We start from the raw sequence: 57,671 nt of genomic DNA on the forward strand, positions 1-57,671 counted from the left end.
CTGGCGACCGGCGTAGGCCTGCAGGGCCCTGCGCATTTCCTCTTCCTGGAAATCGGGCCAGTACACCGGTGAGAAGTATAGTTCTGTGTAAGCCAGGTGCCACAGCATGAAATTGCTGATGCGCTGCTCACCGGCTGTCCGGATCATCAGGTCCGGCATCGGCAGATCACCAATACTGAGGTGCTGCTGGATAAGGTCATCGGTGATATCCGACGGTGCCAACTGCCCTGCCCGCACCTGCTCGGCCACCTGGCGCGTCGCCTGGGTGATATCCCAGTGGCCACCGTAGTTCGCGGCTATCACCAGGGTCATGCGGGAATTATCGCGGGTCAGCTCTTCTGCCGCCTCCATGTGCTCACGCAAGGCGGAGCTGAACGCGGAGCGGTCGCCGATGATTCGGAGACGAATGTCATTGCGATGGAGCTTTCGCACTTCCCGCTCCAGTGCGAACAGAAAAAGCTTCATCAGTGCGGAAACTTCATCCTTGGGGCGACGCCAGTTCTCGCTCGAGAAGGCGAACAGGGTCAGCACTTCCACGCCTTCGCGAGCGCAGGTTTCCACGACCGCCCTGACTGCATCCACCCCGGCCTTGTGGCCGGCTACTCCCTTGAGCCGACGGGCCTTGGCCCATCGGTTGTTGCCGTCCATGATAATGGCCACATGCCGGGGCCGGCTGTCTGCCGACACCGGAATCTCCGCGGATACATTTCCCGTCATGAAATCCCCTGTGCGGCCGGGGCGCATCGTTGCACCGGCCTTTCAATTCGCTTGCAAGTGAACCCGGGCATTTAAACTGCCATCAGGTCCTCTTCTTTGGCCTTGAGCATTTTCTCGACTTCGGCGATGTAGCGGTCGGTCAGCTTCTGGATATCTTCCTCGCCCTTACGCTCGTCGTCTTCGGTGATTTCCTTTTCCTTCAACAGCTCTTTAATCATGCTGTTGGCATCACGGCGGGCGTTGCGAACAGACACGCGACCGTGCTCGGCATCGGCTTTCGCCTGCTTGACCATTTCCTTGCGGGTTTCTTCGGTCAGCATGGGCATCGGAATGCGGATGATGTCGCCACTGGTGGCCGGATTGAGGCCCAAATCAGAACTCATGATGGCCTTCTCGATGGTCGGCATCAGATTCTTCTCCCAAGGGGAGACTGTCAGAGTCCGGTTGTCTTCGACATTGACACTGGCCACCTGCTTCAGCGGTGTCTCCTGGCCATAGTAGTTCACCATGACACTGTCCAGAATGGACGGGTGGGCCCGGCCAGTACGGATCTTGTTAAACGCCGAGTGCAAAGACTCCAGGCTCTTCTTCATTTTCTTTTCGGCTTCTGCTTTGATGTCGTTAATCACTTCAGCATCCTCAATTCGTTCGTCATGTCATTCAGTATTCTGGCCCCTTTGAAAGGCACTGGCCAAAGGGGCCCGGACAGCCATGTTATTCGATCAGTGTACCTTCTTTTTCGCCGGTTACGATGCGAATCAGAGCCCCTGCGCGGTTCATGTCGAATACCCGTAGCGGCATGTGGTGATCCCGGGCGAGACAGATCGCGGTCAAGTCCATCACGCCCAGCTTCTTGTCCAGGACCTCATCGTAGGTGAGGTTGTCGTATTTCTCGGCACTGCTGTCCAGGTGCGGATCAGCAGAGTATACGCCGTCTACCTTGGTGGCCTTGAGCACGGCATCCGCCTCAATCTCGATTCCACGGAGGCAAGCGGCTGAATCGGTGGTGAAGAAGGGGTTGCCGGTGCCGGCACAGAAAATCACCACATCACCATCCTTCAGGTCCCGCACCGCCCGACGGCGATCGTAGTGCTCGACAATCCCACTCATGGGGATTGCAGACATTACGCGGGTCCGGATGTTGGAACGCTCAAGGGCATCACGCATGGCCAGACCGTTCATAACGGTAGCCAGCATGCCCATATGGTCACCGGTCACCCGGTCCATGCCGGCGGCATTCAGGGCTGCGCCCCGAAACAGGTTGCCACCACCGATGACCAGGCCAACCTGGACACCGATGCCAATCAGCGCACCAATTTCGAGGGCCATGCGATCAAGAACTTTGGGATCAATACCGAAATCGTGCTCCCCCATCAGGGCCTCGCCGCTGAGCTTGAGCAGAACACGCTTGTATCTGGGCTGGGTTTTCGATGATGTCGGCATGGTGATCCCCTTTTCGTCTGTTGGCTGCTATCCGGCGTGATACCCGTTGCAGGCTTGTATCTGACATACTCCTCGCAAAAGGGGTATCTCAGATACAAGCCCGCCACGAGAGCCGAAAATTCCCGGCTAACGTGGCAGACTCAGCTGGCGCAGCGGCTATGGGCCCGCCACACCAAAAGAAGGATCAGGCCTTGCCTGTACCGGCTGCAGCAGCAACCTCGGCAGCAAAGTCCACTTCTTCCTTCTCAATGCCTTCACCCACTTCCAGGCGAACGAAACCGACCAGCTCGCCACCGGCGGACTTGATCAGCTCACCCACGGTCTGGTCCGGGTTCTTGACGAAAGGCTGCTCAACAAGGCTGTTTTCCTTGAGGAACTTCTTGATGCGGCCGCCCATCATCTTCTCGACGATTTCGGCAGGCTTGCCTTCCATATCCGGCTGGGCCTTGATGACTTCTTTCTCTTTCTCGAGCTCATCGGCAGGCATGTCTTCCGGCTTGCCAACGCGCGGGTTAACGGCCGCAGCGTGCATGGCGATGTCGCGGGCCAATTCCGGATCACCGGCAGTCAGCGCAACAACGGAAGCGATCTTGTTGGTGCTGTGGACATAGCCACCCACAACCGGCCCTTCAACCTTAACAATGCGACGTACGGTGATATTCTCGCCGATCTTCTGAACCAACGCTTCGCGCTTGGCTTCCAGATCGCCTTCCATCAGCTTGGCAACGTCGGTTTCGCCTTTCTCGAAAGCCACATTCAGAACGTCGTTGGCAAAATTGACGAAGTTGTCGTCACGGGCAACGAAGTCTGTTTCTGAGTTAACTTCAAGAATGTAGGCAACGGTGTTGTCGTCAGAGATCTTGATCAGAGACACACCTTCAGCGGCGGTACGGCCAGCTTTCTTGGCGGCCTTCAGACCGGAAGACTTACGCAGCTCTTCGATTGCAGCGTCAACACTGCCTTCAGCTTCCACGAGTGCTTTCTTGCACTCCATCATGCCAAGGCCGGTACGCTCACGCAGCTCTTTGACCATTGCAGCGGTAATTGCAGCCATGTTCAATCCTCTCAACTGTTCCGAATTCGGTGGGGAGGTATGCCCGAAGCAAACCCGGGCATACCTTATATCTCAAACGTGAAGATATAGCGTCACTCAGCGGCTGGAGCAGCGCCTTCAGCATCTTCGCTGACTTCAATAAACTCGTCAGCTCCGGCACCGCCAGACTGGGCGGCTTCGATGCAGGTGTTTGCAACAGCTTGCACGTAAATCTGAATAGCGCGAATGGCGTCATCGTTGCCCGGAATGACGTAATCAACACCGTCAGGATCGCTGTTGGTATCCACAACACCGATAACAGGGATGCCCAGCTTGTTGGCCTCCTTGATAGCGATACGCTCGTGGTCCACGTCGATCACAAACATAGCGTCCGGCAGGCCGCCCATGTCCTTGATACCACCAATAGAACGCTCAAGGCGGTCCATTTCACGGGTACGATCCAGAGCTTCTTTCTTGGTCAGCTTGTCGAAGGTGCCGTCCTTGCTCTGGGCTTCCAGATCACGGTAGCGACGGATAGACTGACGGATGGTCTTGTAGTTGGTCAGCATGCCACCGAGCCAGCGGTGGTTTACGAACGGCTGACCGGCACGCTCGGCTTCTTCCTTGATGATCTTGGCCGCGGCACGTTTGGTACCAACGAACAGGATCTTGTTCTTGTTCTCTGCCAACTGCTGAATGAACTTCAGCGCATCGTTCATGGCAGGAACAGTCTGCTCAAGGTTGATGATATGAATCTTGTTACGGGCGCCGAAGATGAACTTCGACATTTTCGGATTCCAGTAGCGGGTCTGGTGACCGAAGTGAGCACCTGCTTTGAGCAGGTCACGCATATTTACCTGAGCCATGATAGTTACCTTTTTAGCTTCGGGTTAGTCCTCCACGCGTCCGATTGACCCAACCTGAACCCGTTGCTTGTAATGTGAGCAACAGAATCAGGCACCCTGGGACAACGTGCCGACGCGTGTGCGAATTTGCCGGATTTGTTTCCAGCGGGCGCGTTTATACCATAAATCGGCCGCCTGATTCCATTAATTTGTGGCCCGGAAAATGGGTCGGCGACCGGCTCTTCCTTGTACCGGGCCACACTCCCCCTTAAAATGCCGGTTTGATACAAATCAACGGGAAGCCCAATGCAGGTATCGATCAAGACTCCGGAAGAAATTGAAAAGATGCGCGTCGCAGGCCGCCTGGCCGCCAATGTTCTCGAGATGATCGGTGAACACGTCAAGCCTGGCGTATCCACCGAAGAGCTCGACCGGATTTGCCACGATTACATTGTGAACGAGCAGAAGGCCATTCCGGCCCCGCTCAACTACAAGGGTTTTCCGAAATCCATCTGCACCTCGGTCAACCATGTCATCTGCCACGGCATTCCTTCCGAGAAGAAAACACTCAAGGACGGAGACATCCTGAACATTGATGTGACCGTAATAAAGGATGGCTACCACGGCGACACCAGCAAGATGTGGATTGTCGGCAAGCCGAAGCCGGGCACCGAGCGCCTGATCCAGATAACTCAGGAATGCCTATATAAAGGTATTGAACTGGTGAGACCGGGAACCCGCCTCGGCGATATCGGTAACGTTATCCAGCAGCATGCCGAGAAACATCGTTACTCGGTGGTGCGAGATTACTGTGGTCATGGAATTGGCGCGGTATTCCATGAGGAACCACAGGTGATGCACTACGGAAAACCCGGCACCGGCATGGAGCTGCAGGAAGGTATGACCTTCACGATTGAGCCGATGATCAACCAGGGCAAATACCAGACCAAGCTGCTACCAGACGGATGGACGGTGGTCACCAAGGACCACAAGCTGTCTGCGCAGTGGGAACACACCATCCTTGTGACTGCAGACGGTCATGAGGTTCTTACCAAGCGATCGGAAGAGTCCTTCTAAGTGGACCGAAGCGAGCTGGAATCCCGTATCAGCAATGATCCCTCTCCGGTTAAAGCTGCCCGGGAGCTGCTAAAGCAAAGGTATAACGCCGATGCAGAGGCCTTCAGACAGGGCGCCGATGTTCGCGCCCTTGTCCACTCCAGGGCTGACACGGTCGATACCGTTCTGAGGCTGACCTGGAACCGCTACCCCTTTTCCAGCTCACCGGATATCGCCCTGATTGCCGTGGGTGGCTACGGTCGGGGCGAGCTCCACCCCCACTCCGACATTGATCTGTTAATTCTCACCCGGAACGGCATTGAAGACCGGTGGCACGACGATCTCGGCGCCTTCATTACGCTGCTCTGGGACCTGAGGCTTGATATCGGCCACAGCGTTCGCAGTATCGAGGAGAGCAAGGCCGCTGCCCGCGAAGACATCACCATACTAACCAATCTGCTTGAGACCAGAACCATTGCGGGGCCGGATGAGCTGCGCATGGAGCTCAGCGAGCAGGTCTATTCCGATAATGTCAGTACCGATCGCGACTATTTCATTGCCAAGCGTGAAGAGCAGCAACAGCGGCACCAGAAATACGGCGATACCGAGTACAACCTCGAACCCAATGTGAAAGGCTCTCCGGGCGCGCTTCGTGATATTCAGACCATTGGCTGGATTACCAAGCGGCATTTCGGCCTCCAGAATATCGCCGACCTCACCCGTTTCAGCATCCTTACCGAAGAAGAGCACCAGATCCTGTTCCAGGGAGAGACCTTCCTGTGGCAGCTGCGTTACGGTCTCCAGCTTCTGGCCGACAGGAACGAGAACCGGCTTCTGTTTGATCACCAGCGGGCACTGGCCCAGATGCTTGGCTACAAGGATGAAGGCAAACGCCTTGGTGTTGAGCTGATGATGCAGTCCTACTACCGGACCGTTCTCGCCCTCGCCGAGCTGGCCGATGTGATTCTGCAGTATTACGACGAAGCGATACTCGGCAGCGCTTCGGAGGATGCGATCCAGCCGATCAACAAGCGCTTCCAGATTCGCAATTACTATATAGAAGCGGTCAACAACCAGGTCTTTGCTTACGCACCTTACGCCATCATGGAAATCTTTGTGCTGATGGCGCAGCACCCCGAAATCAAGGGCATTCGGGCCACCACGATTCGCTCCCTGCGCGCACACCGACACCTGATTGATGACGCTTTCCGTTCCGATCTCGCAGTAACAACACTGTTCATGGAGCTGTTGAGAACCCCCCATGCGCTGGACCAGACCCTGTCCGCCATGAAAAAGTACAGCGTGCTTGGCCGCTACCTGCCAGAGTTCGGCCAGATCATCGGCCAGATGCAGCACGACCTGTTCCACATTTACACGGTGGATGCCCACACCATGCGGGTGATCCGGAACATGGTCCGGCTCAACGGAACAGAAGCGCAGACAGAGTACCCCCTGGCTTCCCGCCTGATTCACCGGCTGCCAAAACTGGAAACCCTGTACATCGCCGGCATTTACCATGACGTCGCCAAGGGCCGGGGCGGCGACCATTCAGAACTGGGCGCCATAGACGCAGAAGCATTCTGCAAACGCCATCACCTCAGTGAGCGGGACACCCAGTTGGTTTCCTGGCTGGTTGAAAACCACCTGCTGATGTCCATGACCGCACAGCGCAAGGACATCTCGGACCCGGATATCATCCACGGCTTTGCCAGGGCGGTGCCAAGCCAGGCGCACCTGGATTACCTGTACGTGCTGACCGTTTGTGATATCAGCGCGACCAATCCCAAGCTCTGGAATACATGGCGCGCATCACTCCTGCGCCAGCTCTATATCGAGGCAAAGCGGGCATTGCGGCGCGGAACGGAAACGCCCATCGATCGGCAGGAGTGGGTGCGTGCCACCCAGTCCGAAGCCAGGGAGATCCTGCACGCCCAGAACATGACCGACGAGCAGATTGATGCCATCTGGGACACCGTGGACGAGGACTACTTCCTTCAGGACTCCACTGTGGATATCGCCTGGCAAACGGCCGCCATAATCCGCCATGGCGATAATCCCGACCCACTGGTGCTGATTCGCGACACCCGGGGCGGTCCCTCCGAGGGCTATTCCCAGATCATCATCTACATGAAAGATCGGGTGGCCTTGTTTGCCGCGACCACGGCGGTGCTGGAGCAACTCAATCTGAACATCGTGGATGCCAGGATCAGCTCCAGCGAAGGCCCCTACTCCATCAGCTCCTACGTGGTGCTGGACGAGAAAGGCCAGCCTCTGGGCACAGACCCTGCCCGTAAAGAACGCACACGCAAGCGCCTGATTGAGGAACTGGATGACCCCGATGACTACCCGGATATCATTCATCGGCGCACGCCAAGGCAACTAAAACACTTCGCCTTCCCGACGGAAGTGACGTTTTCCAACGACACCATCAACCAGCGAACGGTGATGGAAGTGGTCACCCCGGACCGCCCCGGCCTTCTGGCACGAGTTGGACAGGTGTTGCTGGAGCATCGCGTTCGCCTGAGTAACGCCAAGATTGCCACCCTGGGGGAGCGGGTTGAGGACGTTTTCTTCGTTACCGACGAGCACGGCGAACCTATCCGGGATCCAGCTGTGTGCCAGGCCCTGCAGCAAGATCTCTGTAAAATGCTGGACGATATTCAATGAATCCGAATCTGGACAGACTTCATCCCTATCCGTTTGAAAAACTGGCAAAGCTTAAAGCCGGCATTGCCGTGCCCGACCATCTCCGGCCAATCTCACTGGGCATAGGTGAGCCGAAGCATCCGTCTCCGGACTTCGTGAAGCACGTCATCGCGCACAACCTGGACAAGCTCGCCAATTACCCAACCACCCGGGGAACAGATGAACTCCGTGAGGCGATCAGCCAGTGGGCCACCCGACGCTTTGACCTGACGCCCGGCACTCTCAGCCCGGCCCGCCATATTGTGCCGGTGAACGGAACCCGCGAAGCCATCTTCTCTCTGGTTCAGGCCGTGGTGGATGCCAGCAAGCCGGCTACCGTGGTAAGCCCGAACCCGTTTTACCAGGTGTACGAGGGAGCCGCGTTCCTGGCGGGTGCCACACCCGTGTACCTGCCTTGCGACGCCTCCAACGGTTTTATTCCGGATTTTGAGTCGGTGCCAGAATCTACCTGGCTGGACTGCCAGGTTCTTTTCCTGTGCTCGCCGGGTAACCCGAGTGGTGCGGTGATTCCCAGAGAAACGCTGGCAAAGGTGATTGCCCTTGCCGACAGGTATGAATTTATTGTCGCCTCCGACGAGTGCTATTCCGAGCTGTATCCCGACGAAGGCAATCCTCCGGAAGGTCTTTTGCAGACCTGCGCCGCCATCGGTCGAGATGACTACGCCAGGTGCGTGGTGTTCCATAGTCTGTCCAAGCGCAGCAACTTGCCAGGGCTTCGTTCGGGGTTCGTGGCCGGTGACGCTCGCATTCTGGAGGGCTACCTGAAATACCGGACCTATCACGGTTGCGCCATGCCCATCCATAATCAACTGGCCAGCATCGCTGCCTGGAACGATGAGGACCACGTGCGGGAGAACCGTGCAGCCTACCGCGCCAAGTTTGAGGCCGTGGTTCCGATCCTGCGAGAAGTGATGGATGTGGATTTCCCGGACGCCGGGTTCTATTTATGGCCATTCACGCCAATGGATGATGAAACCTTCGCCCGGGAGCTTTCCGCTCAGCAGAATGTGCACGTGCTGCCGGGCCGGTACCTGTCGCGGACGGTAGACGGTCATAATCCCGGACAGAACAGGGTACGGATGGCCCTCGTCGCGCCGCTGGAGGAGTGTGTTGAGGCAGCTCGACGAATTGTTGAGTTTGTTAAACAGAACTGAGTGTCCGTGGCCAAAAGGCTTTAGAACCATGAAACTATATGGCATCAAGAACTGCGATACGGTCAAAAAAGCCCGGAAGTGGCTGGATGAAAACGGAATCGACTACGAGTTCCACGATTTCAAGAAAGACGGACTGAACAACGAGCTGCTGTCCCGCTGGGAACAGGCGGTTGGCTGGGAAACCCTGCTGAACCGCCGCGGAACCACCTGGCGCAAACTTCCCGAAGAGGTTCGTGGTACCATTAGCGCCCAGAGCGCCCACGAGATCATGCTGGAGAATCCATCCATCATTAAGCGCCCGGTCGTCGAACGAGTCGGGAATGTATCCGTGGGATTTAATGCAGACGAATGGGCTGCGTGGCTATCCTGAATTCCAGGTCCAACCCAATTTCAAAATTTAACTCCGGGGCCAGAACAACGCTTTCGTCTGACCCCATATTCAGAACAGGAGCAACCACCTGATGAGTTTTGCATTCGGTATCGGTATCGGCACCCAGAACAACCAGGGCGAGTGGCTGGAAGTCTTTTACCAGCAGCCGGTCATCACACCTGACAACACCCTCATGGAAGTCATTCGCAATGCGATGGACTATCAGGGTGGCAACCAGGCAATGAGCGCCACTGCCGAACAACTCAGCCAGCTTGCCAACGCTCTGCGCCAGGTTGGTGAGATCGACCAGGCGGCCCTGGCGGAAAAAGCTGCCAACAGCAAACGCCCGGTGGCGGTCACTATCCTGGAAACTGATGACGCCGCCTCAAGCACTCCTGAGGTTTACCTGAAGCTGCACCTGATCTCCCATCGCCTGGCAAAACCTCACGGTCTGAAGCTTGAGGGCATTTTCGGCCTGCTGCCGAACCTGGCGTGGACCAACGAAGGCGCTATTGATCTGAATGAGCTGCCAGAGCGCCAGCTCCAGGCTCGACTGGAAGGCCGCACCCTGGAAGTGAAATCGGTGGACAAGTTCCCGCAAATGACCGACTACGTGGTACCTGCAGGTGTGCGTATTGCCGATACTGCCCGTGTCCGCCTCGGCGCCTACGTGGGTGAAGGCACCACGGTCATGCATGAAGGCTTCATCAACTTCAACGCCGGTACCGAAGGCACCAGCATGATTGAAGGCCGTATTTCTGCCGGCGTTATGGTTGGCAAGGGCTCGGACCTGGGCGGCGGCTGCTCCACCATGGGCACCCTGTCCGGCGGCGGTAACATTGTCATTGCCGTTGGCGAGAACTGCCTGATTGGCGCCAACGCCGGTATCGGCATCCCGCTGGGAGACCGCTGCAAGGTTGAAGCTGGCCTGTACATTACCGCAGGCACCAAGGTTGCCCTGCTGGACGATAACAACGAGCTGGTAGAAGTGATCAAGGCCCGGGACCTGGCCAACCAGGCAGACCTGCTGTTCCGTCGTAACAGCCAGACCGGCGCGGTGGAGTGCAAAACCAACAAGTCCGCGATCGAGCTGAATGAAGAGCTGCATGCAAACAACTGATTCTCCGACACTGGATCTTGCCATTGATCTGATCAGCCGGCGATCCGTCACTCCAGACGATGCCGGCTGCCAGGAACTGATGATGTCGCGCCTGGCGCCCCTTGGCTTTGCCGGGGACCATTTGCGCTTTGGCGATACCGATAACCTCTGGGCCCGCAAGGGCTCGGAAGATCCGGTTCTGGCCTTCGCCGGGCATACCGACGTGGTCCCTACCGGGCCGGAAAAAAACTGGGCCCACCCGCCCTTCGATCCGGTGATCAAGAACGGTTACCTGTACGGCCGGGGCGCTGCTGATATGAAGGGCAGTCTCGCTGCTTTCATCACAGCTTGTGAGCGATTTGTAGCGAAATACCCGGACCATCGTGGCTCCATCGCCCTGCTGATCACCAGTGATGAAGAAGGCCCTGCGCAACATGGCACTGTCAAAGTTGTGGAAACCCTGGAAGCCAGGAACGAGAAGATCGACTGGTGCCTGATTGGCGAACCGTCCAGCACGAACGCGGTGGGGGACGTGATCAAGAACGGGCGGCGGGGCTCTCTCCATGGGTACCTTACGGTTCACGGCGTGCAGGGCCACGTGGCTTATCCGCACATGGCCGAGAACCCGGTGCATTCGGTGGCCCCGGCCCTGGATGCACTGGCGAACGAGTTCTGGGATAACGGCAACGATTTCTTCCCGCCGACCACCTTCCAGATCACCAAGGTGGAAGCCGGTACCGGCAGCAACATCATTCCCGGTGAGTGTCTGGTGCACTTCAACTTCCGCTACTGCACCGAAAATACTGCAGAGAGTCTGGAAGAACGGGTAGTGGCTATTCTGGACCGCCACAACCTGAAGTACGATCTCCAGTGGCACCTTAGCGGGCGACCCTTCCTGACCGACAAGGGCGCACTGGTGTCCGCCAGCCAGGATGCCATTCGTTCGGTTACCGGTCGGGAAACCGAGCTTTCGACCTCAGGCGGCACCTCAGATGGCCGATTCATTGCACCGACCGGCGCACAGGTAGTCGAGCTTGGCCCGATCAACGCCACCATCCACAAGGTCGATGAGTGTGTGAAAGCCGAGGATCTGGACACGCTGTCAGAGATTTACGAGCAGATTCTGATCGAGCTGCTGGCATAAACCGCAAACTTGGGGTCAGATGAAAGCTTCGTCTGACCCCGTTTTCAGTAGTGAGGCGGTGGGGATTCGTCCTGTTCGGATTTTATATCGGACGGGGATACATCCTTCAGTTGTTTGTGCAACAAGCGCTTGGCCTCCCACAACTCCCGAATGTCCATTTCCTGCTTCGCCACCTGCTCGCTCAGAGTGTTGATAACATCATCCTGAAACGCCAGCCGTGTTTCCAGCTCGTCCAGTCGGGATTCCAGATCGTTCTCGCTCATTGGGTATTGGTACTCCCCTGGGTGGATCTCTGAAGAATGTTATTGATGACACTGCTTACCCCGTTGCTTGGTCAGCGCTTGGAATAATCTGGTATCATGCCGCCTTTGCCCGCCAGCACTCCCGTTTTCCGGGGAACTGGCGGTTTTCACCGGCCGGATGCCCGATTTTACCCGATATCCGGTTTTTATCGTTAGCGTTACAAGAATGGAGAAATTTTACTCAATGCGTAATCCATCCAAAGCGATCCTTGTTGCTCTCCTGATCGCCATTCCCGCACCGTTGGTACTTGCCCTGTTGCTGTCACTCACCCCCGAGCCACTTCGCCTCATTGCCGTTGGCGAATTTGTAGAAGCACTGGGAAGCACTCGTGGCATCGCCGCTTACCTTATTGCCCTGGTTCTTTTCGGTATTGCGGGCTTCCTGGCCATTGCGTTCTCAGCCAGGCAACCGGTCAGCCAGCGCAGCACTTCCCAGCCTGACAACCGTGCACCGAGCCAGCACTACGATGAGGACGAAGACGACGGCTACGACGAAAACAGCCCTGAGGGTAACGAAGAAGGTACCGTCAAGTGGTTCAACGTCAAGAAAGGCTTTGGCTTTATCGTGCGTGACAGTGGCGATGAGGTTTTCGTTCACTTCCGTGCCATCCGTGGCCGCGGCCGCCGGGTTCTTCGCCAGGGGCAGCTGGTTCGCTTTAATGTTGTGGAAGCCGACAAGGGGCTGCAAGCCGATAACGTTTCCATCCTGAGCGACTGAATCACAGTCCACTGAAAACAAAGAGGCAGCCCCCGGGCTGCCTCTTTCAGTTCCAGACGACCTGTTGCTCACCCCGGTGGTCCAGGCGCCACCACTTTTCTGCCTCAACCGGCTCGCCTTCCTTCCAGTCTCCCGGGCTGCAACGGATCTCGGTATCCATGGCGCGCCAGGCGCTGCGGGCGCAGTCCAGATCGCTGCTCCAGGGCAAACGCTCACCCTCAATGACCAATGACGTAAAACGCTTTCCGAAAGCCCCCGGATACAGGGCTATCCGAAGCGACTCGCCCTGATAACGGGCTGAACCGTTGACCACCCCTGAAACCTCATTGTCGTCAAGTTTCAATTCGTCGAGGTGGCTCTCAAGCCATCCCGAAACCGCACCTGATTTCAGATCACGAATATAAATTTCCAGATCCTGCACCCGCTGAATCTCCATCCTGCTGCTCACAATGCAGCACATAGTGAACCGGGCCGCGTCGTGCTGCAACCCAGCGTTCCAGTTCCTGCCGCAAATCCTCAATACCGAGCTGACGGAGCGTGCCCGCCGCCTTGCGCTCATGCCAGGCCACTTCTGCGGCCACACGCTGGAGCTGGATTTCAGCCAGCGAGGTCTCGATGTCTTCAACCGATTCCTTCCTCGCCAAAGCTACCAGAGACTGGCGCCGCAGGGTATCTGCCTGCCCAGCAAGCGCTACCGAATCTGTCGGCCCTCTGCGAGCAAACAGGTTCAGCCGGGCGGCGGCCCGCTCGAGCCACTGCAACATTCCACCCGGCGTGCTGACACAACGGCTGCGCCGGGAAGAGACGAAGCGGATCACTGTCCCGGGAATCTGCACATTCCACTGTTTTTCGATGGCTGCCTGATGGGCGATAAGAATCGCCTGGCGCTGAACCACGCTTGAAACCGGCATATCGAAGGTGTCCAGAGTTCGGCCAAGGCGATGCTGCAGCATCGGCACTCCATGGCCAATGCCAGATGCATCCGGACCAAGTAGCAGGATCGGGCCTTCCCAGTGAAGAACCAGGGCGGACGCCAGGGCATCGGGCAATGCCATCAAGGCGACCAGGTCAGCGGGAGAGATGTTGTCGAGCACCAGAACCGGCCAGCGGGGGCGATCGTCCGGGGAATCTCCATTGCCCACTCGCTCCGGAAGCACCGGCAAATCACTGGCCATGATCTCCGCTTCGCGCCTCAGGTCCAGCTCGACGTAATCCTGTTCCATAGCAGACAGCAGCGATTGCAGCCACGAGGTCTTTCCGGAACCCCGCTCGCCACGCACCCAGACCAAAGCTGAGGGCGAAGCTTCCAGGCTGACCGCCACATCTTCAGAAAGCTCAGTCCACGAGGAATCAGTAACCACCACCGGCGCTCTCTGAAGGTCATCAATGGGTGGAGGGCCCCCATCCTCAGCCTGGTCTGGCCACCGGGCGACCAGCTCCAGGACTGCCACATAAGCCTTTTCCTGCAGCCGCTCTGTGTGGCGAACCAGGGTTTCCAGCAATTGAGTCCACCCCAGCCAGGGTGACTGGCTGACCTCCCGGGCCGTTGCAAACCAGTAAATGAGCTGGGACGATAACTGGCCCTCGCCACCAACTTCGGTCACGATGGGTTGCTCACACTGAATGGTGCGGATGAATTCGTCCATATCCACCCCGCAGCCCCGCAGAAAGCGGGCTATTGCCGGGCCGGAATCGAGAAGGGCGAGCAGATAATCTTCAACAGTAACCACCGAGCCGCCGCGATGTTCAACGCTGTCACGGGCTCGTACTAACGCTGTCTGGCACTCGGGATCCAGGCATCCTTGCCAATCTTCCATCAAACTTCTCCATGTTCTTGACGCATCATCCTGATGCAAAAGCTGTTTTGCGGGTCGCTATAATAACATTTCCAGGCGATTAGCGACCCGTAACGGGTTCTCACCCCTTACCAGGTACCGATGTTTTCCATGCTGGCCCAGGGCTCCTTCGCCGGCAGCGCCTCCCCTTTTTGCAGCAATTCTATGGAAATGTTGTCCGGCGTCCGGATAAAGGCCATGTGACCATCCCGTGGCGGCCTGTTGATGGTGACGCCATTGGCCTTCAAGTGCTCACACAGTGCGTAAATGTCATCAACCCGATAAGCAAGATGACCGAAATTCCGCCCGCCGGTGTACTCCTCCGGATCCCAGTTATAGGTGAGTTCGATCATCGGGGCCTTGTCCTCACGGGCGCGGGCCTCGTCTTCAGGGGCGGCCAGGAATACCAGGGTGAAGCGGCCCTTGTCGCTGCTTTTTCGACTGATTTCAATCATTCCCAGCAGATCGCAGAAGAAATGAAGGGTCTCGTCCAGGTTACTCACCCGGATCATGGTATGGAGATATTGCATGGGGCCTCCTTCTGAACAGGATTAATCACGATTTCATCATCTTACCTTGAGCACAGTTTACGGTATTCTTGCTGCATGGATGCAAAAACAACGGACAATCTCATCTCACAGCTGAATACACCGGCTATCCGACACCTTGCCTGGCTGTGCCGGGCACCTCAGCTGTTGCATTCGCCACTGACCTTTGAGCCTGCCCGATACCTCCCCGAAGATTTGAACAGCAAATTCAGTGCATGGGATTGCAGCCCCGATGCGGCACCAGCGCTTTTGAGAGAGGCACCCCAGAAGCGACTGGGCTTCTATTTCGAGCGGCTTTACCGGGTATTGCTGGAGGACTTGCTTGGCTGGAATATTCTTCTACAGAATAGGCAAATACAGTCGAACGGGCGAACCATCGGAGAGCTGGATTTTGTGGTCCACAATCGCGCTGATAACCGGATAGAGCACCACGAAATTGCCATCAAATATTACCTGGGCGTTCCCGATCTGCACGGGAAGACCCTGTGGTACGGACCTAACGCCACAGACCGGCTTGACCTGAAAACCGACCGGATGCTGCGCCAGCAAAGCCAGCGGACCCAACTGCCAGAGGCCAGAACCTTATTGGGTGCGGCCGGTGTCTCGGGGCCAGTGACGCCACGAATCTTCATGCCTGGGTACCTGTTCTATCCCGCCGATCAGCAGGTTACCGTTCCGGATTATGTGCCTGCCAATCATCTACGCGGGCGGTGGCGCTATCTCTCACAGCTCAAAAGCTCGGATATTGCCGGCTGGGTGGTACTGAACAAGCCTCACTGGATTGGGTCCTGGCGACAGAGTGAGGCGCCTGAATCAGAAGAGGTATCAGTTGCACTGAACAAAATTGAGCGCCACGCCATGCCTCTGTTGTTCGCTAACCTGGTGAGAGATTCAAGCACCGGCCTCTGGCAGGAAACCGACCGGATATTTGTGGTGCCCGACAACTGGCCATAGCAGCCGATCAGGTGTCGATGAGATCCTTCGCCCACTGCGGCAAGATCTCTTGACAGGAGCGCCACTGCCCTTCTTCCCAGACTGCAACCCGCACATAGGGTTGATCGAGGCTGGTGTTATCAACAAGGTGTAGTTCATCCGCCAGCCCCACACACTGCCGAAGATTCGCCAGGGTTCTTGGAATGCGCGCCTCTATCTTGGTCTCAGGCACATTGTGGCCTCCCGACTTCACCCGAGAGGCAACCCGGGCCATGTTCAGCGACGCCAACTCCAGATGGAAATAAAACAGCCGGATTCGAAAACCCGCCGCTTTGGCGGCCGCCACGAAGTCCACTTTCGACGGATGAGAAAAAACGGTTTCAAAACAGAAACTCTGGCGCTCCTCAAGTAACCGGAACCGCTCCTTCTCCGCAATCAGCGCAGCTTCATAACTATGTTTCTCAGGCGCATCCGGCCACACGCTGCGGGCAATGTTGTCGGCATTCACCAGAGGAATCTTCCGGCGGGCCAGGAATCGCTCGTAGAAAGTTGTCTTGCCAGCCCCGTTACCGCCAACCAGCAGCCAGAGTTCAGGCTGCGTTGTCACGGTCACTCAGTGCCTCAAAACGCCCGTTGCGGAACTGCCCGACTTCCCGGGAGCCATCCGGATAAACAGCCTCGAGATAACCGGGCTTGTCACCAGAGGCCTGATATACCGTCCGTCCCCGGGCAATGGAACGACTTAACTCGCCGCTTTCACGGGCCTGATCCACCTCTGCCCACAAATCATCACTGGTGACCGGGTCAGCCACCACCGGCTCAACCCTAACCCGGCGAATACCCTGAGCGATGGCAATCAGATCCTCGGCACTCACCTCACCGGCAACGGCCCGACCAATCTCGGCCCAATACTCGATCTGCTTGGGCGTTGAGCGCCTGTGAACCGCACCCTCGGCAGCGGCGTGTCGAACCAGCGTGTCGTCGAGACGGACAGCAGTGGTCATGGTGGCCTCCTGATGTGTAGCTTGGCGTTTGATACAGGTTACCACGGTTGTTGCAGCTTGCAACACCCGGAGACCCCTGCTGTCTCGGTTGAGAAAGTTGAGAGGTTGACCAACGCAACGTTCTCCTGCACCCTAATCTGGTTTCATTATGCAACCGGAGAAAGCGTGTGAGTGATTATCGAAACCGAGCCGTTGTGCTCAAGCAGCGCCCACAAGGCGAGATTCAGCAAGGCGATCTGGTACTGGAGGACCGCCCGGTTCGATCCCCAGATGAGGGAGAGGTGGTTGCCCAGGTGCTCTGGTTGTCTCTGGATCCCTACATGCGCCCCCGCATGAATGACGCCAAGGGTTATATGGATCCCATTGGCATTGACGAGCCCATTGTTGGGGAGAGCGTTGCGCGGGTGGTGGAATCCCGGTCAGACGACCTGAAGGTCGGGGATCTGGTCACCTGTTATTCCGGCTGGCAGGAGTACGTTACTTTTCCTGCGGATGCCCCGATGGTGTACGAGATTCAGGAACGCGACAACGTGCCCCTGCAGGCTTACCTGGGCGTTGCCGGGATGCCCGGGCGTACCGGTTACTGCGGCCTGATGTATGTGGGCAAACCGAGAGCCGGAGAAACTGTGGTTGTCTCTGCCGCATCCGGCCCCGTGGGCACGGTCGTCGGCCAGACCGCGAAGTCAGAAGGCTGCCGGGTTGTGGGCGTTGCAGGCGGCCCAGAGAAGTGCGATTACGTAGTCAATGAACTCGGCTTTGACGCCTGTGTTGATTACAAGGCGGGCAATCTGGAAACGGATCTTAAAGACGCCTGCCCGGATGGCATCGACATCTACTTTGAAAACGTGGGAGGCGCCGTTACCCGCGCTGTTGCCCCGCTGTTGAACGCCGGTGCACGGGTACCTATCTGTGGTTTTGTATCCGCTTACAATGCAACGGACATGTCGAGCGTGGAAACCCCGTTCCATGTGCTCAAGGCACTTGATCCGGTACCCGAGCACCGTTTTTTCCTGGTCACCGAGTGGCAGGACCGGCACCAGGAAATCACGGACATTCTGGCCTCCCGGGTTGCTTCCGGTGAACTGAAATACCGGGAAACGGTTGCCGAAGGCCTTGAAAATGCCGTTGAGGCTTTCAAGGGACTGCTCAAGGGCAGGAACTTCGGCAAGCAACTGGTCCACATCGCGGACTGATTGTTTCCGAAGAGAGGCGAAGGCCTAGGGTATCAGTCTGAGATTTTCAGAAGCACCTTTCCGGTGTTCTTGTTCTCAGCGACGTAGGCCATCGCTTCCTCCACCTGCTCGATCGGCCAGGTGCTATCAATCAACGGTTCGATCTGGCCGGCACTGAGCAGTGGCCATACATGCCTGTGCAGGGCCTGCATCACCTCGCCCTTATCCTCGACGGTGCGGGAGCGAAGCGTGGAGCCGATCAGTCGCTGGCGCTTGACCAGCATGATGCCCAGGTCCACCTCGGCCATTCGGCCACCCATCAGTCCGATCAGCACAATTCGACCGTCCACGTTCAGGACCTTCTGGTCGTCCGCAATATAACTGCCTCCGACCGGATCCAGCACCATATCCACGCCGCCCCAGTTTTTAACCGCATCAATGAAGGAACCCTCTTTACGGTTCCAGACACCACTGGCTCCGAGGTTGCGGCAGATCTCCAGCTTGGCGGCATCGCCGGCGGTCGCAAACACCGGGTTGCCAAACGCCGTGGCCAGCTGGATAACAGCGGTGCCCAGACCGCTGCCGCCCGCGTGCAGAAGTACCCGTTCACCGGGCTTCAGCGCGGCCTCGCGGTAGAGGTTCAGCCAGGCCGTGGCAAAAACCTCGGGAATTGCTGCAGCCTTCTCCAGGGAAAAGCCTTTGGGCACCGGCAGCACCTGAACCTCTGGCACGACTACCCGTGTGGCGTAGCCACCACCGGTCAGCAGGGCACACACTTCATCCCCGGGCTGGAACCGAGTAACACCGGGGCCAACCGAGGCAATCCGGCCACTTACTTCCAGGCCCAGGATATCCGAGGCACCCGGCGGTGGCGGATAAACACCGGCCCGCTGCATAAGGTCCGCCCGGTTGATCGCTGTCCAGACGACTTCGATTTCAACCTGGTCCGCCGGCGGCTCACCCGGCCCTTCCCAGGGCGCCCAGCTCAGGTTGCCCGCGGTTACCTTGATAGCTTTGTTCATGTCTGACGTCTCGGCCTTGCGCATATGGGCACAGGATACCCTATGTTTTTCGAGCATTGCACAAATGACGTCGTCAGATAATCAGACGGTAACTTCCCGGTTGGCTAACCAGACGCTCTGATAGGGCTTGAGGGTGATCGACCCAGACAGGTCATCAATCTTCATGCCCGAGATCAGGTCCTGCCAGTGATCGGTGCCTATCAGGTTGATGTCGCTCAGAGCCACCAGCTGAACGTCATCGCTGATGTTGTGGATGCAGAAGATGGACTGGTCCCGCCGCATGCTCTGGCGCCAGAAACCGAATAGCTGGAGGCCCAGATGCAGGGTGAACTGGGTGGCGTTGGGATGGAACGCCGGCTGTTTGCGGCGAATGGCGATCAATCGTTTCAGCTTGTGGAAGGCCTTGCTGTGATGGCTTAGTGGGTCTTCAAGTTTGTGCTCCAGATCGTCCAGCTGCCATTGGCTGCGGTTGATGGAACGCAAGCGGCCGGTGTGCTCCACTCTCTCCAGATCATTCCTGGAGGCCAGCAGGCTGTGGATGTAGAAAGCAGGAATCCCCTCCAGCGCCAGCATAACCGTGTGGGCGCAGATAAAGCGCTGCAGCTGCCAGTGGTCCGTGCCGGATTCCGCCGTGCCCTGCAGGGCATCGTACAGGGCGATGTTGATTTCGTAGGGCTGGTCCCGGCCATCGGCCGTGCGGCGGTAGGACACCTTGCCTCCAAAGGAATCCATGGTATTAATCAGGCGCTGCTTTTCCTCGTCAGTCAGCAGACCGTCGGTCGGGCGCATGCCAATGCCGTCGTGGGAGGCAATGAAATTCAGGTAGGTGGTGCCCAATTGCGCCGGTGGCATGCTCATCAGCCAGGTCTTCAGGTGTTTGCAGTCTCCGGTCACCAGGGTGTTGATCAGCAGCGGTGGCAGGGAAAAATTGTAGATTACGTGGGCTTCGTTGGCGTTGCCGAAGTAGGTCAGGTTTTCCCGGTTGGGCACATTGGTCTCGGTGATGATCACTGCGTCCGGGCTGTGATGCTCAATCAGCAAACGCATTATCTTGATCAGCTCATGGGTTTGCTGCAAATGAATGCAGGGGGTGCCCGGCTCTTTCCAGAGAAAGGCGACCGCATCCAGTCGAAACAGGATGATGCCCCGCTCCAGATATTGCCGGATGATACCCACGAACTCGATCAGCACCTCCGGGTTTGCAAAGTTCAGATCCACCTGATCCTCACTGAAGGTGCACCAGACGTAGCGCTCCCCATCGTCCGTCTGCACCGGATTCAGCAGCGGTGAAGTACGGGGGCGAACGACGGCGCTTAGATCATCCCGGGGATTGCCCTCAAAGAAATAGTCCTTGCCCGGCTCCACGCGTTTTCGAAAGTTCTCGAACCAGCGACTGCGGGCCGACATGTGGTTGATGACCAGATCCGCCATGAGCTTGTAATCCCGGGCGATCCGTTCGATATCTTCCCAACTGCCGTGGGATTCGTTGACGGCCAGGTAGTCCATCACCGAGAAACCATCGTCTGAGCTGTAGGGAAAAAACGGCAGTATGTGAACGGATGAGATGCTGTCGGCAAGGCAGTCACCGAGGAACCGATGCAGGGTCACCAGAGGCTTTTCTTCCGGCTGCTGCACCGTGTCGGCGTAGGTGATCAACACTATATCCGACTCATCCCAGTTATTCTGATGGGCCGGAGGCGGCTCCTGATTGGGCGGCAACCCCATGGTAGTCAGCAGCTGTTCCGACAGGAAGTCACAATCCAGTTCCGGGTAGACCACCTCCAGCATGGCTACCAGTTTGGCTTTCAGGGGCTGGTTCATGGCCGGAATTCCTCATTATCCAGCTCGACCGCCTCCAGCAACTGTTCCTTGATATCCGGAATGGCGCTCGTCACCCGGTTCCAGCTGGGAATGAAAGGCGTGTCCATGGGATTGTCGAGAAAGTAGGCACCGGCCCGCATTACGTTCTGGGCAAACAGCTCCACCGCCTTCTCTTCCTTGTGCCGGTCGAAGGTCAGGCCATTAATGATGGCATCGTTCTGGTAGGTCTCGACAAAGTCCAGGGCTATCCGGAAATATGTGGCCTTGAGGGTCCGGAACTTCTCGTTGGAGAAGATCTCACCGTTGGTGGCCAGTTTGCGAAACAGCGCCTTGGCGATGTCCACGCTCATCTTCGAGAGCCCCTTGCTGGCGTCCGCCGGGGACAGTTCCTGGTGTTTGTGATCGTAGACATCGGCGATGTCTACCTGGCACAGGCGGTTGGTGGCGTAGTTGCGCTTCATCTCGGAAAGCACCCCAATCTCCAGCCCCCAGTCGCTGGGGATGCGCAGATCGTCGATTACATCAGTACGGAACGAGAATTCACCGGCCAGTGGGTAGCGGTAGCTGTCCAGGTAATCCAGAAAATCGTTGGGCCCGCACACCTTTTTCAGGGCCCGTATCAGTGGTGTCACCAGCAGTCGGCTGACCCGGCCGTTCATTTTTCCGTCCGCCACCCGGGCGTAATAGCCCTTGCAGAACATGTAGTTGAAACCCGGATTCGCCACGGGATAAATCAGCCGCGCCACCAGATCCCTGGAATAGGTCAGAATATCGCAATCGTGCAGCGCAACGGACTTGCTCACCCCGGATGCCAGCACATACCCAAAGCAATACCAGACATTCCGGCCCTTGCCCATTTCAGTCGGCGCCAGGTTCTGCTCCCGGAGCTGGAGATCAATGGCCCGCAATCGGGGGCCGTCGTTCCACAGCACCTTGAAGTTCTGGGGCAACTCCGAGAAGTACTCGAGGGCGTGGCGGTATTGCGCTTCGTTAGCCCGGTCCAGCCCGATTACGACCTGATCCAGATAGGGCACCTTGCCAAGCTCATGCACGATGTTCTTCAGGGCCGGGCCTTCCAGTTCGGAATAGAGCGACGGCAGCACCAGGGACATGGGGCGGGCCTTGCGGAAGCTCATCAACTCCGCTTCGAGGTCCTCCACCGGGCGCCGAACCAGGTTATGGAGGGTGGTGATAATGCCATTCTGGTAAAAGTCGCCCATGGCGGCTCTCCTTTTTAAATCCTGACTCAATCAGGTCAGTAACCGTACTCAAACAGGAGATTGAGCACACACTCATTCCAGCCTTCGGGGCCGGGCTTGAGGGAGCGCATGGCGTGCTTTGCCGAAGGTAACCTGACCTCTTCGCTTTTTACGCCCCGGATCACCACCGGTATATCCGCTGATTCGAGCATTCGCTGATCGTTGGGGCTGTCACCGAGGGCAATGGCCACCAACGGATGCGCGCCATAACGCTCCCTGTATTTGCCCAGCAAGAAACGGGCCCCTTCGGCTTTATCGAAAATGCCCATGGCGTGGAGGAAGCGCCCTCCCGGCACTAGCCGGAGACCTTCATCTGCCAGGGCCGCTTCAAATTCGGCCAGTGCCTCCTCGGAGCCCTGCCAGATCAGAGGTTCGGTGCCTAAACGCTGTTTTGCCCGCTCTGCCGCAGCTCGATCAAGGCCGGTTTCAGCGGCCAGCTCTTCGGCAGTCATGTCATCGAAGCCCCGAAACCGCGCACCCGCCTGCCGTTGGGCCCCAAGCACTTCGAGCACCTGGTCCCTGGTTGCACCAAAATTCACCACTTCCTCATCGGTGTTGCCGAAGGTATGAGGAGGAATAATGATCGCTGCACCGTTTTCGACAATAAAGGGGTCGGTATTGCCCAGCTCCGCCCGCAACGCCCGGATTTCCGGCAGGGTTTTGCTGGAATTGAGCACCAGGGGAATCCCCGCCGCACGAAGCTTTGCCAACGCGGGGCCGGCGGGCTGCCAGCGATAATCATCGTGATCCAGCAGGGTGCCATCGAGATCGGAAAAAATGAGCAGGTGGGGTCTGGGCATGGAGGATCTCCGTTAATCTGCACGGAACTGGGGAAGGCCAAGGGAGTGGTCCTCGGCCACATTGATCAGAACATCAGCCCTGCCCGGCATTTCAGCAAGACAGGCCCGGGTAACACGCTCGTAGTGCATGACGAACCGGCCGACTTCGTCATCATTCATTATGCGCAAACCTTGTGCGCCAGTGCCGACCTCGCCCTCTTCTGGTGCACTCCGGGTTTTCCGGGCCAGCTTCTTCTCCTGAAGACTGCGCCATTCCAGAACACACTTCATGGAGGGGGCTTTAAGCATCACCAGGCAGTCGATCTGGCCGAAAAAATTGCGGTACTCACCTTTCAACTGCTCATTGACATAGGTTCGCCAGGTTCCGTGGGGATCTTCGTCCGCCTCCAGCCGATTGATCGGAGATCTCAGCGCCTCCGCATCCTCGGGCCTTGCATCCAGACACCACCCTTCAACCAGGATCACCTCAGCCCGGCCGGAAAACACAGGCCAGGCATCAGGTGGAACCCGATCGTCCCGGGACTTGTCAAATGAAGGGATCGGGGTGCTGTCATCGGGCCCCGCGGAGCGAAGCTGGGCCAGTATTCTTTGCCCAAGAGAAACATCGTGGGTGCCGGGCACCCCACGGGTTTTGAACAGGGGGTGAACCCGTTCGGCAAGGCCTTGGCGCTCTGCTCTGGTAAGGTAGATGTCATCCAGGGAAAAGCTTGCGGTGGGGCAGCTCCGATGCCGGACCAGAATCTCCCGCAGAAACAGGGTCAGCGTAGACTTGCCGGTGCCCTGGGCGCCGTGGAGACCCACCACAACCGGACGCTTTTCCGCATCATGGAGAGCCAGGATGTGATCCACCAGCGGCAAGATGGTCTGTTCCACGGTTCGGGCGTAGGTTTCAGGCAGGCCTTCCTGTTGAATCAGGGCCTTAATGGTTTGTTCGAGTGATCGGTCAGACACGTTGGTTTTCCCGGTTTGCACAGATGGTTTATGAAACAGGTCAGCAGAATTCATACCAATGGGAGTATAGGCATTTTATGAGTAGCAACGGTTTTCGCGTAGAGCATCGCTACCTGGAGCTCCCGGACAGCTTTTACACAAGAGTCCAGCCCTCGCCCCTAAGCGGTGCAAAGATGGTGTGCTTCAATCATCAGCTCGCTGAGCAGATGGGCTTCCATGCCAGGTCTGAATCCGACTGGACCGGCGTGGGCGCGGGCACCGAGTTGCTTGAGGGCATGGACCCGGTGGCGATGAAATACACCGGCCACCAGTTCGGCGTTTACAATCCGGAGCTGGGCGACGGCCGCGGCCTATTGCTGTGGGAAACCAACGGGCCGGACGGCCGCCGATGGGACTGGCACCTGAAAGGCGCCGGCACGACACCCTATTCCCGCTTTGGCGATGGACGGGCCGTTCTGCGTTCCACCATCCGCGAATACCTGTGCAGTGAGGCCATGCATGGCCTGGGCATTTCCACCACCCGGGCCCTGTTTATGATCAGCGCAAAAGACCCGGTTCGCCGGGAATCCATCGAAACCGCAGCAGCGCTGGTTAGGGTGGCGCAGAGCCATATCCGTTTCGGCCATTTCGAGTTTGCCGCCCATCATGAAGGGCCAGAAACGGTCAAAACCCTGCTGGAGCACGTGATCTCACTGCACTTTCCCCATTTGATCGGCCTGCCGGATGACGAGCGCTACACCCGCTGGTTTGAGGAAGTGGTAGAACGCACAGCCCGGATGATTGCAGACTGGCAGGCCGTCGGCTTCTGCCATGGCGTAATGAACAGCGACAATATGTCGATCATCGGAGACACCTTCGATTATGGCCCCTATGCGTTCCTGGACGATTTCGATGCCGGCTACATCTCCAATCACACCGACCAGGCCGGCCGATACGCCTACAACCGCCAGCCGCAGGTGGGCTTTGATAATTGCCAGTACCTGGCTCGCGCCCTGCTCCCGATCATGGATGAAGATGATGTGCGCCGGGGCCTGCGCCGCTATGAAACCGCCTACAATGAACGGTTCCTGCAAAACATGCGCGACAAGCTGGGCCTGGCAATCGAAGATGAGGGAGACCTGGGCCTGATCATGGACACCTTCAGCATGCTGCATGAGCACCATGTGGACTACACCGCGTTTTTCCGGGCGTTGTCGAACCTCTATGCCAACGGCCATGGGCCGGTCAGGGATCTGTTCGTGGATCGCAGTGTGGCGGACCAGTGGCTGGAACGCCATGAAGAGCGGCTGATGGGCGAGACCCGTGCCCACGATGAGCGGGAGTATGCCATGCGCGGGGTGAACCCGAAGTATGTGCTGAGAAACTATCTGGCCCAGCAGGTTATCCTGGAAGCTCAGAACGGGGATTATGAGCCGATGAAGGCACTGCTCAAGGTACTGGAACGACCGTTCGATGAGCAGCCGGAAAACGAGGCTTACGCTGCATTACCGCCGGACTGGGGCAAGCATCTGAATATCAGCTGCTCCTCTTGAAATGACGCTTGGCCACGGACACTCACGGACAAAAAAGAAAAAGGCCTGTGTTCCTGATCTTTTCGTCCGTGACGTGTCCGTGGCTAGCTCATCAAACCGCCTTGGCGGCAATAATCTTATCGTGCCATTCAGCCGGACCGGTCTGATGCACTGAAGAACCGCGAGAATCCACGGCTACCGTGACTGGCATATCTTCCACCTCAAACTCGTAAATGGCTTCCATGCCCAGTTCCGGGAAGGCAACCACTTCGGCGTGCTTGATCGCCTTGGAAACCAGGTAAGCGGAGCCGCCCACGGCCATCAGGTAGACCGCGCCAAATTCCTTGATGGCATCAATGGCCACCTGGCCGCGCTCGGCTTTACCGATCATGCCGGTGAGGCCGGTCTTCTCCAGCATGGTGTGGGTAAACTTGTCCATGCGGGTTGCAGTCGTCGGACCTGCGGGGCCAACCACTTCTTCTCGCACCGGATCCACAGGGCCCACGTAGTAAATGAAACGCCCCTTCAGATCGACCGGCAGTTCCTCACCTTTCTCGATCATGTCCACCATCTTCTTGTGGGCCGCGTCACGGCCGGTCAGCATCTTGCCGGACAGCAGAACGGTTTCACCTGGCTGCCACTCTTTTACATCCTCCGGAGTAACCGTATCCAGATTCACGCGGCGAACGTTCTCACCCACTTCCCAGGTAATTTCCGGCCAGTCTTCCAGGCTCGGCGGGGTCTGCAGGGAGGGGCCGGTGCCATCCAGGGTGAAATGGGCATGCCGAGTGGCAGCGCAGTTCGGAATGATGGCCACGGGTTTGTTGGCGGCGTGAGTCGGGTAATCCTTGACCTTCACATCCAGAACCGTGGTCAGGCCGCCGAGGCCCTGGGCGCCGATACCCAGCTCATTCACCTTTTCGAACAGCTCCAGGCGCAGCTCTTCTGCGCGGTTGGAGGCACCACGCTCTTGCAGATCGTGAATATCGATCGGGTCCAGCAGTGATTCTTTGGCCATTTCCATGGCTTTCTCCGCGGTACCACCGATACCAATACCGAGCATGCCGGGCGGACACCAGCCGGCGCCCATTTGCGGCACCATCTTCAGCACCCAGTCGACAACGGAATCCGAGGGATTCAGCATGGCGAACTTGGATTTTGCCTCGGAACCGCCGCCCTTGGCGGCCACATGCACCTCGACCTTATCGCCCGGCACCATCTTGTAATGGATAATGGCCGGCGTGTTGTCACCGGTGTTCTGGCGTTTGCCATCCGGATCCGCCAGGATCGAAGCCCGTAGCACGTTATCCGGATTCGTGTACGCCCGGCGCACGCCTTCGTTGATCACTTCATCCAGCGGCAGTTCACAATCCCACTGCACGTTCATGCCGATGTTCACGAATACGGTAACAATACCGGTGTCCTGGCACAGCGGCCGGTGACCCTGGGCACACATCCGTGAATTGATCAGAATCTGGGCCATGGCATCCTTGGCCGCCTCGCTCTCTTCCCGCTGGTAGGCTTCATGAACCGCGTCAATGAAATCCTTGGGGTGATAGTAGGAAATGAACTGCAGCGCGTCCGCTACACTTTCAATCAGGTCGTCCTGGCGGATTACGGTGGTCATAGGCGCCTCATCAGCTTGGTATCGTTATGTCGTGTTATCAAAAAATCGGGAGGCGAGAGTTTACCAGAAAATCGGTTTGGCGAGGGACCCGACAGATGGCGAAAGCTTTTGAGCAAAAACAGGGAAGTTACCGGCCCTGCGGGCTCGACAAACTGGTAACCGCCAACTATTTTTCACAAATGCCAATCTCCAACCGTGCGGGGAGGTTTCAAACTACCAGAATCACACTTTTGGCTGATCAACACTTGCCATACTGCCGCTATAGTCATAGATACAGAAATTGGCTTACAGCGCTGGCTACAATTTCAGACAACAGTTTAAGCAGAACAGGCCACTGACAACGGGCTTACCGGATCAGACCGGCCCCGTCAGCTGCCGAACATAACGACACAACAACAGGAAAAGGTTCCACCCATGTTCAAGAAAACTCTAATAAGTCTTGCCGTGGCGTCTTCCCTAGGGCTTACAGGCTGCTTTGATAGTGGCGAGACGGGGGCGAATGCTAATCCGGATTATAAGATTAGTAACCCAGCCATTGATGGCAAGTCGTATCCAAGGTTCAACCCGATCATCGCTGATCAGTTTATCGACACAGGTACGGCTCTGCCGCTGCCCAACGATTTGCTGTTCCAGCAAGCCAGCCTTAACACGGCCCCCCCTACGAAGGCCGACGGAACCTTTATCGATGCCGCCAGCGCCAACCCCAACGCCGTGGAGTATGCTCTCGGCTTCCTGGACGGCATCTCAACGGTGGCCCCTATTGACCTGCCTTTCGAAGGCTCCATCAAGGAAGGAAGCGTCAAGGACACTCAGTTTGTCGCTCCCAATGTTCCTAACCCCGGACAGAACGTGTTCTTGCTCGAACTGGCCTACCCGGGTGGTGACGCTCTGAGTTCAACCAGTCTCTTCGTTAAGGGTGGTTTGGCTCCATCAGACTACGAAGATGGCATCAGCAGTGATGAACTGACGGCTGTCGAAAGCGAAGCCCGCATTAACCGGTCTACCGGCTTGCCTCAAACAAAGAGTGTGGAAATACCAGTTCCGGCTATCGCAACTGGCGCCAACCCTGTGGACTTCCGCGCAGAGGTGATTAATCTCGACGGTGGTACGGCAAATTATTTGCGAATTACCCCGCTGAAACCGCTGAAACCACAAACTCGTTATCTGGTCGTGGTCACCGACAGCATCACCGACCTTAACGATGACAAAATCATCAAAGACCCGCTTTTCGAGTCCGTAGCCGATCAGGATGCAGTTCTGGGTAATGCCAGCGCTTTGGCCCCAGTACGGGATGCCGCGCTGGGCTGGCAATCTCTGGCTGAAGCATACTTCAATGCCGCAACCAACCAGGTCCGCCAGGCAAACGGTCTGCCTGCGATTGATCGTAGCAACATCGCACTGGCCTATACCGCCACGACCGGCGGCACCTCCGCCGTGCTGGACAGCATTGCCAACCCAGCTTCCTTCTTTGAGAAAGGACTTCGGACCGAGGCAAAACAAGACGCCATCTATAAGCTCGTAACTGGACAACTGACGCTCTCAGCCGTGGAAGTCGGCGGAGGTTTTCCTAGCAACGAAGTAGCGGCAGAAAATCAGTGTTTGAACGCAGCGCTTATCGGCACCGTGACAGACTCAAGCAGCCCCGCCTATATTCCGGAGCTTGACCCGGCCAGTTCAGCGTATGACTCGAGCATCACAACCTTCGCCCAGTTACCGAGTAACTCCAAAAAAGCGGTAGCCCAAAGTGCTGTGGCAGGGGCAAATGAAAAAATTGAGAACGAAGAGATCAACGATGCAGATGTCGGTGGCTTCTCTTGCGGTGATGGCCTCACCTTTGCCCAGGTTGCCGGGGGAACTGAGGGCGCTTTGGTATCCGCTCTGCCACAACCGACAGATCGCAACACCGCGTTCTACACTGCCACGGGGCTCGGTAGTTCACCCCAACCAGCAGCTGCGTTCGGTCTTCCCAATGCAGCCGACATCCACTTGGGGCAAATTGAGTTGCCCTACTATCTTCAGGTTCCTGAGTCAGAAGCCGATGCGCCAGCTGCTCTGACTACAGCCTGGCAGGCCAACGAAGTAATCGGCGGGGCAATTGACACTGCCCAGGGCAATGAGGCCGGCACGACACCGCCAACCGACAAGGTAACCTACCGCTACCCGTTCCCTGGCGGGGAAACCGGCGGCACTGCCGTTCAGGCACCGGTGCTTCTGCAAACGCCGGCAGGAGCTGGCAGCGCGGGATCGACTGGCGCAAGTGGATTGCCTGTTGTGATCTACCAGCACGGCATCTTTGGTGAGCGTGGACATTCCTTGGTCCTGGGCAACCAGCTGGCAGCGGCCGGTTACGCAACGCTTGCAATTGACCTGCCCCTGCATGGTGTCGCACCCTTGCTGCCTAGCGACGGTTCGGCTAACCCGCTACTTCCACTTAGCGTGGACTATGATGCGACTACGCCGGATAACGAGCCTCCCTTCAAAGCGATCCCGACGTTCGCCGATTTGCAGGAACGTCACTTTGGCTACGCAACAAACGCAGAGGGTGACGTCGTCTCGATCAACTATGGAGAAAACGCCAACGGTACCTCAGGTGCAAACTACCTGAATCTTAGCGTTCTGCCCTTGCCGCGCGATGCGGCCCGCCAGGCAGTGGTTGATCTGATGAACCTGAATGCGTCCATCGCCGACATTGACTTTGATGCTGACGGCACGCCTGATCTCAACCCATCCCAAGTGTACTTTGTGGGTCACTCACTTGGCGGCATTGTAGGCACCACGTTTGTGGCAACCAACAACAAGGCAGTAGCCAACGACACCAACAGCGAACTGAACCCCATCAACGCAGCAGCGCTGGTGACCTCTGGCGGCGGTATTGCTCGGCTGCTTGAGAACTCCCCAAATATCGGCCCAGTTGTTATTGGTGGACTTGCGGAAAATGGTGTCACACAGGGTTCGTCCGCGTTTGAGATTTACCTGAGCGTGGCACAGGCTGCCGTGGACTCCTCGGATTCCATCAACTTCGCGGAGGCTTTGGCAGAAGGGGCAACCCCCGTCTATGCCAACGAGATATATGGGGATGGTTCGTCCCGTGCGACTCAGGATCAAACCATTCCTGTCGCCGCAGACACTCTTTTTGCCGGGGCTTACACAGCACCTCTGGGTGAAGCCAATCCCGCACCACTATCCGGCACTGAACCACTGCTTGACCTTTTGAATACAACAGCTGTCAGTACCAATGGACCGGTTAGCGGCAACGTGGCGGTTCGCTTTAACACAGGCACTCATACCACCATCATCAAGCCAGCTTCAGCCATTGGCGAGGCTGTGTTCGCTGACATGGCAACCAATATTGTGAGCTTCTTTGGTTCAAATGGCGCCAGTATTGGTTTCGCTGGCGCAGCACCGGTAGTTGTGGACGGAGACCCAACCGAGAACTAACAAAGATTGTGTCTTAAATTATTAAAGAGGGATTGCCCCTTACCCCGAAAACCCCGGAACTCCGGGGTTTTTTATTGCGGTGTCCCGTCCTGAAATACGTTGTCATCTGGGTAATGAGCAGATAGACAATGTTACTCGCATCAGCAAAAAGCGCACTCAGGGAGATTAAAACCTGAATTCTAAATTGACCGATGTCGATCAAGCTGAAAACGGCGAATTTACCTGTAAGCAAGCCCAAGAATTTTGGGAATTCAGGGCAGTAATACGGAGCTCATGTTGCTCCGAAAACACGGTGAATTAGACTGGCGCTTATCGAGGAGCTCGACAATGAGCCGACCCCAGGAGACACCCGAGCAAAATATCAAGCCCCTGGAAAGAGCGCTGGAAGATGAGCGGCTCCGCGTTCGTCCACGAGTGAATCCCGCGCCTGCCTGAACATGGGCTTCAGTTTCTGTGGGAACGTCACCTACTCATGCTCTGCAAACTACTGCGAAATCACCGTCTCACCCTGGGGTAACAGATGGGCCTCGATTTCAGATTCCGAGAACAGAATCTGACGGTATTCCTTATTGGAGTACTGCACGCTCTGGTCACTGAAATAGGGAGACATTGCATCGGTTGACTGGGAGTACCTGACCAAGCCGTAGGCTTCCGGGCCGTGGTTGGTAAACTCCAGCCCGAAATGCCAACTGGTCCCTCGGGCCATAAGCCACCCGTTGATACCCCCGGAGCCATCAGACAGCCCGGCGGTGTTATCAATCACCTCCGGCGTAATCCTCGGGAATCGGGTATCCTCGGCAAATACGGTGGTAGCGACCCCGACTGCGTTGAAGGCACCGTCGATATTGCCATCACCCCCATGCCAAGGGATGGGCTGGGTCTGGAAGACCGGCATTCCGCCACTTCCGGGCTCTACCCCACCGGACGCCCGGTAGTATTGAAGGTCGCCCAGCGGCTCGTTGGGCGCAATTCCCTGTGACTGCAGAGCGCTCACCCCACTGGCAAGAGCCTGCAGCATCGTATCGCTCGGCGTACCCGCGCCCTCCTCGGACGGATCGGCGGGCGTGCCCACAGGATCATCCGCGCTGAAAGCCGTTGTCAGGTCTGTATCCAGCCTGTTTATGTAGTGTGCCATGAAGACCCGGAAAATATGAGCGCCGACGCTGTCGCGGTTGTATAGCCCATCCCAGCCATCCAAAGCCTGGCACCAAGGGGACAGATCGATGCCATTCACGGTTGTGAAGCCAATCATGGCACACCGGTTCAATAGCTCCGGAAGGAACTGCTCCGCGTACCAGGCTCGGTTGTTCCAGATAACGCCAAGCAGCTCTTCAGCACTGAACTTTCCATCCTGGCCGGCAGGTAAAGGGGCACCGGGGAAGCCTGCCTCCATCGGGTTCTGGAGCATCTTGATACCCAACCGGGTTCGGGGGTTGATGGGTGCTTTTTCGTCGCCGAACAGAGGGGAGAATCCGGCCAGGAACTCTGAGGGGTTGGTCGACCAGTAACTGCTGTTCGAATTCTGGACCCAATCCGAACGAACCAGCATGGGTTTCTGGTCATAGGGGACAAGCGATCCGCATTCGGTTTCCTCCCAGTCTTCGGTCGACGTACCGCCATCCAACAAAGTAACACCTTGATCAAACAGCGCAGCGTAAAACGGGCTGTTGGCCCTGCGGAGGTTCACGAGGTCAATCGCCTGCTCAGACAGGTTAGGTACCGAGCTGCTGTCGATATAGAAGGCGTTACCCTTGTCGTCTGCGTAGGTTGTGTTCGTCCAGAGAGTGGAGCCGCAATTCCGGAACACTTTTTGGAACTGGTTGAGATTCCTGGCCCGGCTCATCTGCAGCCAGGTATCCAGAAGGCCACCCGTGCTGGCATTGGCATCCCTGTAGGTGATCGCTACCGGGCTCTCCGGGTTCAGCGCACCGTTGTCACCCCAACCCGGTAGATTGCTGTTTACAGCATTGGCCGCGATCATGGGACCGTACTCGGAAAAATAGAACTTCCGTTCGAGAACAACGGGCTCGGTCATCCCCATATCCACTTCGATCTGATAGGTCTCCGTACGTATGGGTTTTTCCACGCCGTCTTTCACATAAGTCAGGTTGTCTCCAGCATTCAATACGAGCTCATACCAGGTGAAGCGACGACTGGTGGAAACCGTATGGGACCAGGCCAGGTTTCTGTTGAAGCTGATCAATGGCACGGCGGTGCCGAGAAGGCCGGCCCCATGGACATTCAGGTAGCCGCGAACCGTCATCTGGACCTCATACAACCGCCGGGGACCAGTGTAGGGAAAATGCGGGTTGGCCAGGAGCGCGCCTCTCCCCTGTTCCGTCATGGCCTTGCCGATGCCCCAGGCATTGCTGGCGAGCCCGGTATCAGTGAAGTTCTCAATCGACCCGGCGCCGGCCTGGGCTGTTGCCACCACCTGGTCCCTCAGCTTTTCAACAGCCCCGGAATCCGTGACGGAGTGGGCAACCCTGGGCGCGGGACTCACGCCCGGGGGAACCGCAAGAAAGACCGCCCCCGTCGCAAATTGCCCTCCGCTGGCGTATTGACCAACCACCCGATAGTACGCAAGCAGGTCCACGGGAGTGATCTCGGTTACCCAGGGTTGATCACGGCATTCCGCCGGAAGGTCGCCAGGCGCTGTTTCTCTCACGTATCGATTGTAGCCCTCCGCAAAACCCTGGGTTAAAGCGCGGCTTTCGTTACTGAGGGAGCGGTACTCCCGCTCGGCGCCACTGTATATTTCCTGAGCCTTGTAGCTGAAATCATTGATGATGTTCAGCCCTACTCCAATTTCAGTGCCAGGCCCCGGGCCAAAATACCTGGCACGCTCACTTCTTGCCTTTACAATCGCTTCGGCCAACAGGCAAACATTATCCTGCGCTTGGGCATAGCCATGACCGAAGGCCGCAGATTTCAGGTTATCGGCTGTAATGTGGGGAACCCCACCGGTAGTACGGCGTATGTTGGCCTCAAGCTTTCCGTCTACCGGAAAAAGCTTGGCCTGGAAACCCGCCGCCAGCACCGTACTCCCGGTAAGCAGCATAGCAAGACCGAAGGCCCAGCGGGCGCCGGGGCGGTCACATATATTCCTGATTTTCATGGCGTCATCCTTGATGCTGGTTGTCTACAGATTCACCGTTACAGGTGATACTAATAAAGCTAGCAGAGCCCTCGCGTTAGACCAGAAAAACGGCGCAGTTTTCACGCAATCCGCATCAAAGATACTGTCCGTTATCAGCCCCAAGCATTTTCCCGATTCGGGACGTCTCAGACGGCGTTTTCTCGAACTTGATCGGAAACCCGATCTGCCTCTGTTTGGTACCGTCACCCCGGTCCACTCCAATCACCATTTCCCTTGCCTGCAGCTGCGGGTGCTCCGCAGCCTCGGAGATCGTCAGAACCGGCTCCACGCAAGCATCCTGATCGGCAAAAATCTGCTGCCACTCGGCCAGGGTTTTCGCAGCAATCTTTTCTTTCACAGCAGCTTTGAGCTGTTGCTGATGTTCAGGCTTCTGGCTCTGGGCGTAGCTTTTCATGTCAGCTATTCCAAGGGTGTCGCACAGGCGGGCGGAGAACTGGGGTTCCAGGCTGCCGATCGACAGCCAGCGACCGTCACTGGTCTGGTAGTAGTCATAGAAGGAGCCACCGTTGAGTAAAGAACTCTCAGGTTTCTGCTCCTGCCCACCAGCGAGGCAGGCGGCGCCGGACATGCCGTTCAGGGCAAAGGCGGCATCGGTCATGCTGATATCCACAAACTGCCCTTCTCCGGTTTGCTGTCGGTGTATCACCGCCGCCAGGACACCCATCACAGCGTGGTGGGAGCCGCCGGCGACATCGGCAATCTGTATTCCCATCGGGGGCGGACCGCTGTCCGCGCGGCCACAGTGGCTGCTGACGCCGGCCAGGGAAAGATAATTAATGTCATGGCCCGCGCGGTCCTTGTAAGGGCCGGTCTGGCCATAGCCGGTAATGGAGCAGTAGATGAGACTCGGGTTGACGGCCTTGAGGGCTTCGTACCCGATGCCAAGGCGGTCCATAACGCCTGGCCGGAACTGCTCGATCACGATGTCAAAGTGTTTCACCAGCTCCAGCACCTTGTCTGCGCTGCCCTCTTCCTTGAGGTTGAGCGCCAGTGACTTCTTGCCACGACTCAGAAAGCCGTGGGCGGTACTCACGCCGGCATCGTGGGGAGGCATCACCCGGGTCAGGTCCACCCTGTCCGGTGCCTCGATACGCAACACCTCAGCGCCCATATCCGCCAGCAACATGGTGGCATAGGGGCCCGGCAACAAGGTGCTGAAGTCCAGAACTTTCAATGAGGTCAGTGGACCGGCCATGGTGATCTCCTTTTGTTGTGAGAGTGGTTCCACTACTCGTTGTTATCCCCACCATGCTGCCCGGTTTTGCAGGTGAGGCCAACTACTGCTTCGGTCATTCCAGTTGGCCGTTTCTTCCATCCTGTTGATCCGGCTTCGGTTGCATTGTTCCACGGGGGTTTTATGATGGGTCTCGTTTTCATGGAATGGCGAGTACGATGTCCGATCTGACGGTTTCAAGGCACTTTGTTCAGGCCGCTCTGGTGGGGGCCGAGACGCTTGGTTTTGATACCCGCGAAATGCTCCTGGAAGCTGGCATTTCTCCGGATCTCCTGCGTATTGAGATGGCCAGGGTAAGCAGCGATCAGTTCAGCCATCTGATGCAGGTGCTCTGGAACAGGATGGGCGACGAATTCATGGGGTTTGGACCCAGACGGGCCAGGACCGGAACGTTTGCAACCATGTGCGCGCTGGTCATGGACTGCCCGAATCTGGAATCGGTGTACCGTCAGGCATTCCAGTTCTCACGCCTGTTTGAGCCCATGGTAGCGATGGAGCTGGAAATCGGGGAAAACAAGGCGCAGTTGGTTACCCGGATTGAGGGTGAAATCCACGATCCCTGTTTTTTCCTGCGGGAGAGCATTCTGGTGATCTGGCACCGGCTGGGCAGCTGGCTGATCGGGCAACCGATTGAGCTGGAGAAAGCCGAGTTTGATTATCCCCGGCCGGCGCATGGCGACGAGTACCGGCATATTTTTCATTGCCCACTGGCCTTCGAGTCTGACAAAACCGCCCTCACCTTCGACAAGCGCTTCCTGTCGGCTCCGGTAATCCGGGACAAGCCGGAAATGCGGCAGTTCCTGAAAACCTCTCCGGCGGATCTGTTGTCTCGCCCGGATGAGAGCAACACGTTTACGGGACGAATTCGGGCGCTTATCGGACGGGATTTCTCGAAACCGCTGCCGGACTTTGAATGGATCGCTGCAGAGCTGCACACCAGCCCGCAAACACTCCGGCGCCGGCTGAAGCAGGAAAACACCTCGTTCCAGGAGATCAAGGATCTGTTGCGCCGGGACATGGCGATCTACTACCTGAGCCGGCAGGAGCTGCCCATTAACGACATCGCGGCCAAGGTCGGATTTACCGAGCCCTCAACCTTCCACCGGGCCTTCAAGAAGTGGACCGGGGTAACACCGGGCGCCTACCGGGAGGGTGAGCGCGGAAACCTTTCGAGCTGAATCAGGAGTCCGAAGGCGCCTGAACGGTACGGATGAGGTGCCCCAACGTATCCGCAATCTCCTGAGCCTGATCCCGGTTCAAGGCAAGTTGGAACAGCCGGGAGCCATCCCTGGGATCATAGACCCAACAGGTTGAGATCGCTGTTTCACAGCGCCATTCCACTCTCGGATTAATGCCAAAAACCGACATCGGCTCGGTGCTTCGCATAACTCGCCCGTCCTCACCACGCCTGATTTCCTGAATCTGGATTTCGCTGCCCTGGGTGCCCAGGCGGTATTCCACGTCGGCTGGCCGGTCAAGTCTGACCACCGTCTGATCACGTCGCCAGCCCGCAAGCTCCAGCAGGCTGTTGATGTGCAGAGTGAGTGCCTCCCGGTCCGAATCCGCAAGGTAGAGCTTGCGCAGGGATGCCACCCGGCCGTCTCCCGCCGGCTCAATTACTGCAACCCTCTCCCGCTCGCCGGTGCCCTGAGGTGCAAGGGCACTTTCCTTTCTCGCCTTTTCAATATCGGTAATCAGCTTCAGGGACTCCTGATAATGGGTACCCTCGGCACCTGCGCGGGTAACGTAAGTCTCCAGGGCTGACTGAGCCTCATTGAGATGGGATGATTGCAGCATCACCCGGCCACGGTAAAAGTGGTAATCAAGCGGTTTTTCCCCTTTGAGTTGTTGCAACCGGTTCAGGTACTCACCGGCCTCACCCCATTTCTCCGCCACCACAGCCTCTTCCGTTGCCAGCATGAGCCTGCGGGTTTCGTGCTCTGGCGCCAGCGCCAGCGCCTGCCCGCCCAGAAGCACGGATGCAAGGACGGCTCCACGCGCCAACCGGCGACCTGTTCCAAACGATACTGCCATGACATTTACTCCTGCTGGTTGTCTGCACCAATCGTCTGCTGTTCAGTATCAGACAGATCATTGTCGTCAGCGATGTCGGATTCCTCGCCATCGTCCACTTCAGCCTGGTCCATGATCGCTTTCGGCAATTCCTTTTTAACCCGAACGCCAAGCTCAACAAAGCGATTCGCCTGGGAGATCAGATTACCACGGCCCCGGGTCAGGTTATTCATGGCCGAATCATAGGTTCCCTGGGCGGTGTGCAGCTGGCTGCCCAGACGCTCCATTGCTTCCACGAACACCCGTAGTTTGTCATACACCGCGCCGGCCCGCTCGGCAATGAGCCTCGCGTTCTGGCTCTGGCGCTCGTACCGCCAGATGTTTTCAATGGTTCTCAGTGTTGCCAGCAACGTGGTGGGTGTTACCACAATAATCTTTCGCTCAAAGGCTTCTGCGAAAAGGTTCTCGTCCTGCTGAAATGCTGCCACAAACGCCGGTTCAATAGGCATGAACAGCAACACGAAATCCGGCGAATGCAGTCCATGGAGCTGACTGTAATCCTTTTCGCTGAGGGTTCGGATATGGGTCCTTACCGCGTCAACGTGTTGTTTGAGGGCGTCGTCTCTTGCCTCGGAATCCTCTTCCTCGGTCACCCACCTCTGGTAGGCCAGCAAGGAGACCTTGGAATCAACGATCAGGTTCCGGCTGTCCGGCAGATGAACAACAACATCTGGCCGGTACAGCTGGTTGTCTCCATCCCGGTAGCTGCCCTGGGTATCGTATTCAACACCTTTTCTCAAACCGGACTTTTCCAGTACCCGCTCCAGGATCAACTCGCCCCAGTTGCCCTGAATTTTCTTGTCGCCCTTCAGTGCCCGAGTCAGGTTGGAGGCCTCTTCGGTGATCTGGCGGTTCAGATCCTGAAGTGATTTAATCTCACTACGCAGGGCCTGGCGATCCCGGGTTTCGCTGGTATAAACGTCTTCAACCCGCTTTCGGAAGTCCTGTAGCTGGTCACGGAACGGGTTCAGAAGGGTATCGAGACTGGTGCGGGTTTGCTGGCTGAACCGTTCGCTTTTCTGCTCGAAAATCTTGTTGGCGAGATTCTCGAACTCCTGTTTTAAGGCGTCGCGGTTACGTTCCAGCAGTTCCAGTTTCTCGGTGGTGGACCGCCGCTCCTTGTCGAGTGTTACTTCCTGCTCTCGCAGCGAAACACGAGCCTCCCCCAATTGCCGGCCAAGGTCCTCCGCTTTTCCCTGCAGACTCTGACGTTCCTCTTCCAGCTGTCGGATTCTCTGCTTTCGCCCTTCCAGGTCTGATTCCAGTGCCGCCACCCGGTTCTCAAGGCCCGCAGCCCTTTGCCGCCACTGCTCGATATCGCGCTCGATACGGGCATTCTTATCTCGCTGTTCAGTCACGGCAGATTCAAGCTGTTGGGCCCGCTGAGCGCCCATGGCCTGCTCGTGTTCGGCCTCATTCAATTGCTTCTCAAGAACAGCTTTGACCGCCTCCAGTTCGCTGGTGTCCCGAGTTAACCCCCGCTTTTCAGCTGCGGATCTAGCCAGCAGGCCTGCCAGCACAATTGCTGAAACAAAAAATACAACCATCAACCCGGACACCAGATCAGGCCGGGATAACATCAATTCCGTGATGGCTTCAGGCACTGCACAGCACTCCCCTTTGTAAATCATTGATCAATCGAACGATCGCTGTTATCGAAACTGCAAGATAGTCTACCTCAGGAAGGGAACCTTTTGCCCGGCACGCCGTCACTCGGAGTGACAGCACCAAAACGAGGACCACGACTGTTTAGCAATATTGCAAAGCGCTGGGATCCATCTCTGGACGCCCATCGTAATATCGTTTAAAACGTTAAAATGTTCCTTGTCCTTGCGGTTATTACCTTTTATTAATCGCATAGCGGGCTGGAATCCGATCAGAAACGGATAACCGATCATGCTGAAAGAGCTGTGGCGAAAACTGGGGGCGGAATTTCTTCAAACAGACTGCTCCACGCAAGAGAGCTGCGGGAGTTTTTTCGGCAACGGCCCCGCTGCCAACAGGGACGAGTTCCGCATCCTTCCTCACATCACTCACACCGGTGAGTTTCACCTCGAGCGCCTGACCAACGTTCTGAAATCCCGATATGGCAAGAGTTTCGGAATGCCCTCAAGCCGGAATGATAGCGACGAGGGGATTCGGGAACTGATCAGTTTTGCCGCACGGATTCAGGACCAGGACGTGCAAAGGGAGCTGCTGCTTTTCTATCTGAATTGTTCACCAGTCATTCAGGAGTATCTCCGATCGGAGACAGTTTTGGGTGAAGGGCATTTCCTGTCGCGGTAAACACTACTCCCCTTAACCATCTGTAAATCAACCACACAGGTTGGATGCTGTATACTTCCGCTCCGAATTGACTTGGATTTACATGCACAGACCGTCACAACTTCCTGATTCCGGGTGTGACAGGCTGCCGGCTCGGGAGTTCTTCATGGGTTTTAAACGTTTTCGGGCTGGTCTGCACAAGCTTCCCGTTACCCTGATTGCAGGTGTCATCCTGCTGACAGGATGCTCCGCAGACCGTTATTTTATGGTTCCCAAGACGGATCTGAATGAGCTCGGAGCGTCGGTAAAAAGTCAGCGCGCAACCCTGGTTACCATGGAGAACAACGCTTCCGTTCGGCACCAGCAAGTGATTGAACAGAACCGCGCGACTACCGACACCATACTGAATGCCATCGCCACCCAGGTGGAAAAACCCGAATGCCCTCCCATACCGACGCAAACGGCGTGCCCGGCGACAGACATGTCGAAAGGCCGCGCAGACCGCCTCAAGGGAAAAGTTATCGTGGGTGAAGTAGAGAACTTCTATCTCGCTGGGCCAGGGCTGATCTACAAGGCCCGGATCGACAGTGGTGCTGAAACTTCCTCCATTGACGCCCGCAATATCACACGCTTTGAACGCGACGGCAGCAACTGGGTTCGATTTGATGTTCCGGTGCCTGGCAACGATGAATTCGTGACCCTCGAAAAAGAAGTGTCCCGCCGGGTCCGGGTTATCCAGGCCAGTTCAGAGGAAGCGGAACGCAGGGTAGTGGTCGAACTGCAGTTTTTTATTGGAGACCATCAGCAGGTTGCAGAGTTCACCCTCGCGGACCGAACGAATCTGACCTATGAAGTTCTTATTGGACGGAACATCCTGCGCGACGTCATGCTGATCGACGTTGGCAAGGAATACGCAACGGAGTTACCCGAGTCCATCCGGAACAGCAACGGGAGCGAATCGTGACCGCCCGCTCTCGCCTGCCGTTTTACGTCGCAGTCTGTCTGCTGATCGCCGCTGGCATTTCGCTTGCCGTGTGGCGGCATATAGAGCTCGGCATCCCCTGGCTTACCGGCGAACAACGCCCGGTCTGGATGGTTGAGGCGCGAATTGATTTTGATGCGAGTAACAGCCCAGTGTTAGCGAGCCTCAACATCCCGCAACAACCTCCCGGTTTCCAGATTCTGACTGAACAGGCCGCATCACCCGGCTATGGTTTCTCGATCATCAACAGCGCGGGCAGTCGCCGAGCGGAGTGGAGCAAGCGCGAAGCCTCCGGACCACAAACGCTGTATTTCAAAGCACAGTTCGTACCGAACCCCACAGCGCAGCCCGATATACCCACCCGGGAGCCGACGACCCGACGAGTATTCTGGGAAGAACCTGAGGCTACCGCCGTCCAGGAAATACTGGATCAGGCCAAAGCCCGCTCCAGCACTCCGGAGAGTATGACCCGGGAGCTGATTCGCCTAATGCAGCCCGACACCCGTACACAGAACACCACACTGCTGATCGCTGAAGAAAACTATCTCGACCTGCTGATCGACATGCTGAACCACGCCGGCATTGCCGCGAGAATCGCCGACGGACTCCGCCTTGAAGACGCCCGCCGCCGGCAACAGCTGATGCCCTACCTACAGATTTACAACGGCAGGCAATGGCTTACGTTCAATCCGAAAACGGCCGAACAGGGCGTGCCCGAGAACCTGCTGCTATGGCGCCAGGGTTCGGCCTCGCTGCTTGATGTGGTTGGCGGAGAGAACTCGGAAGTCAGCTTCTCCATGCTTCGGCAAACCGTCCCGGCCCTGCAACTGGCCACCATGCAGTCGGCATCCAATGGTCTGGGATTTCTGAGCTTTTACGAGCTGCCTATTGAGGAGCAGAGCATGTTCCGGATGCTCCTACTGCTACCATTGGGCGCACTCATGGTGGCCTTTATGCGTATCGTGATCGGTATTCGCACGTCTGGCACCTTCATGCCCGTGCTGATTGCCGTAGCCTTCGTCCAGACCACCCTGATTCCGGGCCTGATTGCATTCCTGTCGGTGGTAGCTATTGGTCTGTCAATGCGGGGCTACCTGTCCAGCCTCAACCTGCTGCTGGTTTCCCGGATATCTGCACTGATTATTCTGGTGATCTTTATCACCGCCGGGCTGAGCATCATCGGTTACCAGATGGGATTCAACACTGGCATGACAGTGACGTTTTTCCCGATGGTCATCATCGCGTGGACCATTGAGCGTATGTCCATCCTCTGGGAAGAGGAAGGTGCCCGCGAGGTCGTTGTTCAGGGAACGGGCAGCCTGTTTGTCGCCATCTGCGCCTATCTGCTCATGAGCGCGCCTCTTGCCGGCCACCTCACGTTCAACTTCCCGGAGCTGCACCTGGTGATCCTCGGGCTGATCCTGCTGATGGGCCAGTACACCGGCTACAAACTCAGCGAGCTGAAGCGGTTCACGCCAATGAAGGTCTACGACTGACATGGACTGGATCTCACCGCGAGCACTTAAACGGCTGGGCATGCTCAACATGAACCGTCGCAATGTGGATTACATTGCCCGGTACAATGAGCGCTCCTCCTACCCGCTGGTGGACAACAAGCTGAAAACCAAGCTGGTGGTCGCCGAATACGGTGTTAAAACCCCGAAGCTGCTTCAGGTTGTTCGCCAGCAGCATGAGATTTCCCATTTCCGGGAAATGGCGGAGGGGCTAGCGGGATTTGCCATCAAACCGGCTAAGGGATCTGGCGGCAAAGGCATCACTGTTATTACCGGGCGCGACGGCGATGAATACATCAAGGCTTCCGGCTCCCGGGTTGACTCTCCCTTTCTTGAGCGCCATCTGACCAACATTCTTGCGGGGCTCTATTCACTGGCCGGCACTCCGGATGTAGCCATTGTCGAAAGCCTGGTGGAGTCAGCACCCTCCCTCGCCAGGTATTCTCACCAGGGTGTGCCGGATATCCGGATTATCGTTTTCCAGGGTTATCCGGTGATGGCCATGCTGAGACTCGCCACTACCGCATCAGACGGCAAGGCCAACCTGCACCAGGGCGCCGTGGGGGTTGGCCTGGATATCGGCACCGGCCGAAGCCTGAATGCGGTTCAGTTCAATCGACCGATCACACTCCACCCGGACACCGGGCTGGCACTGGAGAATATCAACATAGAGGCCTGGGACGAGATGCTGGAAATGGCTGCACGTTGCTACGAGGCAACGGGGCTGGGCTACATGGGCGTTGATCTGGTGGTCGACGCCAACGAGGGTCCGTTGTTGCTTGAACTCAACGCCCGGCCGGGGTTGGCGATCCAGATGGCAAACGGCCGGGGTCTGCTACCTCGCCTGCGGGCGATTGAAAGCCTCAAGCGGCCACACTTCACTCCCAGCGAGCGGGCCAACCACGCAATGGAAGTCTTCGCCAGCATTTGACCTTTCCGACTCGCATAAAAAAACCGGGGCCAAAACCCCGGTTTTTCATTTCAGCCGATACTCACGTCATTTCACCTCTGGCAATCAGAAGCTTGCGCTCATGACTCAAGCCCTTGAGCAGGCCCCAGGTCATAATCAACAGAACAACCGTAAAGGGCAGTCCTGCGCTGATTGCCGTCGCCTGAATGGCTCCGAGCGCATCTTCACCACCACCGAAAATCAACGCAGCAGCAATGGCACTTTCCGCAACCACCCAGAACACACGCTGAGCAGTGGGCGCATCGGTCTTGCCGCCGGCAGTAATACTGTCAATAACCAGCGAGCCGGAGTCCGAAGAGGTAATAAAGAACACCAGCACCAGAATAATTGCTACGAAGGAAATGATTTCAGTAAGCGGGAAGTTCGCGAACATCTGGAACATGGCCAACGGCACCTCTGTCAGGCCGTTTTCGGCCAGGGAACCAATACCCTGCCGAATCTGCTCGAGGGCGGAACCACCAAAGGCGCTCATCCAGACCACAGTGATAACGGTCGGAACGATCAGCACAGCCGTTACGAACTCACGTACGGTCCGACCTCTGGATACACGGGCGATAAACATACCAACGAACGGTGACCAGGAAATCCACCACGCCCAGTAAAAGACGGTCCAGCCCTGGAACCAGGCTTCGTCTTCACGACCGAACGGGTTACTCAGGGGAACAATGTTACCGACATAGCTCGAAGAAGTTACCCACAGTGTTTCCAGTATCGCCATTGTCGGGCCGGCGAAAATAATGAAGAACAGAAGAATGCCCGCAAGGCCCATGTTGATGTTACTCAGGACCTTCACGCCGCCATCCAGGCCGCGGAGTACGGAAATCAATGCACACGCCGTAACGGCAACAATGATCGCCATCTGAACGTTGGTCCCGCTACCTGTGTCGAACAGATAATTGAGACCGGAAGCTGCCTGCTGGGCGCCGAAACCAAGGGATGTAGCCAGACCAAAAATCGTGGCAACGACGGCCAGGATATCAATGATGTGGCCCGGCCAGCCCCAGACCTTGTCCTTCAGCAGCGGGAAGAAGGCGGACCGGATCGTCAGAGGCATATTCTTGTTAAACGCAAAGAACGCCAGCGAAAGGGCGACAACCGCATAGATTGCCCATGGATGCAGACCCCAGTGGTACATGGTTGAGCCCATCGCCAGGTTCTCCGCTTGTGGCGTATTCGCCTCCACGTTAAACGGCGTTTCATACCAGCCGGTGTAATATGCCACGGGCTCTGCCACAGCCCAGAACATCAGACCAATGCCCATACCCGCTGCGAACAGCATGGAAAACCACGAAATGGTGGAGAACTCGGGTTTCGCATCCATACCACCGAGGCGAATCTTGCCCATCGGCAAGACGATCAGGGCCAGACACACCACTACAAAGATGTTGGCACTGATCAGGAAAAACCAGTCGAAGGTCGCGATAATATCCCATTTAGCACCATCCAGCAGCTCTTTGGCCTGCCCGGGAAACATCAGGGTGCCTACTACAAATAGAACGACCAGTATTGCCGTAACCGGGAATACCGGCGCGTGGAGATCCAGCCCGAACCGGGTAATATTGTCCTGGCCGGCCACGTAATCCGTCTGATATTCGTCTTTAACTACGTCGCCCACGTTTTGGCGCCTCCTGAGTTGATAAGTCGTTTATTCAGAATCGGAACTCAAACATTACAAGCGCGCCATCATAATGTTTTGAGCTCAAAACATCAAAAGCGCAGCATTTTGCCACATCGACTTTAAGCATAGACCACCTTCCTCAACCGGCCAGCCATCTGCGAGATCAATCGATTAGAGATCTCTGAACGTACCGGTATACTCTCGTATAAATCCCAGAACCCCGAAATTCCAGGCCAAACTGAGGAATCCATGGAAAAAACGAAAACCTTTCCGCTCCGCTATACCGTTTACGCTTTATGCATTGCCGGTTGTATTGGCTCTCTGGTAATGGCGTTGATTCTTGGTGGCGGGTATGTTTTCCCGGTTCTTTTCGGCGTATTTGTCGCTTTGGGCACCTATGATCTCCTGCAGCGCAAGCATACGATTAGCCGGAACTATCCGATCACGGCCAATTTCCGATATCTTCTTGAATCCGTTGGTCCGGAGATCCGGCAGTATTTTATTCAGTCTGATACGGAAGAACGCCCTTTCTCGCGGGAACAACGCACCATTGTGTACCAGAGAGCAAAAAACATTCTCGACAAGCGTCCCTTCGGCTCACAACTGGGCATGTATGACGAAGGCTTTGAATGGATGAACCACTCCCTCACCCCAACCCGGATGACAGGCAGCGACTTCCGGATCCTGATCGGGAAAAACTGCGAGAAACCATACAGCGCCAGCGTCTTCAACATCTCTGCCATGAGTTTCGGTTCGCTTTCGGCCAATGCCATCCTCAGCCTGAATACCGGCGCCAGAATGGGCAGTTTCTACCACGATACAGGCGAAGGCTCGATTTCCCGATACCACCGGCAACCCGGGGGCGATCTGGTCTGGGAGATCGGTTCCGGCTATTTCGGATGTCGCCACAAAGACGGCTCATTCAATGAGGACATGTTCCGGAAAAACGCCTCCCTGGAACAGGTTAAAATGATAGAGCTCAAACTATCTCAGGGTGCAAAACCCGGTCACGGAGGCATTCTGCCCGGCGCCAAGGTAACTCCGGAAATTGCGGAAGCCCGCGGGGTGTCTGTGGGCGAGGACTGCGTATCCCCGGCCAGCCACTCCGCCTTCTCAACCCCGGTGGAGTTGCTGGAATTTATTGACCACCTGCGGGAATTGTCCGGTGGGAAACCGGTGGGATTCAAGCTGGCCATCGGGCACCCGTGGGAGTGGTTCGCCATCGTCAAAGCCATGCTGAAGACCGGCCGGAAACCCGATTTTATCGTCGTGGATGGTGGCGAAGGCGGCACCGGTGCAGCGCCGCTGGAATTTATCAACCGGCTGGGGATGCCGATGACTGAAGCCCTGTTGCTGGTTCACAACACACTGGTAGGAACCAACCTGCGGGAAGAGATTGCCCTCGGTGCGGCCGGCAAAATCACCTCGGCGTTCAATATTGCCCGTACCCTGGCCCTCGGCGCTGACTGGTGTAATGCAGCCAGGGGCTATATGTTTGCCCTGGGCTGCATTCAAGCGCTAAATTGCCACACCGGTCGCTGCCCCAGCGGGGTAGCCACTCAGGACCCCAGGCGCGGTAACAAGCTTGATGTGGAGCACAAGAGCCAGAGGGTATACAACTACCACAAGAATACTCTGGATGCCCTTCAGAACCTGCTTGAAGCTTCCGGCCTCAGACATCCATCGGAACTCGGCCCGGAACACATTGTGCGGCGAGTATCGAAAACCGAGGTACACTCTTACCTTGATCTCTTTCCCTTCCTTGAGCCCGGGGCCCTGCTTGAAGGCAAAACCGACCTGACGGTGTTCGACAAATATTGGGAAAGTGCACGGCCGGACACTTTCGAACCGCCCGAATTTGTCCTGAAACTCCGGGAGACCAAGCTTCGGTAAAAAACGGGGACCAAAATCGCCCAAGGCTGTTTATTTTTGCCATGGGCTCGTGTAGACTTCGCTCCCGCTAAGCCACTGAGAATACTCTTAAGTTCCACTCAGTTGCTAACAGCGAATCGGGGCGTAGCGCAGCTTGGTAGCGCACTTGCATGGGGTGCAAGGGGTCGTAGGTTCAAATCCTACCGTCCCGACCAGATTCCGACAAAAAGCCCGGGCCGAAAGGTCCGGGCTTTTTGTTATCCGGAAAATGCCCCGATGAACTGAATCCTGCCCCGGGAAAGCCTTAATTTGCCCCGGCGCTCCAGCTCCTTCAACAGCCGGCTGATCACCTCCCTGGCAGTGCCAAGCTCAACAGCCAGTTCCTGATGCGTGATGGTAATGGCGCCCTGCCCGGCCCGCACTTCAAGCCAGCGCTCAAGGCGCTCGTCCATTCGCCGAAAAGCCACCTCTTCCACCAGCAGCATCAAATCATCCAGGCGACGACCGTAAGACTCCATGATGCCAAGCCGAAAACTGGCAGACTGATCCATCAGTCGGTCAAATAATCCCCTGGGCACCATAGCCGCTTCAGCGTCCTCCTCGACAACCGCTTCCGCCCGATAACCGTGGCCGGTCATCAGACAGCCGATCGACAGAGTGCAGATGTCGTCGGAGCCCATCCGATAGAGCACAATACTGTTGCCCGATACGCCTGTCATCTGAACCTTCACTGTCCCGTTAAGTACCAAAGGCAGGCCCTGGCAGGGGTCCCCGGCCCGGAAAAGGATTCGTCCCTGTTCGATTCGCACGGTCTTTACATTGCTCAGGGCGTCCCGGCGAAGAGACTCAGGCAGTGTGTCGAGAATGCTGTGGTGAAACATCTGCTTTCCATAGAGAAGTGAAAGGGTTTCTGGTAAAGATTACTGTGCTGTGTGACTTTATCACTGAACGGTTCAGAGGGCAGGCGTTAGACTCCGAATTGTCGCCTCATGCCAACAAAGGAGAAGGGATTATGAGTATCAATATGGGATCAGCTGACCGGATCATTCGCGCCATTGTCGGCATTGTGCTTTTGGCATTGGTTTTCGTGGGCCCGCAGACACCCTGGGGTTGGATTGGCATTGTGCCTCTGGCTACCGCGCTGGTGGGCGTCTGCCCGGCCTACTCGGTGCTGGGCATCAAGACCTGCAAGAAACAGCAGTAACCCCACAGACATAAAAAAACCGGGCCAACACTCGCTGGCCCGGTTTTTTTATGTCTGCAAGCGCTCTATTTAACCGGCGCGTTCAGAACATCGAGCACCTCTTCCAGCTCCGAAATCATCTGTCGGATCAACTGTTTGTATTGAGAGGTGTCGTCTTTTACCTCGTGGCTACTGAGCTTCTGCTTGGCACCACCAATGGTATATCCCTGATCATAGAGCAGACTGCGAATCTGACGAATGGTGATGACGTCCGCCCGCTGATAGTAGCGACGGTTGCCCCGGCGCTTGACCGGCGACAGCTGAGGAAATTCCTGCTCCCAATATCGCAGGACATGTGCTTTTACCGCACACAGGTCCGCGACTTCACCAATAGTAAAATAACGTTTTCCCGGAATTGCGGGAAGTTCGTTGTTATGACTGGGTTCCAGCATACGCTTCTACTTTTTGCTTTAGTTTCTGTCCCGGGCGAAACGTAACTACACGCCGTGCACTGATCGGAATCTCTTCCCCGGTTTTCGGGTTCCGTCCCGGCCGCTGCTTCTTGTCGCGCAGATCGAAGTTACCAAAACCTGACAACTTCACTTGCTCATTGTGACTGAGAGCGCCTCTGATTTCATCGAAAAAAGCTTCTACCATTTCCTTGGCTTCGCGTTTGTTCAGGCCCAATTCCTCATACAACCGCTCTGCCATTTCCGCTTTCGTCAAAGCCGTCATGTCTCAACTCCTCAGTGTTGCCCCCAGCTCTTCTTTCAATGCGTCGATCACACCGCTGAAGAGCGAATGCACTTCATCCTCGTTCAACGTGCGCTCGGGGTGCTGCCAGAACAGACTCAGCGCCAGGCTACGGTTACCCTCACCCAAGCCCTCGCCTTCGTAGACATCGAACGCACGTAACGCTGTCAGGCGCTCACCGGCATGCTTTCTGGCCACACGCTCCACATCCGCAAACGCCACATCGCTCCCGATAATAATAGCCAAATCACGACGAACTTCCGGGAATTTCGAAATTTCATTGAAATTAGGCACATGTCCGGTAACGACCGAATTCAAGAATAGCTCAAACATCAGGATCGTGCCATTAAGTTCAAGATTTTTCTGAACTTGTGGATGCAACGTGCCTAGCCAGCCTACATGTTCGCCACCCCGCAACAGCTCCGCAGTTTGCCCAGGGTGCAGGGCAGGATGCTGACTGCCGACAAACTGAATATCGACACCCAGTAAACGAAACAGACTCTCCAAATCCCCTTTTACATCAAAGAAATCCGCTGTTCTGCGACCGTTTGCCCAGTTTTCGGGATACTGGCTGCCAACCACTACGCCGGCAAGCATCGGCTGTTGGTCAATCCGCTCGCCCTCCTGCAGGAAGCGGAGTCCGGTTTCGAACAGACGTATGCGCGGCTGCTGACGATTCTGGTTATAGGCCACAGTTTTCAGCAGGCCACTCCAGAGGCTGGTGCGCATTACCGACAGATCCGACGAGATCGGATTGGCCAGGGCAATACCCTGCCGATCCGGATCAACCAGTTGTTGTACTTTCGGATCGACGAAACTGTAGGTCACCGCCTCCTGGTAACCATGGTCCACAAAGAAGTTGCGAATGGCGGATACCGGGCGAACAGCTTCCTGCTCCGGACGAAGACCGAGTGAGCCCGTTGGCTCCGTTACCGGCAGATTGTTGTAGCCGTAGATCCGCCCGACTTCCTCAATCAGATCTTCTTCAATAGAGATATCCGGGCGGAAACTGGGAACGCTGACCCGCCATCCGTCTTTCAATAGCTTTTCCACCCGCAGCCCCAGCCGGGTCAGGATTTCCTCGACGGTCGTTCGGTCGATCTCCATGCCCAGCACATCGTTAAGCCGGCGGGCACGCAGATCAACAACCCGGTCCTTAGGAATGTCCTCATCGCTGGCGACCTCGACAATCTCGCCGGGCTCGCCGCCGACAATGTCCCTCAGCAACCGGGTTGCACGCTCCATGGCTTCACGAGCCAGCTTGTAATCGACACCGCGCTCGAATCGGTGAGAGGCATCGGTATGCAAGCCATAATGGCGCGCCTTACCGGCCAGGGTGATGGGGTCGAAGTAAGCCGACTCCAGAACCAGATCCCGGGTTTTCGGACTGACACCGGAATGCTCGCCGCCCATAACACCGGCAATGGCGATGGGTTTTTCATGGTCAGCAATCACCAGGGTGCCCTGGGTCAGCGCCACTTCCTGGCCATCGAGCAGCACCAGTTTCTCGCCGGCCCGAGCCATACGCACAACAATACCACCATGGATTTCATCACGGTCAAACGCGTGCATGGGCTGACCGAGCTCCAGCATCACGTAGTTGGTTACGTCCACAGCAGCATCTATGGAACGAATACCCGAGCGGCGCAGCTTCTCCTGCATCCAAAGGGGGGATTCGGCCTGAAGGTTCACATTACGCAGAATCCGGCCGAGATAGCGCGGGCAACCCGCCGGCGCCTCGACGCGTATATCAGGGACTTCGGAATGCACAGCTTCTACCGGTTCAATGACCGGAGCGTCCACCAGCACCCCATTAAGTACACCCACTTCCCGGGCAATACCCTTGATAGAAAGGCAGTCGGCTCGGTTGGGGGTCAGATCCACATCGATGGTTACATCGTTCAGCTTGAGGTAGTCCGCGACGTCCTGGCCAACCGGTGCATCGGACGGCAACTCCATCAGGCCATCATGATTCTCGGAAAGCCCAAGCTCCGACTCGGAACACAGCATTCCTTCTGAAGGCTGACCACGGAGCTTGGCTTTCTTGATCCTGAAATCACCGGGCAGAACCGCACCAACTACGGCAAACGGTACCTTGAGGCCTTGCCGAACATTGGGGGCGCCGCAAACCACCTGCACGGTGTCTTTGCCATCACTGACCTGGCAGACACGGAGTTTGTCCGCATCCGGATGGGGCTGCACTGACTGCACTTCACCGACAACCACTCCGCTAAACTGGCCTGCCACCGGCTCAAAACCGTCCACTTCCAGACCCGCCATGGTGATCTGGTCCATCAATTCCTGGGTACCGATTTGCGGATTAACCCACTCGCGCAGCCACTGTTCACTGAATTTCATGGTTATTGCCTTGTCCTGATGCGGTTTTGCCTGTTTGTTTGAATGCCCTGATGACTGCCCTTTTAACGGAACTGGCGCAGGAAACGCAGATCGTTTTCAAAAAACATTCGCAGGTCGTTCACGCCGTAACGAAGCATGGCCAGGCGCTCTACGCCCATACCAAAAGCGAAGCCACGGTACTCCTCGGCATCAATTCCGCAATATTCGAATACTTTGGGGTGCACCATCCCGCAACCCATCACTTCCAGCCACTTGATGCTGCCATCCGCTTCCCGCCCCCATTCAATATCCACTTCCGCGGAGGGCTCGGTGAAGGGGAAATAGGACGGACGAAAGCGAACCTGAAGATCCTGCTCGAAAAAGACCCGGAGAAACTCCTCCACCGTGCTTTTCAGGTCCGCAAAGCTGACGTTTTTCTCGACGAGCAGACCTTCCACCTGATGGAACATCGGCGTATGGGTCATATCCGAATCGCAGCGGTACACACGCCCCGGACAGATCATTCTGAAAGGAGGCTGACCAGCCTCCATGGTACGGATCTGCACCGGAGAGGTGTGAGTGCGCAGCAGGATGCCCGGGTTGAAATAGAAGGTGTCGTGCATGGCGCGGGCCGGATGGTGCCCGGGAATGTTCAGGGCTTCGAAGTTATGGTAATCGTCTTCGATTTCGGGCCCCTGCTCAATGGTATAGCCTGCCCGGGAGAAAAACTGCTCAATCCGCTGCAGGGTGCGGGTAACCGGATGCAAACCGCCAAGCTCCTGGCCGCGGCCAGGGAGGGTAACGTCAATGGATTCACTGGCAAGTTTCTGCTCAATGGCGACGCGCTCAAGATCACCTCGCCTGGCATTGATCGCTTGCTCCACCTGCCCCTTGGCTTCGTTGATCTTCTGGCCGGCCGCCGGCCGCTCTTCTGCGGAAAGCTTGCCCAGGGTTTTGGCCTGCTGGGTAATGACACCCTTTTTGCCAAGATACTCAACGCGAATTTGATCAAGTGCCTGCAGGCTGTCAGCGCTGTCTACTGCCGCCAGACCGTCCTGAACCAGTTGCTCCAGGTTTTCCATTGACCCTGCTCCAAACCAGAAATGGAAGTGCTAAAAACGAAATTTCAGAAACAAAAATAGGGGAAGAGCGTGCCCTTCCCCTATCAGAAGGCGCCATCATGAAGTCATGAGACGCCCATATCGATCAGTAATCGATGAAAGAGCTAAGCGATCACAGGGACGCTTTGGCCTTCTCGACAACAGCGGCAAACGCCTGCTGCTCGTTCATTGCCAGATCGGCCAGAACCTTACGATCGATTTCAACGTTAGCCTTTTTCAGTCCAGCGATCAGACGGCTGTACGACAGACCGTTGGCGCGGGCACCAGCATTGATACGGGCAATCCACAGAGCGCGGAAAGCACGCTTACGGTTACGACGGTCACGGTAGGCGTACTGACCGGCCTTGATTACCGCTTGCTTGGCTACACGGAATACCCGACTACGAGCGCCGTAGTAACCTTTGGCCTGACTGAGAATCTTTTTGTGACGACGGCGTGCGACCACACCACGTTTTACACGAGCCATACTTTAATCCTTCTACCTTAAACCTTTGCAGGAATCGTTAGCGGCTGAATCAGCACGCTGTCATACGCTTGATGGAAGCCACATCAGACTTGGCAATCAGCTTGGTACCACGGAGCTGACGCTTACGCTTGGGGCTCTTCTTGGTCAAGATATGACTGGTGAAGGACTGCTTGTGCTTGAAGCCAGTCGCGGTTTTCTTGAACCGCTTGGTGGCTCCGCTTTTGGTTTTCATCTTAGGCATTTTTTAAAACTCCGCATTCTATTTTTAAGTAAACAATAATGTGCCCCTGAACGACAAATCCCCCGCGTGCGCGGGGGACAAGCACCCGATCAGGTTCACTTCTTCTTGCGGGGCGCCACAATCATGGTCATCTGCCGGCCTTCCATTTTCGGCCGCATCTCTACCTGGGCAATCTCATCAATGTCTGCTTCAATACGCTGCATGAGTTGCATACCAATTTCCTGGTGTGCCATCTCACGGCCACGGAAGCGGATCGTGATTTTGCCGCGGTCCCCGTTTTCAAGGAAACGTACCAGGTTGCGTAGTTTGACCTGATAATCCCCTTCTTCAGTTCCTGGACGGAACTTAAGCTCTTTGACCTGCGTCTGCTTCTGTTTTTTCTTGGCAGCCGCCTTGGCCTTCTTCTCATCGAAGATTTTCTTGCCGTAGTCCATTATCTTACAGACGATCGGATCGGAATCCGTAACCTGAACCAGGTCAAGAGACGCTTCTTCTGCCTGCTTGATTGCATCTCCAATCGGTACGACACCAACCTGATTGCCTTCGGCATCGATCAGACGGACTTCCGTTGCGTCAATATTCTCATTGATCGGCGCTTTAGGTGTGCGCCCACCCCGATTCGCTCGCTGTTTAATAATCAGATCTCCGTTTTGGTTTTGCCCTTGCGTTGGATGTCATCAGCCAATAGCTGTTCGAACGCTTCAAGCGACATAGTTCCCAAATCTTCACCTTTGCGGGTTCTCACCGCTACGGTGTTGCTCTCGATTTCTTTGTCTCCGACAACAATCAAAAAGGGAACTTTATTAATAGTATGCTCGCGGATTTTAAAGCCGATCTTCTCGTTTCTCAAGTCAGCATTAACCCTAAAGCCCAAAGAATCCCACTTTTTCGCCAGATTCTGACAATAATCACGCTGATTATCAGTGATATTGAGGACCACAGCCTGAGTTGGTGCCAACCAGGTGGGGAATGCGCCTTCGTATTCTTCAATCAGAATACCGATGAAACGTTCGAACGACCCGAGTACCGCTCGGTGCAGCATGACCGGCGTCTTACGCTCGGAATTATCTGCCACATACTGGGCGCCCAGGCGGCCCGGCATGGAAAAATCGACCTGAATGGTACCGCATTGCCATACCCGGCCGATACAGTCTTTCAGGGAGAATTCGATTTTAGGGCCGTAGAAAGCACCTTCGCCCGGTAAAAGCTCCCAGTCCACGCCCTCACGATTCAGCGCCTCTTCCAGGGCGGCTTCGGCCTTGTCCCAGACTTCGTCGGAACCGACCCGCTTCTCAGGACGAGTGGACAGTTTGTACAGGATCTCAGTAAACCCGAAATCTGAGTAGATTTCGTGCAACATTTCAATGAATGCTGACACTTCCTTCTGGATCGCGTCTTCTTCGCAGAAGATGTGGGCATCATCCTGTGTAAAGCCGCGAACACGCATCAGGCCATGCAGAGCGCCGGACGCCTCGTTTCGGTGACAGGAACCGAACTCTGCCAGTCGCAGGGGAAGATCCTTGTAGCTCTTCAGCCCCTGGTTGAAAACCTGAACGTGACAGGGGCAGTTCATGGGCTTGATGGCGTAGTCGTGCTTCTCAGACTCCGTAGTAAACATGTCGTCTTTGAACTTGTCCCAATGGCCGGATTTTTCCCAAAGAGTACGAGACACAACCTGGGGCGTCTTGATCTCCTTGTAGCCATGCTCGTGCTGCTTGCGGCGCATGTACTGTTCAATCTCCTGATACAGCGACCAGCCATCCGGGTGCCAGAATACCATCCCGGGCGCCTCTTCCTGCATATGGAAAAGGTTGAGTTTCTTGCCAACCTTTCGGTGATCACGCTTCTCAGCTTCTTCCAGACGGTGGAGGTAGGCCTTCAGGTCCTTCTTGTTACCCCAGGCTGTGCCGTAAACACGCTGCAGCTGTTCGTTGCTGGTGTCACCACGCCAGAAAGCACCGGACACCTTGGTCAGCTTGAACGCCTTCAGCTTGCCGGTACTGGGCACGTGGGGGCCCCGGCACAGGTCAATGAAATCGCCCTGGCGATAGAAAGACAGGTCTTCATCACCGGGAATGTCCTCAATGATGCGCACCTTGTACTCTTCACCCATCTCGTCAAACAGCTTGACGGCGTCTTCCCGGGACATAACAGACCGGGAAACCGGAATATCCTGCTTCGAGAGCTCTTCCATACGCTTCTCGATCCGCGCCAGGTCCTCATTGGTAAAGGGGCGGTCGAACTTGAAGTCGTAATAGAAGCCGTTGTCGATGACCGGGCCGATGGTAACCTGAGCTGCCGGAAACAGCTCCTTGACAGCCATTGCCAGCAAATGGGCAGTGGAGTGACGGATGATATCTACGCCATCTTCATCACGCTCGGTGACAATGGCCAGCTGGGCATCGTCTTCAATACGGTAGCTGGTGTCTACAAGCCGGCCATCCACCTTTCCGGCGAGGGCGGCTTTGGCGAGGCCAGCACCAATATCGGCGGCGACGTCATGAACGGTTACGGGTTCGGCAAAACTGCGATGGCTGCCATCAGGCAGGGTTACGACGGGCATGGAAAGCTCCTGTGAGTTACTCAGCGGTGATCTATACCAGAGACCACATGTTGACGGCACTGCGCGATACAAACCGCGGGCCGGTTCGAGGCGAAGTCTAACAGAAAAAAACCCGGCAGGTTAATGCCGGGTTTTTACGGACAGAATCGATGCTCAGACTGGCTGCGCCGTCTCTTCTTCCCTGGCCCGTCGACGCAATTGACCGAAGGCAACGAGTCCGAGAAGGATCAGTGCCGGAATGAACATCAGCTCTTTCGGTGGTCGTTCCTGCGGCACCTGGAAGGCATCAATTGTCCAGTCGAAATAAAGCCCGGCATTTTCTGCCACGCTGCCATAGGACACAAAGTCCACAATCATCTGATCACCGTCCTGGCGCAGACCAAGCCCTGATTCCTGAAGCCGGGCTTCAGGGTTCTCACCCGCAGGTAACGGCAACTGCAGGAATGTGGACTTCTCATCACCATCAATCGTCGTGCCCGAGGCCTTGATTACAATATCCTCGCCCGCGGGAACCGTCTCGATGTATTCCATAATCTCGGTCCCGGGCCGGTTCTCGACCGGGGGATAGACCATGTCCCACCAGAACCCCGGCCGGAACAGGGTGAAGGTTATCAACAGCAAGCCCAGTGTTTCCCACCAGCGAGTGTGGGTGAACCAGAAACCCTGTGTCGCGGCGGAGAAAACCAGCATGGCCGTGACGGCACTGGCTATAGTGACCAGAAGATCAAACCATCCGGTCAGCCCGATGAGCAGCAACTGAGTGTTGAAGATGAACATGAACGGGAGGATCGCGGTCCGGATATCATAGGTAAAGCCCTGAACACCCGTTCGTATGGGATCCGCTCCGGATATCGCAGCGGCAGCGTAAGCCGCCAACCCCACTGGCGGCGTATCGTCCGCCAGTATCCCGAAGTAGAACACAAACAGATGCACGGCAATGAGCGGAACGATCAGTCCGCTCTGGGCACCCAGCGTTACGATGACCGGAGCCATCAGGGTCGATACCACAATGTAATTGGCGGTGGTCGGCAACCCCATGCCCAGGATAAGACTGATCACGGCGGTGAAAATCAGCATCAGCATCAGATTGCCGCCCGAGATAAACTCGACAAACTGAGCCATAACCAGGCCAACGCCGGTGAGTGTGACCGTTCCAACAACGATACCGGCTGTTGCCGTCGCCACACCAATGCCAATCATGTTTCGGGCGCCGGTTGCCAGTGAACGCACCACATCCACACCGCCCTGCTTGAACGCCGCCGGGAGCTTTCCCTTTTTGCGAAACAGATTCTTGAGCGGGACCTGGGTAACCACAATAAAGACCATCAGCATGGTCGCCCAGAACGCCGAAAGCTGGGGTGAGAAACGCTCCACCGTGAGGCACCAGATGAGGACCACCACTGGCAATAGGTAGTACAGACCGGTTTTTACGGTGCGTCCCAGTGGCGGCAGCTTGTCCATCGCATCGGCCGGATCATCTTCCTCCAAGTCCGGGAACTGCGCTGCGTACCCAACCAGTCCGATGTAGATGGCGAGCAGCGCGGGCCCCAGAACCCACGCAGCCGCGTCGCCAAATACCGCTTTCGTCCAGCCAATGCCGTAATACACAGCCAGGGTCAGCACTGACAGACCCAGAAGCATAAAGACCCAGGTCAGCATGCGCTGGGCAAGCGTCCGCTTGTTCGGCTGCTCGAGGCCCTGCATGTTCAGTTTGCAGGCCTCAAGGTGAACAATATAGATCAGGGCTATGTAGGAAATCATTGCGGGGAGAATCGCGTGTTTCATCACCTCCAGATAGGAGATACCCACATATTCCACCATCAGAAAAGCTGCCGCCCCCATCACTGGCGGTGTCAGCTGGCCATTGGTGGACGCCGCCACCTCTACCGCACCGGCTTTTGTGGCAGGAAATCCCACCCGCTTCATCAGCGGAATGGTAAACGTGCCGGTGGTCACCACGTTGGCAATGGAAGAGCCGGAGATGATCCCACTCAGGCCACTGGACACCACCGCCGCTTTGGCCGGACCACCCTTCATATGGCCCAGGGAGGCATAGGCAACCTTGATGAAATAGTTACCTGCTCCGGCTCTCTCCAGCAAGGCACCAAAAAGCACAAACAAGAACACGAAGCTCGTTGAGACACCCAGTGCAACACCGAATACGCCTTCGGTACCCAACCACTGATGCGAGGCAAGTTTTTGCAGGCTAGCGCCACCATGAGAAATGACATCCGGCATGTAGGGGCCAGCGAGCGAATAGAAAATGAACACGGCAGCCACAATCGTGAGTGGCAGGCCGAGGGCACGGCGGGTCGCTTCAAGTAGAAGCACCAGGCCGAGCATTGCGATGATTAGATCCTGCAGAATTGGCGCACCCGGCCGAGTCGACAGCTCCTCATAGAATATGTATAGGTACGCTGACGAGAACGCGGCCAGGAGAGCAAGAATCCAGTCGTAAAAGGGCACTGCATTGGAGGTGTCATGCCGCCCTTTGATCATGGGGAAGGCGGCAAACGCCAGGAAAGACGCAAATGCCAGGTGGATCGAACGTGCCTCTGTTGAGTTAAACACCCCTATTTCAAAAATGTAGGGTAGTGGCGAAGCAATCCACAATTGAAACAGGGACCAGACCACGGGAATGATAAACAAAAGCACCGCGGCATATCCGGTGCCGGCACGTCCGCCGGTTTCTGTCTTCAGGAACTGATCAACGGCTGATGTCTCAACGGAGTCCCCGGAGTTAGGATCTTTGCCGGTCATAGGTATGTCCTGTGAAGGAGGGAAAGGAAACAGCAATCGGGGTGGCACAGG

At 56.6% G+C, this 57,671-nt stretch carries 50 protein-coding genes and 1 tRNA gene (1 of these 51 only partly in view); 19 read left to right on the top strand and 32 right to left on the bottom strand.

The genetic code is table 11. The features are described from left to right. The 5 genes from uppS to rpsB form a co-directional block, all read right to left on the bottom strand. Positions 1–717, bottom strand: partial view of a polyprenyl diphosphate synthase gene (gene uppS / locus CLH62_RS14850; protein WP_099619484.1) — the 5' portion only. It extends 54 nt beyond the left edge of the window; 717 of the gene's 771 nt are visible here — the first part of the coding sequence; its start codon is at positions 715–717; the stop codon falls past the left edge of the window. A gap of 71 nt (positions 718–788) precedes the next feature. Further along, on the bottom strand, positions 789–1,346 hold the full coding sequence (frr, locus tag CLH62_RS14855; RefSeq protein WP_099618980.1) for a ribosome recycling factor: 558 nt from the start codon (positions 1,344–1,346) through the stop codon (positions 789–791). Between the two features lie 85 nt (positions 1,347–1,431). Continuing rightward, entirely contained in the window at positions 1,432–2,160 is a 729-nt protein-coding gene (gene pyrH, locus CLH62_RS14860) for a UMP kinase (RefSeq protein ID WP_099618981.1), read from the bottom strand. Between the two features lie 184 nt (positions 2,161–2,344). Continuing rightward, positions 2,345–3,214: a translation elongation factor Ts gene (gene tsf / locus CLH62_RS14865; RefSeq protein WP_099618982.1), complete on the bottom strand. Its 870-nt coding sequence runs from the start codon at positions 3,212–3,214 to the stop codon at positions 2,345–2,347. 92 nt (positions 3,215–3,306) lie between these two features. Beyond that, entirely contained in the window at positions 3,307–4,059 is a 753-nt protein-coding gene (gene rpsB / locus CLH62_RS14870) for a 30S ribosomal protein S2 (RefSeq protein WP_099618983.1), read from the bottom strand. A gap of 285 nt (positions 4,060–4,344) precedes the next feature. Here rpsB and map point away from each other — a divergent pair, with 285 nt between their 5' ends. From map to dapE, 6 genes are all read left to right on the top strand, one after another. Next, positions 4,345–5,115 (top strand): type I methionyl aminopeptidase, encoded by a 771-nt coding sequence (gene map, locus CLH62_RS14875; RefSeq protein WP_099618984.1) that lies wholly within the window; start codon positions 4,345–4,347, stop codon positions 5,113–5,115. Then, complete coding sequence (locus tag CLH62_RS14880) at positions 5,116–7,761, top strand: [protein-PII] uridylyltransferase (RefSeq protein WP_099618985.1); 2,646 nt, start codon at positions 5,116–5,118, stop codon at positions 7,759–7,761. Beyond that, the gene (dapC, locus tag CLH62_RS14885) at positions 7,758–8,954 is read left to right on the top strand and encodes a succinyldiaminopimelate transaminase (protein ID WP_099618986.1); all 1,197 of its coding nucleotides are present in this window, start codon (positions 7,758–7,760) and stop codon (positions 8,952–8,954) included. Before CLH62_RS14880 ends, dapC begins: the two co-directional genes overlap by 4 nt. A gap of 28 nt (positions 8,955–8,982) precedes the next feature. Continuing rightward, positions 8,983–9,324 carry an ArsC family reductase gene (locus tag CLH62_RS14890; RefSeq protein WP_099618987.1) on the top strand — a complete coding sequence of 114 codons (342 nt, stop codon included), beginning with the start codon at positions 8,983–8,985 and terminating at the stop codon, positions 9,322–9,324. A 91-nt stretch (positions 9,325–9,415) separates the two neighbouring features. Next, entirely contained in the window at positions 9,416–10,444 is a 1,029-nt protein-coding gene (gene dapD / locus CLH62_RS14895; protein WP_099618988.1) for a 2,3,4,5-tetrahydropyridine-2,6-dicarboxylate N-succinyltransferase, read from the top strand. Continuing rightward, positions 10,431–11,567 (top strand): succinyl-diaminopimelate desuccinylase, encoded by a 1,137-nt coding sequence (gene dapE / locus CLH62_RS14900; RefSeq protein ID WP_099618989.1) that lies wholly within the window; start codon positions 10,431–10,433, stop codon positions 11,565–11,567. The genes dapD and dapE overlap by 14 nt, the downstream gene beginning before the upstream one ends. Before the next feature lie 44 nt (positions 11,568–11,611). Here the strand turns inward: dapE and CLH62_RS14905 are convergent, their stop codons facing one another. Then, positions 11,612–11,830, bottom strand: coding sequence for a SlyX family protein (locus tag CLH62_RS14905; RefSeq protein WP_099618990.1), 219 nt, complete (start codon positions 11,828–11,830; stop codon positions 11,612–11,614). A 223-nt stretch (positions 11,831–12,053) separates the two neighbouring features. On the opposite strand from CLH62_RS14905, the gene CLH62_RS21585 reads away from it, so the two are divergent. Then, complete coding sequence (locus CLH62_RS21585; RefSeq protein ID WP_099618991.1) at positions 12,054–12,587, top strand: cold-shock protein; 534 nt, start codon at positions 12,054–12,056, stop codon at positions 12,585–12,587. 46 nt (positions 12,588–12,633) lie between these two features. Here the strand turns inward: CLH62_RS21585 and CLH62_RS14915 are convergent, their stop codons facing one another. From CLH62_RS14915 to CLH62_RS14925, 3 genes are all read right to left on the bottom strand, one after another. Then, positions 12,634–13,008, bottom strand: coding sequence for a hypothetical protein (locus CLH62_RS14915; protein WP_099618992.1), 375 nt, complete (start codon positions 13,006–13,008; stop codon positions 12,634–12,636). Then, a complete protein-coding gene (locus CLH62_RS14920; protein ID WP_099618993.1) occupies positions 12,980–14,404 on the bottom strand; it encodes a hypothetical protein in 1,425 nt (474 codons plus the stop codon). The genes CLH62_RS14915 and CLH62_RS14920 overlap by 29 nt, the downstream gene beginning before the upstream one ends. Before the next feature lie 107 nt (positions 14,405–14,511). Continuing rightward, entirely contained in the window at positions 14,512–14,952 is a 441-nt protein-coding gene (locus CLH62_RS14925; protein ID WP_099618994.1) for a VOC family protein, read from the bottom strand. Positions 14,953–15,027: 75 nt separating this feature from the next. Between CLH62_RS14925 and CLH62_RS14930 the strand changes: the two genes are divergently transcribed. Next, entirely contained in the window at positions 15,028–15,924 is an 897-nt protein-coding gene (locus CLH62_RS14930) for a DUF1853 family protein (RefSeq protein WP_099618995.1), read from the top strand. 7 nt (positions 15,925–15,931) lie between these two features. Here the strand turns inward: CLH62_RS14930 and CLH62_RS14935 are convergent, their stop codons facing one another. Further along, on the bottom strand, positions 15,932–16,510 hold the full coding sequence (locus CLH62_RS14935; RefSeq protein ID WP_099618996.1) for an ATPase: 579 nt from the start codon (positions 16,508–16,510) through the stop codon (positions 15,932–15,934). After that, entirely contained in the window at positions 16,494–16,907 is a 414-nt protein-coding gene (locus CLH62_RS14940; RefSeq protein WP_099618997.1) for a TA system antitoxin ParD family protein, read from the bottom strand. The genes CLH62_RS14935 and CLH62_RS14940 overlap by 17 nt, the downstream gene beginning before the upstream one ends. 167 nt (positions 16,908–17,074) lie before the next feature. On the opposite strand from CLH62_RS14940, the gene CLH62_RS14945 reads away from it, so the two are divergent. Beyond that, positions 17,075–18,100 (top strand): NADP-dependent oxidoreductase, encoded by a 1,026-nt coding sequence (locus tag CLH62_RS14945; RefSeq protein WP_099618998.1) that lies wholly within the window; start codon positions 17,075–17,077, stop codon positions 18,098–18,100. 32 nt (positions 18,101–18,132) lie between these two features. Here the strand turns inward: CLH62_RS14945 and CLH62_RS14950 are convergent, their stop codons facing one another. The 5 genes from CLH62_RS14950 to CLH62_RS14970 all read right to left on the bottom strand — a co-directional run bounded on the left by CLH62_RS14950 (position 18,133) and on the right by CLH62_RS14970 (position 23,932). Further along, positions 18,133–19,101 (bottom strand): NAD(P)H-quinone oxidoreductase, encoded by a 969-nt coding sequence (locus tag CLH62_RS14950; protein ID WP_099619485.1) that lies wholly within the window; start codon positions 19,099–19,101, stop codon positions 18,133–18,135. 81 nt (positions 19,102–19,182) lie between these two features. Beyond that, complete coding sequence (locus tag CLH62_RS14955) at positions 19,183–20,922, bottom strand: sugar phosphorylase (protein ID WP_099618999.1); 1,740 nt, start codon at positions 20,920–20,922, stop codon at positions 19,183–19,185. Continuing rightward, positions 20,919–22,142 (bottom strand): glycosyltransferase family protein, encoded by a 1,224-nt coding sequence (locus tag CLH62_RS14960; RefSeq protein ID WP_099619000.1) that lies wholly within the window; start codon positions 22,140–22,142, stop codon positions 20,919–20,921. The genes CLH62_RS14955 and CLH62_RS14960 overlap by 4 nt, the downstream gene beginning before the upstream one ends. A gap of 35 nt (positions 22,143–22,177) precedes the next feature. Beyond that, positions 22,178–22,981 carry an HAD-IIB family hydrolase gene (locus CLH62_RS14965; protein ID WP_099619001.1) on the bottom strand — a complete coding sequence of 268 codons (804 nt, stop codon included), beginning with the start codon at positions 22,979–22,981 and terminating at the stop codon, positions 22,178–22,180. A 12-nt stretch (positions 22,982–22,993) separates the two neighbouring features. Beyond that, entirely contained in the window at positions 22,994–23,932 is a 939-nt protein-coding gene (locus CLH62_RS14970) for a hypothetical protein (RefSeq protein ID WP_099619002.1), read from the bottom strand. A 77-nt stretch (positions 23,933–24,009) separates the two neighbouring features. Between CLH62_RS14970 and CLH62_RS14975 the strand changes: the two genes are divergently transcribed. Next, the gene (locus tag CLH62_RS14975; RefSeq protein WP_099619486.1) at positions 24,010–25,464 is read left to right on the top strand and encodes a protein adenylyltransferase SelO; all 1,455 of its coding nucleotides are present in this window, start codon (positions 24,010–24,012) and stop codon (positions 25,462–25,464) included. Positions 25,465–25,555: 91 nt separating this feature from the next. Here the strand turns inward: CLH62_RS14975 and CLH62_RS14980 are convergent, their stop codons facing one another. Beyond that, on the bottom strand, positions 25,556–27,070 hold the full coding sequence (locus CLH62_RS14980; protein WP_099619003.1) for a fumarate hydratase: 1,515 nt from the start codon (positions 27,068–27,070) through the stop codon (positions 25,556–25,558). Positions 27,071–27,484: 414 nt separating this feature from the next. On the opposite strand from CLH62_RS14980, the gene CLH62_RS21155 reads away from it, so the two are divergent. Beyond that, positions 27,485–30,508 (top strand): hypothetical protein, encoded by a 3,024-nt coding sequence (locus CLH62_RS21155; protein ID WP_099619004.1) that lies wholly within the window; start codon positions 27,485–27,487, stop codon positions 30,506–30,508. 484 nt (positions 30,509–30,992) lie between these two features. Here the strand turns inward: CLH62_RS21155 and CLH62_RS14990 are convergent, their stop codons facing one another. Both CLH62_RS14990 and CLH62_RS14995 read right to left on the bottom strand, forming a co-directional pair. Beyond that, the gene (locus CLH62_RS14990; RefSeq protein WP_099619005.1) at positions 30,993–33,626 is read right to left on the bottom strand and encodes a penicillin acylase family protein; all 2,634 of its coding nucleotides are present in this window, start codon (positions 33,624–33,626) and stop codon (positions 30,993–30,995) included. Between the two features lie 115 nt (positions 33,627–33,741). Continuing rightward, a complete protein-coding gene (locus CLH62_RS14995; protein ID WP_099619006.1) occupies positions 33,742–34,863 on the bottom strand; it encodes a CaiB/BaiF CoA transferase family protein in 1,122 nt (373 codons plus the stop codon). 197 nt (positions 34,864–35,060) lie between these two features. Here CLH62_RS14995 and CLH62_RS15000 point away from each other — a divergent pair, with 197 nt between their 5' ends. Then, entirely contained in the window at positions 35,061–36,080 is a 1,020-nt protein-coding gene (locus CLH62_RS15000) for an AraC family transcriptional regulator (protein ID WP_099619007.1), read from the top strand. A gap of 1 nt (position 36,081) precedes the next feature. Here CLH62_RS15000 and CLH62_RS15005 read toward each other — a convergent pair whose 3' ends face one another. Next, positions 36,082–36,936, bottom strand: a complete 855-nt coding sequence (locus CLH62_RS15005; RefSeq protein ID WP_099619008.1) for a hypothetical protein — start codon at positions 36,934–36,936, stop codon at positions 36,082–36,084. A 5-nt stretch (positions 36,937–36,941) separates the two neighbouring features. After that, positions 36,942–38,606 carry a DNA recombination protein RmuC gene (rmuC, locus tag CLH62_RS15010; protein WP_407657786.1) on the bottom strand — a complete coding sequence of 555 codons (1,665 nt, stop codon included), beginning with the start codon at positions 38,604–38,606 and terminating at the stop codon, positions 36,942–36,944. 265 nt (positions 38,607–38,871) lie between these two features. On the opposite strand from rmuC, the gene CLH62_RS15015 reads away from it, so the two are divergent. The 4 genes from CLH62_RS15015 to CLH62_RS15030 all read left to right on the top strand — a co-directional run bounded on the left by CLH62_RS15015 (position 38,872) and on the right by CLH62_RS15030 (position 42,667). After that, positions 38,872–39,261 carry a hypothetical protein gene (locus CLH62_RS15015; protein ID WP_099619009.1) on the top strand — a complete coding sequence of 130 codons (390 nt, stop codon included), beginning with the start codon at positions 38,872–38,874 and terminating at the stop codon, positions 39,259–39,261. A gap of 145 nt (positions 39,262–39,406) precedes the next feature. Further along, positions 39,407–40,204, top strand: coding sequence for an ATP-dependent zinc protease family protein (locus CLH62_RS15020; RefSeq protein WP_099619010.1), 798 nt, complete (start codon positions 39,407–39,409; stop codon positions 40,202–40,204). Further along, a complete protein-coding gene (locus CLH62_RS15025) occupies positions 40,201–41,718 on the top strand; it encodes an inactive transglutaminase family protein (protein WP_099619011.1) in 1,518 nt (505 codons plus the stop codon). Before CLH62_RS15020 ends, CLH62_RS15025 begins: the two co-directional genes overlap by 4 nt. Before the next feature lies 1 nt (position 41,719). Beyond that, positions 41,720–42,667: an alpha-L-glutamate ligase-like protein gene (locus tag CLH62_RS15030; protein ID WP_099619012.1), complete on the top strand. Its 948-nt coding sequence runs from the start codon at positions 41,720–41,722 to the stop codon at positions 42,665–42,667. Between the two features lie 61 nt (positions 42,668–42,728). On the opposite strand, the gene CLH62_RS15035 is transcribed toward CLH62_RS15030, so the two are convergent. Further along, entirely contained in the window at positions 42,729–44,321 is a 1,593-nt protein-coding gene (locus CLH62_RS15035) for a BCCT family transporter (RefSeq protein ID WP_099619013.1), read from the bottom strand. Between the two features lie 252 nt (positions 44,322–44,573). Here CLH62_RS15035 and CLH62_RS15040 point away from each other — a divergent pair, with 252 nt between their 5' ends. Beyond that, positions 44,574–46,217: an FMN-binding glutamate synthase family protein gene (locus CLH62_RS15040; RefSeq protein WP_099619014.1), complete on the top strand. Its 1,644-nt coding sequence runs from the start codon at positions 44,574–44,576 to the stop codon at positions 46,215–46,217. Positions 46,218–46,334: 117 nt separating this feature from the next. Further along, positions 46,335–46,411: transfer RNA gene (locus CLH62_RS15045), tRNA-Pro, on the top strand. Positions 46,412–46,453: 42 nt separating this feature from the next. Here the strand turns inward: CLH62_RS15045 and CLH62_RS15050 are convergent. Next, positions 46,454–47,077, bottom strand: a complete 624-nt coding sequence (locus CLH62_RS15050; RefSeq protein WP_099619015.1) for a Crp/Fnr family transcriptional regulator — start codon at positions 47,075–47,077, stop codon at positions 46,454–46,456. 131 nt (positions 47,078–47,208) lie between these two features. Here CLH62_RS15050 and CLH62_RS15055 point away from each other — a divergent pair, with 131 nt between their 5' ends. Further along, complete coding sequence (locus tag CLH62_RS15055) at positions 47,209–47,400, top strand: YgaP family membrane protein (RefSeq protein WP_099619016.1); 192 nt, start codon at positions 47,209–47,211, stop codon at positions 47,398–47,400. Between the two features lie 65 nt (positions 47,401–47,465). On the opposite strand, the gene CLH62_RS15060 is transcribed toward CLH62_RS15055, so the two are convergent. The 9 genes from CLH62_RS15060 to CLH62_RS15100 form a co-directional block, all read right to left on the bottom strand. Next, positions 47,466–47,831, bottom strand: coding sequence for a MerR family transcriptional regulator (locus CLH62_RS15060; protein ID WP_099619017.1), 366 nt, complete (start codon positions 47,829–47,831; stop codon positions 47,466–47,468). After that, positions 47,812–48,114, bottom strand: coding sequence for an integration host factor subunit alpha (gene ihfA / locus CLH62_RS15065; protein ID WP_099619018.1), 303 nt, complete (start codon positions 48,112–48,114; stop codon positions 47,812–47,814). Before ihfA ends, CLH62_RS15060 begins: the two co-directional genes overlap by 20 nt. A gap of 3 nt (positions 48,115–48,117) precedes the next feature. Next, positions 48,118–50,490, bottom strand: coding sequence for a phenylalanine--tRNA ligase subunit beta (gene pheT, locus CLH62_RS15070; protein WP_099619019.1), 2,373 nt, complete (start codon positions 50,488–50,490; stop codon positions 48,118–48,120). A gap of 62 nt (positions 50,491–50,552) precedes the next feature. Then, entirely contained in the window at positions 50,553–51,551 is a 999-nt protein-coding gene (gene pheS, locus CLH62_RS15075; protein ID WP_099619020.1) for a phenylalanine--tRNA ligase subunit alpha, read from the bottom strand. A gap of 151 nt (positions 51,552–51,702) precedes the next feature. Then, complete coding sequence (gene rplT / locus CLH62_RS15080) at positions 51,703–52,056, bottom strand: 50S ribosomal protein L20 (RefSeq protein ID WP_099619021.1); 354 nt, start codon at positions 52,054–52,056, stop codon at positions 51,703–51,705. A gap of 49 nt (positions 52,057–52,105) precedes the next feature. Then, complete coding sequence (gene rpmI, locus CLH62_RS15085; RefSeq protein WP_007151842.1) at positions 52,106–52,297, bottom strand: 50S ribosomal protein L35; 192 nt, start codon at positions 52,295–52,297, stop codon at positions 52,106–52,108. Between the two features lie 95 nt (positions 52,298–52,392). After that, positions 52,393–52,938, bottom strand: a complete 546-nt coding sequence (gene infC / locus CLH62_RS15090; protein ID WP_099619022.1) for a translation initiation factor IF-3 — start codon at positions 52,936–52,938, stop codon at positions 52,393–52,395. After that, entirely contained in the window at positions 52,935–54,860 is a 1,926-nt protein-coding gene (gene thrS, locus CLH62_RS15095) for a threonine--tRNA ligase (protein WP_099619023.1), read from the bottom strand. Before thrS ends, infC begins: the two co-directional genes overlap by 4 nt. A 153-nt stretch (positions 54,861–55,013) precedes the next feature. Continuing rightward, the gene (locus CLH62_RS15100; protein ID WP_099619024.1) at positions 55,014–57,620 is read right to left on the bottom strand and encodes a TRAP transporter permease; all 2,607 of its coding nucleotides are present in this window, start codon (positions 57,618–57,620) and stop codon (positions 55,014–55,016) included. Positions 57,621–57,671 lie beyond the last annotated feature (51 nt).

This window comes from Marinobacter guineae, from assembly GCF_002744735.1.
Taxonomy (GTDB): domain Bacteria; phylum Pseudomonadota; class Gammaproteobacteria; order Pseudomonadales; family Oleiphilaceae; genus Marinobacter; species Marinobacter guineae.

Coding starts and splice junctions, on each gene's coding strand:
- pyrH (WP_099618981.1), bottom strand. CDS start 2,160: ATGCCGACATCATCGAAAACCCAGCCCAGATACAAGCGTGTTCTGCTC.
- tsf (WP_099618982.1), bottom strand. CDS start 3,214: ATGGCTGCAATTACCGCTGCAATGGTCAAAGAGCTGCGTGAGCGTACC.
- rpsB (WP_099618983.1), bottom strand. CDS start 4,059: ATGGCTCAGGTAAATATGCGTGACCTGCTCAAAGCAGGTGCTCACTTC.
- map (WP_099618984.1), top strand. CDS start 4,345: ATGCAGGTATCGATCAAGACTCCGGAAGAAATTGAAAAGATGCGCGTC.
- dapC (WP_099618986.1), top strand. CDS start 7,758: ATGAATCCGAATCTGGACAGACTTCATCCCTATCCGTTTGAAAAACTG.
- CLH62_RS14890 (WP_099618987.1), top strand. CDS start 8,983: ATGAAACTATATGGCATCAAGAACTGCGATACGGTCAAAAAAGCCCGG.
- dapD (WP_099618988.1), top strand. CDS start 9,416: ATGAGTTTTGCATTCGGTATCGGTATCGGCACCCAGAACAACCAGGGC.
- dapE (WP_099618989.1), top strand. CDS start 10,431: ATGCAAACAACTGATTCTCCGACACTGGATCTTGCCATTGATCTGATC.
- CLH62_RS14905 (WP_099618990.1), bottom strand. CDS start 11,830: ATGAGCGAGAACGATCTGGAATCCCGACTGGACGAGCTGGAAACACGG.
- CLH62_RS21585 (WP_099618991.1), top strand. CDS start 12,054: ATGCGTAATCCATCCAAAGCGATCCTTGTTGCTCTCCTGATCGCCATT.
- CLH62_RS14920 (WP_099618993.1), bottom strand. CDS start 14,404: ATGGAAGATTGGCAAGGATGCCTGGATCCCGAGTGCCAGACAGCGTTA.
- CLH62_RS14925 (WP_099618994.1), bottom strand. CDS start 14,952: ATGCAATATCTCCATACCATGATCCGGGTGAGTAACCTGGACGAGACC.
- CLH62_RS14930 (WP_099618995.1), top strand. CDS start 15,028: ATGGATGCAAAAACAACGGACAATCTCATCTCACAGCTGAATACACCG.
- CLH62_RS14940 (WP_099618997.1), bottom strand. CDS start 16,907: ATGACCACTGCTGTCCGTCTCGACGACACGCTGGTTCGACACGCCGCT.
- CLH62_RS14950 (WP_099619485.1), bottom strand. CDS start 19,101: ATGAACAAAGCTATCAAGGTAACCGCGGGCAACCTGAGCTGGGCGCCC.
- CLH62_RS14955 (WP_099618999.1), bottom strand. CDS start 20,922: ATGAACCAGCCCCTGAAAGCCAAACTGGTAGCCATGCTGGAGGTGGTC.
- CLH62_RS14960 (WP_099619000.1), bottom strand. CDS start 22,142: ATGGGCGACTTTTACCAGAATGGCATTATCACCACCCTCCATAACCTG.
- CLH62_RS14965 (WP_099619001.1), bottom strand. CDS start 22,981: ATGCCCAGACCCCACCTGCTCATTTTTTCCGATCTCGATGGCACCCTG.
- CLH62_RS14975 (WP_099619486.1), top strand. CDS start 24,010: ATGAGTAGCAACGGTTTTCGCGTAGAGCATCGCTACCTGGAGCTCCCG.
- CLH62_RS14980 (WP_099619003.1), bottom strand. CDS start 27,070: ATGACCACCGTAATCCGCCAGGACGACCTGATTGAAAGTGTAGCGGAC.
- CLH62_RS21155 (WP_099619004.1), top strand. CDS start 27,485: ATGTTCAAGAAAACTCTAATAAGTCTTGCCGTGGCGTCTTCCCTAGGG.
- CLH62_RS14990 (WP_099619005.1), bottom strand. CDS start 33,626: ATGAAAATCAGGAATATATGTGACCGCCCCGGCGCCCGCTGGGCCTTC.
- CLH62_RS14995 (WP_099619006.1), bottom strand. CDS start 34,863: ATGGCCGGTCCACTGACCTCATTGAAAGTTCTGGACTTCAGCACCTTG.
- CLH62_RS15000 (WP_099619007.1), top strand. CDS start 35,061: ATGTCCGATCTGACGGTTTCAAGGCACTTTGTTCAGGCCGCTCTGGTG.
- CLH62_RS15005 (WP_099619008.1), bottom strand. CDS start 36,936: ATGGCAGTATCGTTTGGAACAGGTCGCCGGTTGGCGCGTGGAGCCGTC.
- rmuC (WP_407657786.1), bottom strand. CDS start 38,606: ATGATTTACAAAGGGGAGTGCTGTGCAGTGCCTGAAGCCATCACGGAA.
- CLH62_RS15015 (WP_099619009.1), top strand. CDS start 38,872: ATGCTGAAAGAGCTGTGGCGAAAACTGGGGGCGGAATTTCTTCAAACA.
- CLH62_RS15020 (WP_099619010.1), top strand. CDS start 39,407: ATGGGTTTTAAACGTTTTCGGGCTGGTCTGCACAAGCTTCCCGTTACC.
- CLH62_RS15030 (WP_099619012.1), top strand. CDS start 41,720: ATGGACTGGATCTCACCGCGAGCACTTAAACGGCTGGGCATGCTCAAC.
- CLH62_RS15040 (WP_099619014.1), top strand. CDS start 44,574: ATGGAAAAAACGAAAACCTTTCCGCTCCGCTATACCGTTTACGCTTTA.
- CLH62_RS15050 (WP_099619015.1), bottom strand. CDS start 47,077: ATGTTTCACCACAGCATTCTCGACACACTGCCTGAGTCTCTTCGCCGG.
- CLH62_RS15055 (WP_099619016.1), top strand. CDS start 47,209: ATGAGTATCAATATGGGATCAGCTGACCGGATCATTCGCGCCATTGTC.
- CLH62_RS15060 (WP_099619017.1), bottom strand. CDS start 47,831: ATGCTGGAACCCAGTCATAACAACGAACTTCCCGCAATTCCGGGAAAA.
- ihfA (WP_099619018.1), bottom strand. CDS start 48,114: ATGACGGCTTTGACGAAAGCGGAAATGGCAGAGCGGTTGTATGAGGAA.
- pheT (WP_099619019.1), bottom strand. CDS start 50,490: ATGAAATTCAGTGAACAGTGGCTGCGCGAGTGGGTTAATCCGCAAATC.
- pheS (WP_099619020.1), bottom strand. CDS start 51,551: ATGGAAAACCTGGAGCAACTGGTTCAGGACGGTCTGGCGGCAGTAGAC.
- rplT (WP_099619021.1), bottom strand. CDS start 52,056: ATGGCTCGTGTAAAACGTGGTGTGGTCGCACGCCGTCGTCACAAAAAG.
- rpmI (WP_007151842.1), bottom strand. CDS start 52,297: ATGCCTAAGATGAAAACCAAAAGCGGAGCCACCAAGCGGTTCAAGAAA.
- thrS (WP_099619023.1), bottom strand. CDS start 54,860: ATGCCCGTCGTAACCCTGCCTGATGGCAGCCATCGCAGTTTTGCCGAA.
- CLH62_RS15100 (WP_099619024.1), bottom strand. CDS start 57,620: ATGACCGGCAAAGATCCTAACTCCGGGGACTCCGTTGAGACATCAGCC.